This window comes from Enterococcus sp. BWB1-3 (genome assembly GCF_016745275.1).
GTDB lineage: Bacteria > Bacillota > Bacilli > Lactobacillales > Enterococcaceae > Enterococcus_L.
The window spans coordinates 57672-115342 of sequence record NZ_JADOEP010000008.1; the positions used below are offsets into that span (position 1 = coordinate 57672).

The following is a 57671-nucleotide window of genomic DNA, read 5'->3' on the forward strand; positions in this document are numbered from 1 at the left end:
TTCCACTGTCGTCGTTTCCTCATAATACCCAATATTATAATACTGCCCACTGTTTGGCAGACTCATAGAACGGGTTATCTCGTTGACCGTTAACTGAACATCCATCCCGCTGGACAGACCAAAATCGGTCGGAACAAGGCTTAAATACCCCTGGCTGTGGGCTGGAACAGTGACCGACCAGGTCACTGATTTGTTTTTCCCTGGCTGCTCTTCTCCAATGTTCAGAATTGTACCATTTTCTTTTTCTGTTAAAATTGCATACTCCGAATCCACAATTGTTGCATCTTTAACCGAATAGAAATCCAGCTGCTTTCCTGAGAAATACTGAAACAGCTCGGTTTGATTGTTCAACACACCCTCCTGATAAATCCCCTCATCCGTTAGAATCCCCAACGGCAGAGCATAACGATTTTCATACAGGCTGTAGTCACCGTTTGTAGCGACTTTTTCAAAACCGAACTTCATCGGATCTCCCTTGGCAATGTTATACTGAATCCCCACAAGGGCGTCGCCCAATAACGTATTGTTTGCATATTGAATATTCAGATTAGTCCCCAGCGAACGAAACCCAAGAGCATTCACATACTGTGACGAATGTCGGTTCCGGATTGATGAGAACATTCCTACACCAGAATACCCAAAATTAAAGCTGTCATTTAATGTAAGTCTGTCCAGATTTTCCATACGGAAAAACGTTTCCTGTGAATCATTTGCAAGATCAGTCAGCGTTTGAATCTCCTGATGTCCGGTAGTATAGAGGACCCGGCTTGGATAGCCCCAATCCTGACGGATTCCGGTAATCATTGCCCGAGTGTTGACAAAGGCTTCTCCACACATCAACAGAACCAGCAAGGCCAGTAAGCCCCTATGCCAAGTCGGTTTTTTCTCCCAAAGTAGATAAATCCCCAGATAAATGATCAAAAGACCAAAAGTAATGTAAATGGTTTCAGTGGTGATAATCCCATAACGCTTCTTGTTCGACAGCAGCAGAAAAGCCAGAAACACACCGCCGAGGCCTAAAAAGATATTCATCAATGTATTCATCTGTCTGCTGGTATATCGTTCTAATCCATAACCAGCTAACAATAAAATTAAAAAAGCAATCAAAAAACTAAACCGAAATAAAAACATGTTCGGCGCATGAAGCCCATGCCAAAATAAGTTCAACGGGTAGATATAAATACTCCCAATCAACAGAACAAATAAGCTGCCATAGCCCAGACGTTCCTTCCATGTGGTCTGTCTGCTGACAAAATAAAACAGACAGAAAATCAACGGGAGCAGTCCGGCATAAACAAAGGCCATACTTTCATACTTAGATGTGTCATAGACCCCCACCATCAATTTTGCCACCATATCCCAAGGCCCTGTATCAGCGGTCACTAGAGTCTGTATACTCGTCAAACTTTCCCCATTGCTGCTAAGATCCAGCAGGGTAGGTAAAATGGTCACCATGGAGGCGCCTCCGGCCAACAAGGATGTTGCCAAATACAGCCCGATCTGTCTTTTTGCTTTCTCCCAGTGAATCAGGGTACGAATCAGAAAATACAGGAAGCTAAACACACCAACCATGAATGCCATATAAAAATTTGAAACAAACAAGACCAGATAACTGATAAACAACAGGCCTGGTTTTTGCTGATCCATCAGCCGATGGATTCCTAAAATAATCAGAGGAAGATAAACAAATGTATCTAGCCACATAATGACCTGAGAATACCCCACCGCATAGCCTATCAGCGCATAACTGACACTCAGTCCCGTCACCATCCAAGGAGAAAGCTTACGATAGGTTACCCGGCCAAACACCCAAAAGGACAAGCCGCTGCAGCCAAACTTCAAAAGTGTCAGATAGTATAGGGTATCCGGCATGGCATAGTTGTCAAAAAATACAACCAGCGGACTGAACAACCCATTTAAGTAATAGGCCATCAGCGACCAGTAATTCAGGCCCAAAGACCCGGACCATGTATAAAATATGTTTTGTTTTCCTGTAAGAACGTTATGTAAGCTGGCATGGAAATTCGAATACTGGACAAAGGAATCACTGGACAGAATGGTCAGCTCACTTCCCGGATAAATCCCATGACGCCAATAAACGATTGCCAGTATTAATACCGGCAGTAAAAAACTCAGCAGCGCAGCAGCGCTGTTCTGATTCAACCATTTTTTCTTTATTGTCTGTATCATCGTCTTCTCACTTTCTTTCATTTATCTGTCCTTCTAGCCCACCAATCGGATAATAACGTGACACCACCACACCTTCAATCTGATCCTGTCTGATCAAGCCAAAGGCCCGGCTGTCAGTGGAGTGGTTTCGATTGTCGCCCAATACAAAGTATTGGTCTGGTGGAATCTCTGTCAGGTTTGTCAGAGACTGAGCAACACCTTCGCTCACAGTCAGTTTGATGGTCCCGTCAGGTAAAGAGGATAGCTCCTCTATTACTGGCAGCTCCTGCCCGGTTTCTTTAGGCAAAAGATACAGGGCCGTCCCATCCACCAGCAGAGGATCCCCCGGCAAACCGATCACCCGTTTCACATATGAGTCATCGGGCGCATCTGCAGGAATAAAGGTTACAATGGCATAGCGTACAGGGAGTTGATGCTTATTGAACAAAATCCGATTATTGGTTTGAAAGGTTGGTGCCATCGATCGGCCATCTACCCGGTGAGTGCCAAACCGGAAAAAGAAAAGCCCCAGCAAAACAGCCAAGCTCAATATAATCAGTGTATCTCGATAGCGACTGACTCGTTGACCAACTGTCTGTGGCGCTGAAGCTACCATCTTAGGGACTTTTTTCACCTTCACGCGCATTCTTTTTGGTGTTTGGACACTACCACCGACAGTTGGTTTCTTTTTCTTAGAACGTGGCGTATGTTGTTGACGAGGACTGATCGGTTGTGCCATTGCCTGACGAGTCTGTGACTTTTTTTGTATACGTTTTTTTGACGATACAGCTGACTGCGTTACACTCACCTGCACACCTCCTTGTCTGTTAAAACTGAGTCATTTGATGTAAGGGGAAGATACGGGCTGTTACTACCCCTATCACCACCTCTTCCGAAACAAAACCGAAACTTCGGCTATCGCTGGCATAGCGACGATTGTCACCTAATACAAAATAGCTGTCTTGTGGGACCCTACTTTGGCCCAGTAGCTCCTGTAAAATAAAATTTGCTGTTGCCGGTGTGCTATCTTCACTTTCTCCGATGCTAGATAAAAAACGTTCTGGGATTTCCTCTCCATCGATCCAGAGGTGTCCTTCCTGATACTCCACTGTTTCTCCCGGCAGACCGATCACGCGACGAATCAGTCGCTGCCCAGTCTGTGGATTCTTGATATATACCAGACTAAATCGTTTGATGCTTCCCCGTTTTCTCACCAACAGTCGCTCCTGATCATTCAGTGTCGGAGTCATCCCGTAACCGTCCACTACTGGTAAGGAAAGCGTCAGATAGCCTATACTTCCTGCCAGCATACTCACAATAGCTATTGTAAGACCCAGCTCGATCAAAAAAGTGCGTAGTATTCGGGATCGTTTCTTTTTTCTTTTTTTCATTTTTACATATGTATGAGAAGAAGCACTAACTGAACGGCTTCGTCTTTTTCTACCCGACTTTGGTTTTTCTGTATTGTTTACTCGTTTTTTCTTTTTCGCAGCTGCTTTCTGCAGGTTCACTGTAGAAGACGCGTTCCCGCAATCATCGGAAGCCGGTCTCCCTGTTTTTCTCTGTTTCTTTCCCTGCTTAGCCACAGCTGTCTTCTTCTGCTTCCCTGTTCCTTCTGTGTAGGCCTGCGGCTTTATTTGTCGTTGGTTGGTGGCTGCTCTTTTTTTCTGCACGCTTCTCCACCTTCTTACTGGTTCTTCTTCAATGCGGCTTCATTTACCTTAAACTGCTTAAAGACTTTTGTCTGACTTTCTTCTGCTTTTTCAATATCTGTTAGATAGCCCTGAATGGCTTCTGTCGCCTGTAACGTTTCCACCCTCTGTCCATTTAGGTTCACACCTAATTCTCTCAACTGAACAAAGTATCGGTTCAACAGCTTTTGATTGTCTTCTGTCAACCCCTGATAAGCCTTTCGTGCCCCATAACTGCCCAGTCGTCCTGACAGCTCATGGATATTTTTAAAGGATTTCTGCGGCGTTGTGCCAGCTTCCAGCTCCTGCAGCTGTACTACCAGCTCCTCCAATAAATAATAACTTTGAACAATGGCTTCTGAATCTTCTGCCTGTAAATGATACTGTTGATAGTAGCGGGTATAAAAACTGCCCCCACCTGCCAGTAGTGCCAATACCAGTAGAACAATCCAACCGGTACACTGACGGCTGTACTGTGCACGCAACTCTTTCTGTTGTCGTTTCCACCGTTTTCTCTTTTTTTTGTTTTTAGGCGGTCGTCTCCCCGACAGCTTCTTCATTCTGCCTCGGGTTCGCCCCCAGAAAAAAAGAAAGAACAGCCCGAAAAACAAAAAGAGAAGGGCCGCAGCTAACAGCGAAACGAATGACCAATCTAATACACTCATTTCTTTCCCTCCTCTCCATTACTTACTTTCTTTTTTTCTTTGTTTTGCGTTGTTTTTTCTTTTTCTTACGATTCAGGTACACAATCAAAAAGAGGACTCCACCAAGCACCAGCCCGCCTCCGACAATCAGTCCCACCAACAGCCAGTTGATGCCTTGTTCCTGAGTCAGCTGTACATCCTGTTTATTAAATTTGTCCGCTTCTTCATCTGTAATCGTGAAGTCCTGATCCCATTCCCAACTTCGGTCACCGGCAGTGGCCACAACACGAGCATGATAGTCCCCAGGTTCCATCCGTTCACCATTCATGGAGATAGGAAAGTCCACCATACTATTTGGAGCTACCCGCATATTGGCTTTCTTTGTATCATAGATGACATCCTCACTACCTTGTTTAGTAATTTGCGCTTCCACAGTCAACGCGTTCAGGTATTCTGCTTCCACATTTGAAAAGTTTACATAGATCGTATTGCGGGCATTGTTGGTACCTGCATATACCTGATTCAGTTCCAAATTCGGCTGTACCTCTGTATCGGTCTCTGTCAACATCATACCAATCAAAAAGGCATATTCATTAATCAATCCAGTCTGTCCTTTTCGGGCTTCTTCATCTATTTTTTCCTTCAGCTGAATCCCACCAGAAATCACGCCGTCATAGCTTACCTCCGGCATTGTGATGGCCAGATCCAGCGTCACCACTTCTCCCGGCGGGAGAGTCACCGTCTCCGGTCCTTTTACCAAGTCCTTGAAATCGTACTTTAACGAAGCATCGTTATCAATGGCGATAGGACCATATTCAATGACGCCGTTCCCATTGGTCTTGGCCCCATTTAACGAAACTTCCACCGTTTTTTCTACCCCTCCATTGTTGGCCAATTCAATCTGAACCGTTTGTTGCTGGCCAGGACTCATCCGTAAATCAAAGTACCCGATCGTCATATCTCGCTGATTCTCTGGAAACATCACCTTGTATGAAAAACCCGCCGGGTTGGCATTCGTGTCAGAAGATCCTTCTTCTGCATATGTCGAGGTCGCAAAACCTCCCAGTCCTACTATGTATAATAGCCCAATCATCAGGCTGATCCATCGCTTGTTCATCTTTTTGTCTTCCTCGCTTCCTTTTATGAAAGAAGGTCGCCGACTTGAGTCAAGCCGACGCCCTCCAACACATTAAATCTTCTTAGTTTACAGACGCAAGTGTCCAAGTGATTACTGCTGTGTAATCCCCTTTTTTCGCTGTTGTTACTGGAATTTCAAGAACAACTGATTCTGCTCCAGTTGCATCAGATGCTGTACCGAAGTTCAATTCGAATTGTCCGTATCCTTTCCCTGCACCACCTGCTGGGTTGTCGATAAATGTTTGTTTTTCACCAGTGTCACCGGCTAATGTTACTGCACTTGTTGTTACGCCTGCAGGATCCAATTCAGCTGCTCCACCGTTGTTGCTTAACCACATGTTGTTGTATTGGATTGTCGCACCAGTTAATAGCACACCTGTACCTGTTTTGAATTGTTCTGATACTTCTGCTTGCAATGTATATTGGTGATCCGCTGCTTCACGGAAGTCTTGGAAAGATACAAAGTTTTGTACGTCAAATTCATCAGCATTACCTTTGTTTGCTGCAAATAATTCAGCATTCCAAGTTGTTTGAGAACCTATACCAGCCACGCTGTGCTCGCCAAATTCTAATGGTGTTACAAAGATCATTCCGAAATCACCTGGGTTTACCATAGATGGATCTGTAATCTGTGTACCATCAGAAGAACCTGGATCTGTGATTGTTGGTACACCTGAAGTGTCAGATGTGAAAGCAATATGCCCGGTACCGGTACCAATTTTTGGATCTTCTACCGCTTTTGTAGCATTTGGCAACGCAATTGCCAGTCCTGCTGCTGCTACTAATGCAGCTCCGCATAATTTGTGTGATAATTTCATGTGTGTTTCCTCCTAATGTGTGTGTGTTTTATTTATGGCAACTCGGCTAATATCCAAGTTAACACCGTTGTGTAAGTAACCGGGTCCTTTTTGGTTGCCCCCGGTATGGACAACTTGATGGCGCTGTTTTCATAAACCTGCTGGTTTTCATAGGCCGCATCAACGACAGGCTGACCATCTTCCGTTATTTTAGGGGTCAATGTACTGGTTAATCCTAATGGATTCTCCGCTGAAGCCCCAAAGGAAATCGACCAGGTACCTGAACCCGTACCCACGGCAGCTTCTGCTAGATTATAGGTAGAACCGATATTGTCCAGATGAATGACTTCTTTGGACACCACCGGTGCCTGAACCGCTGTCTGGGCGGAGTTAGTCCACGCCTGATCTAGAGACAGCACGGCACCATCCAGCTGTCGGTTCGGGGTGTCAGGATTATAAAACTGCATCTCCTGCCGAAGCTGTAACGTCCAGCCTAAAGCACCACCCCGGTAATCCGAAATCTGGATAAAGTTTCCCCGGGCTGCCGTACCGTCGTGAAACAGCTGGGCATTGACCGGATAACTGGTATCCTTTGATGACAGCCTATTCGCTGAGAAGCTCAGCTGCGGAACAAATTCGATGCGCAGGTCTCCGTTGGTCCTTGGACTTTCACCCGGATCCACCGGTGTATCCGGATGTTCCGGATCCTTGACCAGCCCGTCGCCTTCATCCCCAGCAAACCGTACGTGGCCATTGCCGGCTGTACTTGAGGTTTCCGCCTGTGCAGACACAGGAAGTGCTGCACAGAGTACGCTCCCAAGAACTAGACAGCCAAGCAGATGTGTTAACGTCTGTTTCATTCTTCTGCCTCCTTTTTCCTACGTTTATAAAGGAATAAGAGGAAGGCAGCAACAATCAGAGCTGCTCCGCTGATGGACAGACTTTTCTTCACCAGTTCCCCTGTAGAGGGGTATTTCCCAGCCGGTTTGGTTACCGGCAGTTCAGAAGAGCTGACCGAAGGTACAGGTTCTTGCGAACTGCTTGAAACAGGCGGTTCGGAGCTGGAAGGCTCCGGTTTATCTTCATAGAATGTTATTTGTCCATTGGTCTGAACCTGACCGCCGTTACCTTCAGCAAAAGCTGTATTTCCAACTACTGTAAACCCTATTACCATAATCAGAGACGATAATAGTAGGAACAATTTTTTCATTTTCAACACTATTACCTCCTTTTTATGGTGTAAACGTATCCGCAACAGTAAACTCAATGACAGCTTGGTACTCACCAAGTTTTCGATATTGCGTAGCAGAAACATCCATCACAAAGCCATTGTCTTTGTTTTCCCATTCCGACTGACTGACATTATAGTCACCTGCGGCAGTCTGTTGGGTGATTATAACTGCCTGATCTAAGCCCATTGTTTCTATTCCATCATCATTTTTATATTTCAATGAAGTTGGCAACGTATAGTTTTCATCATCCACAGAAGTCATTACCTTGGTAACTGTCGCTGTCAATGTCCAGTTTGAAGCAGTAGCACGGCTGTCATTCACAACTAAAGCTGTATCAAATGTTGGCTGGTCAGCAAAAACTGCTCCATAGCTTCCAGTAGTTTTTGTTCCAAAGTCAATTTCATTTGGAGCTGAAACTAAACTCAATGTTCCATAAACATCCAATAATTTATTTTCATTGGACTCAGTAGTGATTGGCTCATGGTCAGAGTCAGGATTCACTGGGCCGGGAACAAATGGTGTCTCACGTAAAGATTCACCATCGGCTATTGCCTTATTTATAATAGTTGCTCCAGCACCTGTCGTATTAATTTTCACATTAAACGTAACAACTACTTGATTCGTCGTTATATCTCCTACTTTTACAGACAATGTACGAGTTGCTTCGTCATACTCTACCTGATCTTCTGTCACAGCAGTTCCGTCAATTTTTACATCAGCAGTTGCTAAATCAAAATCAACCTGACTTGGCAGAACATCTGTCAAAACAACAGCATTCCAGAATGTGTCAGCTGTCAAATTTTTGGCCGTTAAAGAATATTCCACTGTATCGCCAACTTGTGCATCGGAAACTTCTATATCTTTACGATATACTTTCGCATCCTTTACAAGTGAAACATCTTCCGGAATTACATTATTAGCTGTAAGACGCAAAGCCTTATCGAAACGATAATCGGCATCACCCGTAATTACAGCATCATGATATCCCTCAAAAGCATCATAACCGTCCACTTCTTTGTTGATATTTCCATAAATACCATCAGGCTCCTGTGTATAGCTTACTGGTAGAACATACTCTGGAACAGGATCGATTAGTGTATTATCTTTTAGGTAAACATCTACTTTATCTGCCTCTTCTACATATGCAGGCAAATTAATCAGCCACTGTCCATTTGCAACTGTTGTAGTAACCAAATTACCATCACTGTCTTCCAGCCATTCATTATTGAGCTTAACAAAGACTTTCGCACCATTTTCATCGCCAGTTCCAGAAATTTGTTTGGTTGCATTGGTTAAATCGGTTGATGAAACAACTTGAACTGGAGGTGTAACATCAATTGTTTTGACAGTCCCCGCTAAGATATCATCAGCCTCACTTGTATGGACACGATCAGATGTTGAATCGGCTCCGCCACGCCATGCAGCAATGACTTCTGCTGTCATTCCTTCAACAGCAAATTGACCATCTGGAATTGGAATAACAAATATTCCTCCGCGCGGATCTTCTCCATAAACACTCAGCCCCGGACTGGTGTCGTCTTTACCGACACTAGCACCTGTTGTTTTAAATGCTGGTGAACCATCAGGATTATAAACTTGCACTTCAATGTATACCTCATCTGTCCAAGCATCTCGGATGTCATCTAGTCCTTCCGGAACAGAAGCATGCCCAAAGATAAATTTGTCAGCATTGGTTGGAATTCTGAGTTCATCAATAATTGCCGAAGCATTATTCGCACTCATCCGTGAATAAGCCCGTGCCCCAATATTTCCATAAGAAGTAGGTGTTGTATTAAACTCGTCAGGAACATTCGTACTGGCTATCGTAACAAAATCAGCACCAGTCAGCGTATAATCAAAAATAGACCATGATCTAAATGGATTTCCGTTAAGATTTGAACCTACTTTCCATACTGACAAATCTGATTGTGTAGAAGTCATTCTCGAACTTGGTCCCCCCGAAAGTGTGTATCCACCACCAGGACGATTATTTCTCATATCGAAATACTTAGGAGCATTTAAATCAAAGGTTAATGTACCTGCCTCAATTGCTCCACCGCTATTTGCAGAAGAACTTCTTCCTTCTAGAATAAAGTTTGTACCCGGACCAACATCTGCACTTAATGCAGATGTAGAAAAAATTGCCGGACCGTCGGCAGCAGTAATATCTACCAAGCTGTCTTTCCCTTCCAAATAGAAGAACCCTGTACCCGTGTATTCTATTCCGCCATTACTATTATTAGAGGCAGAGCCATTATATCCTTCATTGGTAATACGTAACTGTCCACCGTTTGTAACATTCACACCATTACCATCACCATACATCCGAATACCAAAAGCGGTAGTTGCTCTACTAGTGATATCTACAACAGCATTATCAATGTTGAAAGTCATCGCTCCTCTGATACGGAAACGTAAAGCTGAACCTAAATCATAGTTTGCCACCCCAGTTGAATCTTTAAGAAGTTTTAGTTTTGCACCGTTTCTCACATTAAACACAGATCCTAATGACTGTATCTGCAAAGCAGATGTACGGAGCCCTTTACTGTTTAGCTCTGCTCCATCTGACAGATTGAACTCAGCTCCGTCTCCTTGAACACGCATGGTTGCTCCATTGTTAGCAGTCATTGAAGTATTCCCAGAGTCCATATTCAATTGAGTACCTTCACCAGAAATATTAATTGTCGATGGAGTATTTGCGTTGGCTCCATCACCAAAGTCATAACACAAAGCTAAAGCTTCTCTAGTTCTTGAATAGGCATTAAAAACAGCCCCATCAGACATCGTTAATGAGTTTCTCCCTCTTACCCAGTAGCCAATTGTATTGGCATTCAAGTCAAGTGTAGAGTTAGCTTCCATCGTAAAGCTGGAAATCAGTCCATAAATACCATGTGAACCTTGTGCACCGGCAGCATAGTTTGTACTAGTAGATACTGTAGTAGATGTACCATTGTTGGTAATTGCTACTTTTGCATCTTCCTTGATCAGTACATCTGCTTCTTCCATAAGAAAGATAACTGCATCACTATTTGCTGAATTGCTGGTAATTTCTACATCGGCACCTTTTCCTACAGTAAAGCCGGTTCCATAAATACGGTGACCAGTTCCTGTTGGAGTAAGTTTAAACGTTGTATTGTCCTCTACAATAAATTTATTCACATAAAATGAGTAACTCGTTGTATTGGTTGTATTGGTATACTCAATATTAAGGTTAGCTCCATTACGAACGATAAACTCAGCAGCACCAGCTTTTACTTGCGTAGTATTTGCCCCACTGGCAGTTAGATCCAATGTTCCGCCGCTTAAGACATTTACTGAGCCGGCAGCATCAATCTGTGTATTGTTAACACCTGTCGAAGAACCTTTTACAGTTGCTCCGTCTTCAATTGTGATATCACCTGCTGTGGCAATAACCGTTGCATAAGTCGAAGTTGATGCAGCTTCAAGTGTTGAATTTGTTTTCGCAGTAAATGAACCTGTATTGATTACCCTCGTGTAGTTTGCTGAAATAGTACCAGTTTTTACAGAAGCACCTTCTTCAAGTACAACACTTGTCGCAGCATTCAAGCCATAGTTATAGTTTGCAGCTGCTCCATTGGTCGTCCATGTCCCTAAATCAACTGTTGCATTTTCGCCAACCGTCACTGTATTTCCTTGAAAAGCACCACCATGTCGATTGGATGTTTGAGCAAATGTAACATCTGCTCCATCTAATATGTTTAATGATGCGGCTTTAATATGAGGAATATCTGTGTTCGACTGCATACGCAGCTTTGTTGTACCGGAAATATTTACTGTTGCACCCACAGCATCCAAAATAGCACTTTGAGCTGTTGTTGTCTGCGTTCCAGTCGTTACTGAATTCAGGTTAATCGTCCAATTGGTACCATTACCAGAAAAAACTGCTGTTGCGGGAGTTGTGTATTTATGCAAATCCACATTGTTTAAAGTCAACGTCGTTGGACTGCCGACATTCCCCAAAATCACACCATTAACAGTACCTGTAAAGAAATTTATAGTGTTGCCATTCCCATTAATCGTAATATCTCTGGAAATGGTTCCAGGAGTAGCTCCTCCCGTCGGCTTTGTAATAGGACCTCCTAAAGTTATTTCTGAAATATCAGGATTTTGAAGTTCCGAAACAAACTCTGCCCAGGAAGTTACTGTGCCTGCTTCAGCTTTTTGAGCAGTACCCAAAAATATAAATAGCATCGTAACAACTACACCAGCTTTTATAAAATATTGAAGCTTTCTTCCAATTTTCATTATTTTCCTCCTTTCCTCAAAAATAGCGTGTTGATGATAGACAACACATTTATTTCAATTTCTTCAAAAAGGAGATCTTTTAGATTTCATAGTGTGTTTTTGATCTCTGATTTTTGATTAGAAATGAAATACTATATAATTGTTTGTTTTTTCTACATTGGATTGTTGTCCAGTTTTTATTCCATTAACTAGGCTGACAACATATATCCTTTGGAGCGAACTGTTCGTATAACTACTGATTCAACTTCGGCACCTTCCAATTTGGATCGCAAATGAAAGACAAGATTTGCTACTCTGTATTTATTATTTTTATATGGCTTTTGCCAAACATACTCGTAAATCTCTTTATACGAAACGCCGACATGCAAATTGTCATACAACAGCTTCATCAATTGAAATTCCAGTTTGGTTAAAGGAATTTCCTGCTGTGTTGCCTCTAGTTTGATACTCAGGTTATATGGCAGCAATTCAATCCCCAATCCTTTTTCAATTTCAGGCTCTGTTGATTTATTTTTCACTTTTTGATAACGATTCAATGAATTTCTGATAATCAGGTTTACTTCTTCAGGAGCTGTTTCTGAAGTAAATGTACCGTCTACTCCCAGTTGAAGATAAAGAACTTTTTGAAGGGCAGATGGCTGATCGGAAAGAACCCAGATAAGCGGATTAGATTTTTCTTTGATTTTCATAATCAACCCACAGATTACACCAATATTCTGATCACTATCTTCTTTAAGAACAACTCCATCCAGATTGTCTACAACCTTATCCATATTTTCGTTATCAACTTGCAAGACATTGTATCTATTCTTTTCTATATTCTCTATGTATGTAGACTCAAATTCTTTCGCTGAATGATTCACACCTATGTTATACATGTATCTTCCTCCTTCACTTTTATTATTTTGAGATAAAAATAAAATTTCCAATGAAATAATATCTTAAAATTATGATTATTTAGATTGTTTTTCAGATATGAGCAGATAAACAATTATTTCTTTGTATCACAAGAAATCAAATTTAAATATTATCTTCGACAATCCAAATTATAATATACGTATTTTTTAAAGTCTATATAAAATATAAGTAAAATTTCTCATGTTTTTAACATTTAAAAGAAAAAAATGAGAGGAACTTAAAATACAATCATTATTTTTAGCATTTTAAAAGATATCTTCTTGAGAAAGATTTTATTGACTATCAAAAAAAACGTCAAATGGAGAGTGGTAGATATATGGTCAGAAGAGGAGAAAAAAATTGCAAGCGGAAAGATGGCTGCTGGGAAGACAGGTATAAAAAAGCCCAAAATAGAAAAGAAAAAATTGTTTACAAGTATACTTATAGGAATGAATATATAGAAATATGTGAAAAATTGTCAACAAAAAACATAACATTATAGAAGATTCAGAAATATTATTTTGTAGAAGAATGGATGAATTACTGGCTGCGGGAAGTAATAAAGAAACAAGTAAAACAATCTACATAGATTAGCTACGAGGTGAAATTCAGAAATCATATCAGCTTTTTTAGTAAGAAAAAAATATTTTTATTATAAAAAATAATGTATCTAGGTTTTTTTTACTATTTATCACAAAAAAATATTAGGATAATACGTCCGGAAACATTTCTGTTATATTTCAAAAATATCTTAGACGTGTGCAATAAACACTAAATATTCAAAGAACATGTACCTTCACTTGCAAAAAGCTTGAATTATATGGACTTCGAGAAAACTATTGTTCCACTGTTATTATTGGTTTAGCAACAGGAATGAGAATTGGAGAACTGTGCGGGTTGAAATGGACAGATATTGATTTTACTGAAGATATTATAAATATTAAGCATACACTTTAAAGAATTCCTATTCCAGATAACTTAAAGAAAATAAAAATAATCATAAATAGTCAAAAAATAAAAGGAGTATTTCGCAAGATTACATTGGCTAAAAATTTGAACATCTATCTATTATAAAAGAAAAAACAGCTAGTTTCAGAGTATATCGCATCAAACAATGTCAGTTTTATGGAACCAAGAATAATTAATTACAGCTTAAAGAAAACAATTGTAAAATGTAACATTGAATCTTTTAACTTCAATACCTTAAGATATACCTCCGCTGTATGCGGTTATAGAAAGCTGAGTAGCTATTTCTTCATTAAGTAAATTACTAGACCATACTTCCATTGAACCCACACTGGATACCTATACTGATTCACTGTAGGAAAAAGAAGAGAAGTAGTTGAAACGATTGCTCGGCAACAATTTCAGCAATTATTATAAATCATTAAAGAGTCATCAAGAATATTCTTCCTATATTTGAAAATAAGTATTTTAGCTATAAAAATTTAAAAATGATGATGCAAAGTGCTGTAATGGCCGGAAACCTACTATAAATTAAGCATGAATTTCAACAACCGGGAGATTACTTGTACGGCCTTTTCTTGTAATTCACAGTTATTACGTACCAATTGCAAATTTTCTGATTAATAACCATGTATTTTAGAAAGTTTTCTACAGTTTCAGAAAAATATTTTTTCATGCTTTTATTGTATTTACGGGTAGTTCCCCATTGAGGCTTTTCATAAAAAAATGTATACTTCACTTAATAAGCAAGAGGAGAAAATTATATGTATTCATTAGCAAAAAACCTTATTACTGAAAAAGATTTAAGCAGAAAAATCAGTCTTCTCGAAAATTTAGTAAATCATCCGCAATTGACCGCAAAAGAACTGGCGGCCAATATTGGTACAACAGAACGAACTGTTTTTAATGATATCCAATCTTTGAGAAGCGATTTACCTATGGGATGGCAACTGGAAGCCGATGGGAATAATGGCTTGTCGCTTATTTCTGCTGACTATGCAACAACTAATGAAGTCTGGGAATATTTCATGAAGGATTCCATCAGTATTCAACTTATCAAGAAATTACTTTTTTCAAAAAAACTCGCAGTACAGACCTTTGTTAACACTCACGGAATTTCTTTTGAAACACTAAAACGCCACACTAAAAAAGTTAATCAGAAATTAAAAGATTTTCAGCTGCGCATTACTGTCTCTGCCACCGCTATTTCTTTGACAGGTGAAGAATCAAGTATTCGTGTCTTCTACCATCGTCTGCTTCTGCCCTTTACTCATAACAATTTTTTCTTCGAGGAATATGCCATTCATCAAACCAATTACCGTGATTTTCTTGCAAGAATTTCACGAGCAGGTATTGGTATTGAAACAGAAGAAATTTTTGGCACCTGCTGGTTTTTCATAAATACAATTCGAATCAAGGCCGGATGTTTAACAGAGGATTTTCATTTTGATGAAGAAGATGCACTCTTTAAACTTTATCATAAAGATCTGGAAAAACTGTATGCTTCTGAAGGTATTCGGTTAAATAAAACGGAGCATTTCTTTGCCTTTTTCTGTTTCATTGAAAGCTGGAATTACAGTGTTATTCCTGATGCCTTTTTGAAAAATCTTCTATTAAAAGAATATCCTGATTTGTTTGCCGGAGCGAATCGTTTTGTAAGCGGCTTGTCTGCCGCTTTAAATCAAAATAACTTAGATAAATCAGATTTGACAGAGAATCTTGTGCTGTTTTTACTAAAATATTTTGAATCCAAACAGCTTTCTGATAAATTTTTATTGGAATATCATGAGCTTTCATCATTGAGTCAGCGCCGATTTCCGGAGCTATACCAGTTAATCAGTCAAGAAGTTAAAAATTATGGATTAGATTATCTGTCTGATTCAGGCTATGTTATTAATACCTTAGCGTTTCTGATCAAAGAGGCCTTGTATAGTATCAGTCCACGACAAATTACAGCTTATTTTCTTTTCCAAGGTGAACCAGCATGGAAAAGCTTTTTATACAGAGAACTGCAGGATCTTCTGGGAAACAGGGTTCATTTAAAAAACCTGAATACAGATGAGCTCAGCAATTATCAGTTAGAAGAAAATGATATTATTATTTCAAACTATCCATTGCAATACCAATCCAAACAGACAGTTGTTTATGTCTCTTCCATTCCCACACAAAACGAAATGCAGGAAATCAGGGAGCTTATTCGCCCTTTTTACCTCTAAAAAATACAAAAAGCCCATTTACTGTTCAGCATTCTGGCTGTTTTCAGTAAATAGGCTTTTTTAAATTAAATCATTACTTCTTTTGCTGTTTTTCTTGCTTTAATTTTTTTAGACACCAGCTTTTCTACTTCTACAACGAGGAATATAATCAATGTATTCAGCAGAATTGGCAGGTGTTGGCTAAGTGACAATGCTGTTGTCCCAATCATATTCTGTGCGATTGGAAGAAGAAGAACTGCCCCCTGCAAAATGGCCAGACATCCAAGTGAGATGAAAAGGGCCCGATTTTTAAACAGGTTCTTATTAATTGCCGGGTCCAGAAGCTCTCTGCAGTTAATCATGTAAAAAGCCTGTGCCAGTACAATATTTTGTAAAAGTAGGGTCTGTTGTACCTGAATACTGTCATACTGCATTGACAGCAGGTAGGCAGGAATCGTAATCAACAGAGATACATACAGAATTCGAAATAGGCTGTAGCCAGAAAGAATCGGCTCTTTTGGATCTCTCGGCATCCGCTGCATAATTTTCGGATGCGCCTGCTCAAAACCAAGTGCATAAGACAATGTAATGGTTGTCACCATATTCACCCAAAGAATTTGAACTGGTGTCAAAGGTAGTTCCCGATTAGTCAAAAGAGCAAAAATTACAATCAGTCCTTGAGCTAATGCTGTCGGCAGGAAGAAATTGATTGTCTTTTTCAAGTTGTCAAAAATTCTTCTCCCTTCTTTTACCGCACGGGTAATTGTCGCAAAGTTATCATCTGCCAATACCATATCTGCAGCCTGCTTGCTCACTTCACTTCCCTTAATCCCCATAGCGATACCAATATCTGCTTTTTTCAACGCAGGTGCATCATTCACACCATCTCCGGTCATTCCCACAACATCGCCATTTTGCTGCAAAGCCGTTACAATTCTCAGCTTATGCTCCGGGGTTGTCCGCGCAAAAACATCAACTGATTTTACTTTCATCTGTAACTCATCATCTGTTAAGTAATCAATCTCTTTTCCTTCCAATACCTGTGCAGTATGATTCAGTCCAATTTGTCTGCCGATTGATTGAGCGGTATCCTTGTGATCTCCTGTAATCATTTTTACAGCAACGCCCGCCTGTTGTGCTTCTTTGACAGCATGAATCGCTGACTCTTTCGGAGGATCAATAATTCCTGTCAGCCCTATCATTGTCAGCTCATTCAAAATTTCATGTGTTAGCAGCTCATTTTCAATTAATTCTTTTGAAGCAAAGCCAAGAACACGACGTCCTTCTTTAGCCAAGTCAGCGGCTTTTTGCTCCCAATATTTCTGTTGAACACTGGATAACTTTGCTTTTTCAAGCAATACTTCTGGAGCCCCTTTTACAAATAGCACTTTTTTACCTTCCGTATTGCGATGAACAGTTGCCATGTACTTGTAAGCAGAACTGAAAGGAATTTTTTCCAGTTTGTCCAGATACGGTACAGAAAGCGGATCTACATATTTCAGCAATGCCAGTTCAGTTGGGTTTCCACTTAGCTCTTCCAGCTGCTGATCTTCCTGAAGTTTCAAATCCTGACAGTTATTCATAATGGAGAAAAGCCTGGTTTCAGCACTCATTTTTCTGTCAGCCTCTTCGCTGTCCATTGGCAGAACAATATCCACAACAGTCATCTCGTTTTTTGTCAGGGTTCCTGTTTTATCCGAACAAATAACGGTCATCGCTCCCAGTGTTTCCACTGCCGGCATACTTTTAACGATTGCTTTTTCCTGTGCCATTTCCTTTACGCCCATAGACAAGATCATTGTTAGAACTGCCGGCAACCCCTCTGGAATCACAGACACAATCAATGCAATAACAGAAGAAAGAAGCAGGCTGAAATTCATTCCATATCTGAAGGTTGTGAAAAAAATCAGAAATACGATAAAGCCCATCAATCCTTTAAAAATTTGCTTATTCAGCTGATTCATTTTTCGAATTAAAGGCGTTGTCTGTTTTTGAACAGATTGTAATGCCGCATTAATCTGACCAATCTGTGTCTCATCGCCTGTCGCAACAACTGCACCATTTCCTGAACCGGCCTGTACTAACGTTCCTGAAAATGCCATATTGGTTCGATCGCCCAATGGGGTATCTTCTGCCAATTCCTCTTCCTGCTTTTCAACAGGCAAAGATTCTCCCGTGAGTGCAGATTCTTCTATAACTAACTCATGCGTCTCCAATAATCGAATATCCGCCGGAACAACATCACCGCTTTGCAGAACCACAATATCACCGACCACAAGCGTATTAGAATCCACCGTTTTTCTGATTCCTTCTGAAAGGATAACCGCCTCTTGTCCCATCATCTGCTTCAGACCATTCAATGATTCCTCTGCTTTTCGCTCTTGAAAATAACCGATCAGTCCATTAATCACAACAACAGCTAAAATTATACCCATTTCAACATAGCTTCCCGTAATACCTTTCAGCAATGCAGCAACCATCAATACAATCATTAACAAATCGATAAAATGCTTTCCCAGCTTTTGCCAAGTCTTCAATTCATTTTTCTCTGATAAACTATTTGGTCCTTCGCTTTGAAGCTTCATCAATCGTTCTTTCTGATTCATGCCTTCAGATGATATATTTAAACTTCGAGTAATGTCTTCTTTTTTTAGATTGTGCCATTTCATTGCTGATTTCCTCCTGTGAGCTTTCTATTTATACTCTTAGTATACGAGCTTCCAGGATTTATGGAGGTCACGTTTTTCAGCCAGATATGAAAAAAATGGGGCGTGACAAGCATCTGTCCCATCCCCATTTTTTTTCACAATTTTAAACATGATTTAAGAAATTGAATCCTTACCACTTTCTATTTTATTCAACTTACTGTATAAAGTAATGCCCCTTTTTCGTATGCTTGTTGAGCAGGTAGTTTTTCCAAATAGGATTTTAAGTAATCTGCTTCAATACAGGTAATCATTTCAGAACTGTCTCTAAACCATTCTTCCTCCATATGTCCTATATAGAAAAACAGCAGCTGGCATTTCTCGTCAATTCCATGAAGTTTCGAAATACTCTCTGAAAAATTTTCTGCATTTATTTTTGCTATGAGATGTACAGCCTGATTTTGAAGATCCTTATAATATTTTTCTGTTGTTTGATCTATTTTTCCATCAGAAAATCCAGATAATTCACGTTCCCAAGAAAAGTTCATTTTATCACTCCTATTCTGTAACAAAGTCCCATTTATTATTCCAGTACACCCATTTATCGACCGCTCCATCATTATATTTTACAGAAATCTTATTTCGAATTTCATCAACTGGAATATCCAACTGCATTGAATCTGTTGTCTTTTTTAATGGCACTGTATACGTTTTATAGACACTGCCATCCATATACACCGTAAATTCAGTAATATTGGAATAGAAAACCTTCAATCGCTGATTGACCACAGACAGATAGACAGCTTCACCGCTTTCCTTCTTCACACCAGGAACAACTAGTACACTGTCTTCTGCACTGAGCTGTTTATGATTATGTGTATCATTTGGCGGACCAATAATAAATGGTTCTTCAAGTGTGGATTCTCCGATAACTGTTGCTGTTGTTTTAATAGCCTGTGTATCATCTTTTACTACCGCACTTAAACTGAAGGATACAATATTCCCTGGCTTCAATTCTGATTTCAGGTAAACATCCAGTGTATTTTCCGCTGATTTATACTCATAAGAATCAACAGCCGAATTATTCAACAGTTTATCGAATGAATCATACTGGAGCTGATCTGATAAAGTCACTGTTACTTTCGGCTTTTTAACAGGATCCCTTCCGGAATTTCTGCTGTCGCCGCTTCTAACGGTTATTTCGTAAAGCAGCTGGTTTCCTTTTGTTAAAATCGGAATATCTTCCTCATTACGATCAAATCCTTCCGGAACCTCAATAATGATTTCCGGGTTTGACGGCGCCGCTGCTGTTGCCTCAAAATATAGTGATGGAGTAAACCGTTGGTCACCAACCGCGTCATGATACCCTTCATAGCTGTCATAGGTAAAAGCCGACGGATTAATATTTCCTGCCGCTCCATTAGGGGTGTCTGTAAATGTATCCGGCAGTGCCCCGCTTGTCCCTACCACATCAGCAGTATCTTTTGCAAAGATTTCAATAGTTTCTCCTACAAGCAGATAGTCAGATAAGTCAAACACCCATTTTTTCTTTGTCAGTTCTGAATCTGAGACAGATTCACTATCTGCAGTAATTTCTTCATACAATAAATTTCCATCATTGTCTGTCAGGAAATTTTCACCTATTTTCGCAAAAATAAGTACTTTGTCCATCTGTTTCTGATCTCGTTCATCCCATAAATCAATCATTCCAGTCAACTGCTTCGTTGTATCAGTAACTTTTTCCATATCACCTGTCAGACTCATTGGAGGAGTGACATCCTGAACAACGACTGTTTCAACCTTGATGTCTTCTGCATTACTATGAATATTTTGACTGGAAGAAGCATCCATGGAACCGCCGCGATAGGCATCCAGCACGTTGACCCGTTCCCCTTCACGAAGAAAATCGTCTAATTCCCACTCAAAGATACCTCCTCTGGCTGCTTCACCATACACAGCTACACCCGGCAGGACATCATTCATCCCTTTTGTGGACACAATCGCCTTTTCTTTTTCAGTACCGTCAGCATTTAAGATTTGAAGGGTTATCCAAACTTCTTCTTCCCAAGCATCTCTGGATTCACTTCCATCATCAGAATATGGGACCGTTACATGACCATAAACATGTTTATCCGCATTTGTAGGTACTCTCAGTTCATCAACAACCGCCCGATAGTTATTACCAGTCATTCGTGTATACTTATCAGCTCCTTCATAATTAGTGGCGTTGAACTGACCGGGAAATTCAGAGTAAGAAATAGTCTTAAAATCTCTCCCAGTCAACTCATAGCCGATTTTGCTCCAAAAAACATCAGGATTTGCATCCAAATCAACATTGTTTTTCTTTTTCCAGACAGAAAGACTAACATTATTTGAAGTAAACGTCTGGTTATTTCCAAAAATACCGGTTGAAAAAACCTGTCCGCCATTGATACGATTATTCCTAAAATCATAAAAGATGGGTTCATCTATTTGAATATCAATTTGGGCTGCTCCAGCATGAACAATACCTCGTTCTGCGCCATAGGTTGTTCCTTCCATCCGAAAGGTTGAGTCCTTTCCTATGATGAACCGGAAATCACCACTTAGTGCTTCAATTGCAGGACCATCAGAAGATTTTGCATAAATGGTGCTTCCAGGATCCTCGATTTCAAAAAGTGAAACGCCATAGGAATCAACAGTGAATTGTATCGCCTGCTGACCACCTGTATCACCGCCATTTTGCGCCCGGTTATTTCCGTTTTTCACAATATTCACCTTGCCGCCGGATTTAGCAATAAAGCTGTTGTCTCTACCATACAGTCTTACCGCTGCTGCTGCCCCAGAATGCTTAATCACATTCATCTCTGCATTGTTCGTAACAGAAAATGTCTGTGCACCTACCAGACGAAAGCGTAATGTTGAACAATAATTATGTGCTTCACCATCTGCTTCCAAAGTTAAAATACTGCCCTCACCATCCAGATTAAAAACGCCGTCTATAACCTGATTGACAAATGCTGAGGATGTCCTTGGATTATCCTTTCCTGCTTCAGAGCTTGAAGCCTGCGCATAGACATGAACAACCGCTCCTCCCAAAACCTCTGTCTTGGAAATACGTCCGTCTTTTGCACTGCCCTGAAGCGTGATAACCCCGCCGTCAGAACCATAGAATGACCCTTTTGACGTAGCGGTCAGTGTCGTCCCTTCACCTACTACTGAAAAAACGATCACATTACTAGCCCCCTCATAGTTTGCCCAGACTGCTTGTCGCAAATCACTGGCCAAGACGACCTTTGAACCTTGATCTATAATCAAGGATGTTTCAACCGAATTTGTTCCAGGATACAGACGAATAATCGTATGCGCCGCTGTAATTCGTACGTCTGCATTATTTGTTATATGAACATTTGAAGCACAGATTACTCCTTTAAAATTGTTTAAAGACGGGATGGTATTGCTGCTGTACCAATAAAATCTTCCCTGTATGTTGACATTTCCCTGAGGGATACTTAGAAAATAGGGGCCTGCTGTACCAACTTGCTCATAAGAGCCTTCAACATTCTGGATATTAACCGTCCAATAAAAAGAAACTGCTGTATTAGAAGCAAAAATAAAGCCATCATTTCTAGCTGAATAATTTACTGAAAGATTCAACAGCTCAAACGTACAATCTGCCTTTTTAGTATCTCCCAACGTAAACGCTGTATTGGCTGTCGTTGTAAAAGCATACCCTTTTCCGTCTATAGTTAAATCTCTGGTAATATTTGCCAGTCTTGTACTTGTGGCAACAATATTCTCAGCAAATTCAATTTTAGAAACAGCTGCAGTGTTTACTGCTGTAATCAACTCCTGATACGTGCTGACAACAGCAGTTTCTGACTGACTGTCATCCAACAATACAAACTGATTCTTGCTATTTTTCAACGAAAGGTCAGCCATCCTTACTACCGAATTGGTAGATGATAGTTTTTCTGTTTCTGCTGTGGTTCCCACCTCTTCCAACTCGGCTGCTTCAAGATTTTCTGTTGAAATAGCTACCTTGTGTTTTTTAATTACCTTGCCTTTTCGAACTACCTGGAAGGTTTGTTCCTCTGTTTCAAGAATGGGAATCGGCAATGACAGGCGAACCTTTTTATTGGCTGCCTTTATTTTTAGCTGAACCCCATTTTCTTCATTCGGTGCTTCTGTAAGCTCCACTTCATCAGACTGAAAATCCTCAAGTGATTCCATTGAGACAGACATAGCATCTGTTGACTGGAAAAGGATCGTTTCCTCCTTTGGCTGATTGATTTCAATCGTTACATAATAATGACTCTGCTGATCATTGTACTCACTGGAAAGAACATAGTTGTTTTTCCCAAGATTCCCCAAAAAGTTAATAACCAGGATAACCAGTAAAGATGCTGTAAGCAGCAGGCTGCCTATTACCATCAGCAATTTAGGCTGAACAATTCTTCTGCGTTTCTTCTTCATCTGTTTCCTCCTCTACAATAGGTAATTCAAAATATATTCACCTAAACCTTCCAAATTCTTGATATACAAAGATTTACAATCTATTTTCGCCCCTCACTTGCAACAATCTAATTATGCTGTCTTAGATAGTGAAGTAAACGCGTTACAATGGGCAGTATTGAATCACAGTACTTGATCCAGGACTCCGATCAGATTGTAATTTATATTAAAAGGTATTTTATAAATGATATTCAATAATAGAAAATTTTAACTTATGTGGTTCAATGATAGGAACGAGCAGCTAGTGGGATTGCCCGTCTCACTAAAATAAATAAACTAGTGAGAGGGTATGCAATGCTCTGATGGGGATAAATTTATCAAAATTTATTCCCTATCCAAAGAGACAGCGGTATGCGAACTGACAATCAGATACGTTAGCAATAATTCATTCCTGTATTAAAAGTCTGCTTCTTTGAATGCTCGTCGCATGTCTTATGGTCATGCAAGACAAACTGCCAATTAAGTTGACTATTAATTTATTTGCACAACTCTCTGCATGTGAACACAGGAAAAGATGAACCTGTTTTCCACAACCGATAGAACAAGTCTGAAACACATTTTTAACTACTTTCATTAAAGCTTTTTCCTATTTTCTCATTCAACTGGTTTGCCGGTTTCTGCATAAGAGATGTAATACATTTGCATAATAATACTTGCTGAAAAAGCATAAGCATCTTCTCCGACAGCATCAGGATTGCAGCGATAACTCACTTGTCCAATTTTGGTAAATCGTTGCGCAGACTCCAGTTCTTTCACAAAGTTAAGTAAATCTGATTCATTCCTCGCAAGAATGTCAATTCCAACGGTCGTATTCTGCAACTGTTTCAGCTGCCCGGCTGCGGAAACTTCTCCACTTTCACCACTTTCCGGATCTGGGAAGATGACTGCATTGTCAAAAGAAATATGCTGAAGAGAAATGCCCAATGATTCATCCAGCTGTCTAAGCTGATCAAAATATTTCTGTAATTGGAGTCCATTGGGAATAACCGGTTCGTTTTTAACCGTATCCGACTCCAATAATGTTGGCAGATTCTCCACTTTTCTCAATAAATTATCTTGCTGTTTGATTTCTTCATTAACGGCAGACAATTTTTGATTCAATTCTCCCAGTTCCTTACTTTTAGGCGCAATAATCAAAAACCAGCTGACGATACTCAGCGAAACGATGGCAATCAAAATCAACACTGAAATAGATATATGTTTTTTGGTAAACAATACTCTATTCATCAGCAGCCTCTCCCTTCATCAAAACTACAGGGACATCTGCCATTTTCAGCCGAACTGCAAACTCCGCTTCTGCATAATCATTGTCGCGACTCATTGAGATCGGCTGACAATCATAGACCCATTCAAGCATTTCAACATTCTCTTTAAAGCTTGGAGAATTGGAAAATAGGTCTCCTCTGAATTTAATGGTAATTGTAGGTAAAAGCTCTGTACCGTCTTCTCCTACCAACTTCTGGTTTCCTGCAGCTTCTCCTTCAGCCAGATAGACTTCATAATTTATCAGTGTCAAATTCAGCTTATGTGCAATATCATTAAACGCACTCATGATCGGCTCCATCAGTTTTTGTTCTCCCTTTAAAACTAGTAAAAAATCCTGCATCGCTTGTGACTGCGCCTGCTGCAGTTCATTGATTCTATTCTCCAGTTCAATTTTTTCTGTTTGAGCAATCTGAACATTGTTAGTATAGGTTCGTACTTGCGTTGTGAAAAAGAGGTGTGTAATCAGAAAAGCGATAATCAGGATCGCAGAAATCAAAGCTGTCGTAACAATGATGACATCCATGGCCCGATTTTTTATAAATTTTTTCGGTAATAAGTTAACGTTCATTCATCAAACCTCTTTCATCGACAAACCGGCAGCCAGTAAAAAGCGTTCCGGTAAACGTTTTTGATTCGAAAGCCTTAACGGTGACTGCAGCTCTTTCACCGGCAGTTCATTTGTTGCCTGGATGATCTTCAAAACTTCCTTGGTCAACAGCGGATGCCCGCCCACTAAATAAATTTGTACCAGCTCTTTTCCAGAAGAGATCTCCGTTTCAAAATAGTGGACAACATTTCGAATAGTTATCCCCAGGTTTTCCAGTTCTTCCAGTTCAACAACGTGGTTAAATTCTGTTTTCACGCCGTGTTCTGTTTCCAAAAATTTCCAGTTCACCTGGTTATAATCATCATGCTGAACATACACAGGGACCAACTGCTCAAAAATAGTGATCGTTGCCATCCCAGCATCCAACTCCACTAACAGAAAATTCTCTCCCCAATTAATACGCTTCTGTAAAATACGAGAATAGACCAGAGCACTACAATCTACCCCTATAAGCTGTCCGCCGCTTTGGTGAATGCAATCTCCCACCTCCTCAATAAGAGGTGCCGAAGTAACTACAACCGGCACTTTACCGTTTACAGCAAACCGATTGCGCTGAATCTTAACGGCGCGTTTAGCATTTTTTTCCTGACGGTGTCTGCCTCTTCTTCTATTTACTTTTTTCTTATTCTGCTGCTCAAGAATCAGCAAATCAAAAATAGGATTATCAAATGGCAACGAAATTGATTCCCCTAATTCAAAATACAAAAACTCTCGAATTTCCTTTTCAGATTTCATATCTCCCAAAGGTACCTGACGAATCAGAAGCTTTTCATTCATCACAGAAAATATAAAATCCGGGTTTCTCCTATGTACCTCTGCAGCAATTTGTTGCAGAATATAAATGAACTCTTCCGGATTTCTTAATTTGCCATTTTTAAAAAAAGAACCATTTATTATTTTTTCTCCAAAGACGAGCTGATTATTTCTTGTCGTGCAATATCTTAGAATATTTTTTTTGATATCAATACCGATTGCGGCATGTTTTCTTTTTCCAAACATTTTACTACCTGCCTTTTTCAATTTAGAGTCCCAAGTGTTACCTGCCAATACCTGCTGAAATTAGATAAACCAACACTGAACTGATTGCGATAAAGGGACCGAACGGAATATACTTCTGTCTTTCTTTTTTATAAGCAAACCAGATAAGAGCAAAAATAAGTGCAATAAGTGCTGCGAAAAACAAAGAAGCAAATACTTGAACAGGTCCCAGAAAAACACCTAACACGGCAAAAAGTTTTATATCACCGCCGCCCATTCCTTTTTTACTGACTTCTCCCAAAATATATAACGGAATAAAGCCTACCAGAAAACCAGCCGCCGGATACCACCAATGCTGATTTTGAGGAATGATGATTCGTTCTAAAACTGCTGCAATGAAAAACGGCAGTAATACTTTATTAGGAATAATCTGGTATAGAACATCAGATACACTGATAATCAGCAGTAAAGAAATCAACAGCCAGCCCACCAGCACTTCCGGAGAAAAATTGAACTGCATTGCCGTACCCATAAACAGAGTTCCGGTAAATAGCTCAAAAACAGGGGCAGCTGCCCCTATTTTTGATGTACAATATTTACATTTCCCTCTTAAGAAAATATAGGAAACAACCGGAATCAGCTGCCACCAGGCCAGTTCATGCTGACAATTCTCACAGTGCGAGCGTCCCACCAGCGTCTCTTTACGGGGAATTCGATAGCCTGCAACCATGAAGAATGAGCCCAGACACATTCCTATGACAAATATATAGCAATAAACGATACTTGAGGGTATTGTGTAACTCAATATATTCATAAAAAATTCCTTCTTCATATAGTTGTAGTTGGATTACTAAAAAATTAAAACAGGTTATCTCTTCTTAAGTTATTAATTTCTTGGGTATCTACTCCTACTGTTGTAGTTCCAATTTCTTGGGATGTTTTAGAGCCAGCAGTTAATTGTCCTGCCGGAATGTAAACCGTTAAAGTTCCCTCAGTATCTATTACAAAATTTACCTTATCAGGATCCGCCCACTTTGAAGTCCCTTCAAGCATTTTTGCATCAATAACCTCTTGTAATGAAAACTCGCCTAAAGAAGTTGAAGTAGGTACAAATGCCTTTGTAGGTGAGGCCTGATATAGCTTCGCAGCATTCAAAGCTTGTTGTACATCTGCAACTGCTGCATCTTCCCGTGAGTTTTGAATCACATTACCAATAGCTACTACACCAATTCCAGCAATAATTGCTAAAATTACTACTGTTGCCAATAATTCAATTAAAGTCATTCCTTTTTCATCTTTTAAAAGACGACTCATTCTGCTTTCTTCTTGAAACGTTAAAGCTTCTATCATTTTTCGTTTCTCCTCCTGATTGTTTCTAATTTTATAGTTCATCTATATTAACTGGATGTCTAGGTTTCCAGTTAATAACACATTCGACGTTGAACAAATTCTTCCAAGTGTTATTCACTCAAAAAATTATTCTATCTACTGCTGTTGCTTCAATTCAGCAGATATATTCATCATTCCTTTTTATCCCTGAATAGAACCATACATGGAAAACATCGGAATCATAATTGCGGCAATGATGAAGCCGACAATACCGCTGATAATCAGCATAACCAAAGGTTCCATTATGGTCTTAATCCGAACACTCATTTCATCTGCTTCAGCCTCAAAAATCTTGCTTAACTTTTCCAGCATATCTTCAAGAGAGCCTGTATTTTCACCGATCTTTACCATCTGTGTTGCCAGAATCGGGACCACACTGTTTTGTGAAAAAACCTCACTGATTCTCCCGCCCTGCTCTACCTCTGTTTCACATTGTTGAATCATATTTCTAACAAACTGATTATTCACAACTTCTTTACTCATTGACAATGCTGTAACCATAGGAACAGAACTTGACAATAAAGAAGACAACGTCGTCATAAATACAGAGAAATAGCTTTTTTGGATAAACTCTCCAAAGATCGGTGCCTTCAGTTTGAATGTGTCATATTGAAGCTGAAATGCAGGGTTCTTTTTCCCGATGAAAATCCCCAGCCAGATAAGGAAAATAATCAACACAATCACGCCCCCTCTAGTCTGAAGAAATTCACTGATCTTCATGGTTATTTTCGTAATCAACGGCAGTTCTGCATCAAAGCTTTCAAAAACTCCCACGAACATAGGAACGATTGAAAGCATTAAAAATATTCCTACCCCTATAGAAGCTATCAACATGAGGATTGGGTAGATCATTGCAGTGATTATACTGCTGCGGTTCGCAGAGCTTTTTTCATAGTAGTTGGCCATCTGCTGTAAATTTTTCTCCAATGAGCCAGACATCTCAGCTACCGCAATAACATTAACCAGTAATGTCGGAAAGGCATTGGGATGTTTACGATAACTTTCAGACAAAGTAGACCCCGCCTCCAAATCCTGCTTTACTTCTGTCAGTATTTTCTTAAACTTCTTATCCTGCTGCTGTTCCTCCAACATGTTTGCTGCTTCCAGCACCGTAATGCCGGAAGTAATCAGTGTTGAATACTGCTGTAAATATGCGACCAGTACTTTTAAACTGATTTTGGAAAACAAGTTGAGTTCCTTATTAGCTGCCGTCTCTTTTTGCTCAACTAATGACAGCGGCTTAATATGCTTTTTTTTCAGCAGGCTGTTCGCTTCAATTACTGAATTAGCGCGAATACTCCCTCGCATTTTCTCACCAGTGTATTTCATCCCCTGATAAGTAAACAACGCCACTAAAAATCACTTCCTTCTTCGAGATAACTTTCTGCAATCTCTGCATCTACACGTTGAGACTGGACCAGCTGTGTGATTGAGCCGCTCATCGTATGCATACCTTCGGTTTTACCCATTTGAAGCATGTTGCTGATTTGATGTGTCTTTCCGGAGCGAATAATACTGGCAATCCCTTTAGTATTAATCAGCATTTCCGTGGCGGCTGCTCTGCCTTTGCCATCTCGCGTCGGCAGAAGCCTCTGAGACAAGATACCTACAAGCGCTCCTGCCAGCTGTGTACGAACCTGCGACTGCTGCTCTGCCGGAAAAACATCAACAATCCGTTCAATCGTTGAAGGAGCACTGGATGTATGCAGTGTGCCTAAAACCAAATGCCCGGTTTCAGCTGCAGTCAGAGCAATTGAAATTGTTTCGAAATCCCGCATTTCTCCTACCAGAATCACGTCCGGATCCTGCCGTAAGGCTGCTCTCAGACCATTGGAAAATGACGCTGTATCCCGACCGATTTCTCTTTGGGAAATAATGCTTTTCTTATGATTATGTATATATTCCACAGGGTCTTCCAATGTAAGAACATGGGTTTTTTTCGTATCATTCAGGTAGTCAAGCATAGCGGCAAGTGTTGTCGATTTACCAGAACCGGTTGGTCCGGTCACAAGAAACAAGCCCTGACTTTTGTGAATCATTCTGCGCAACGCATCTGGAACACCCAAAGAATCCAAGTTTGGAATCTCAATGGGAATCTGACGTAATGCGATGGCCACTTCATCCATCTGCTTAAAAATATTTACCCGGAAGCGGCTGACATTTTTTAACTCATAAGCCAAATCCACTTCGCCCAGTTCATTAAAATCCGCCCATTGTTTTTTTGTACAGATAGATTCCCCCATAGCAGAAATTTTATCTGAATACAAAACCGGCATTCCTTCTATCGGCTGCAGATTTCCATGCAGACGAAACATCGGCGGAACTCCTTCAATAAGGTGAATATCTGATACCTTCTTTTCAACCGCCAATCTAAGCCAGTCGTCCAACTGCTTCTTAGGCGAAACCGAACCGCTGACGGATGCAGAAGCAGCGGGCCGGATTGGATCATCAGAAGCTGTCATTGCCTCTGAATAGCGTGAACGGTAGTCCTGATTTGAGATTCGACGTCTCGTGACTCCCTCCTGCTCTCTGTTTCTGTACTTTTTTGGACGTTCTGTTTCCCACTCTCTCAACTGCTTCATCCCCATTCATTCAATATGTCATTCCTGTGCAGCAACTTTTAATACCTCTTCAATTGTTGTATAGCCAGCCAGAACCTTTTCCAATCCATCATCAATCAGGAATTTCATTCCCTGCTGACGGACATACTGCTGCAGTTCATCATTGGTTGCCTGTCTGGTAATCATCCTTCTCAGTTCCGGTGTTACCGTCAACAGCTCCTGTACAGCCATTCGCCCCTGATAGCCTGTATACCCACATTTTGCACAGCCTTTCCCTTTGGCCAGTCGGCGGGCATGCAGCTGATTTTCTTCTAAAAAGGCTGCTTCAGCTGCTGAAGCAGTCTCTTCTATTTTGCAGCCCGAACAAATAGTTCGAACCAAACGCTGAGCAAGTACTCCAGCCAAAGAATTCGCAACAAGAAAGGTATCTACACCCATATCCACCAGACGATTGATGGTACTCACAGAGCCATTGGTATGCAGTGTGGACAGGACCAAATGTCCAGTCATAGAAGCACGTATGGCAATCTCAGCTGTCTCACCGTCTCGGATTTCTCCGACCATGACAACATTAGGGTCCTGCCGTAAAATAGAGCGCAATCCACTGGCGAAAGACAAGCCGATACTGCTGTTTACTGCCACCTGATTGATTCCTTCCAGCTGATACTCCACAGGGTCCTCTACAGTAATAATATTGACATTGGGTTTGTTCAACTCTCCCAGAGCGGCATATAAAGTAGAAGATTTCCCTGAACCTGTAGGCCCCGTAACAAGAATAATTCCATGAGGCTGCTTTAAAAGGTTGCGAAACTCTATCAGCATCTGAGTATTGAACTTAAAATCTTCCAGTTTTCGAATACCTACGGAACGATCCAATATCCGAATAACTACTTTTTCACCATGAATAGTCGGTAACACAGATACCCGAAGATCAATGATTTTATGTCCGTCTTTAAGCATTGCTCGACCATCCTGAGGCACACGTATTTCAGTTATATCCAGAGAAGAAATAATTTTCAAACGTGACGTCACTGCTGACTGAATATTTTTTGGCAGTATTTTCAATTCCTTCATTTCTCCATCTGTTCGAATTCGAACAGCCAGATACTTTTCCTGCGGATCAAAATGGATATCACTGGCTCTCCGGTCAATCGCATCATGGATCAATGTGTTCACCAGTTTGATAATCGGCGAATCGTCATTGCCCGTTTCACTGAATGCCGCACTTTCCTTTTCCGGCAGATCTGATTCAAGCAGACCTTCCATATTAATTTCTGATGGGTAGTCACGAACAATCAACTGTTGAATATCTGCCTCGTTTGCTTTAACCGGCTCAATCAACAATCCTGTAATCAAACGCAATTCATTTAGTGCAGCATAATCACCAGGATTGCTCATAGCTACAACCAAACGATTGCGTTTTCTTTTTATCGGAAACACACTATACTGTTTCGCAAAACTTCTTGGAATCAGCTCCAGTAATTGTTTATCCAGTGAACTATTGAAAAGATCAATGGTTTGATGTTTGATCGAGGAACGCTCACTGACAGGTCTGCTCCGATGTCTTCCAATTGGTCGCTCTTCTTGTCTCACATTGCTCTCCCCTTTAATAATCTATGGTTCCCACATAATCAAATGTTCTTGAAATGATCTGTGCAGCTTCTTTATCCGACGTATTTACCGGCATAACGATGACTACCTGACCATCCTCTGCAGCTTCAGCTTCAGCAAATGTATTAACTACCTCAACAGGAATTGCTGCACTCGTCATTTTTGTTTCTAAACTTGTTGCATCTTTTTTATTGAAAGGCTGAATAATCAGCTTACCGTTTAACTGACTTCTGCTGACACTGTACTCAATAAAGCTTGTATCAAACAACGCCAAGTCAGGCAATGTCTTTAAAGATAAATAAGAATCTTTTTGAATATCCAGATTGAACGGCTCAATGCCTGTATAATCGAGCTCCATCACCGCACCGTTTTTTAAACTGATACTATTCCAGAAATCCTTATCCTTGTAATATCCGTTAAAAGAGGAAGCTGAATCATTTTCTGTCAACGCTTGCCGCCGTTCCGTTTTTGGCGAATCGATAAAGCTTTGACCACTGACAATCATCTTGGTTGCTGAACCATCCAGTGTAACTTTTGAAGGTGTATTGGGATGGGTAAAAGTTGCTTCCTCCTGAAAATAGGAAAAACCATCTTCACCTGTTTCACTTGACAGCATTGCATTCGTCAACATAAAATTACCCGCAACCACAATTGTTCGAGTATCTCCCGATTCCGAATGGAGGGAGCTGTTTTCATTTATCGGTCCTGCAAACAAACTGGAACTGGCAACAACCATTGAACCTTTTAAAAACTCCGTCCACAAATTGTCTTTGGGATTTTTCCTGCCCGCCTCCACAGAATAGTTGGCAAAAGAAAAATTTTCTGCTCCGGCAACTTTATTCACTATCAAATTCCCTTTTGAAAAAAGTACTCCTTCAGAAGAAACGTTAGCCTTTTTTACTGTATTTGTATTGTTTATCAGCAGATTACTTGTAGTAAACTGACCTGATTCCAAAATAAATCTGGACTGCTCCTTAGGAAAGTCAATATATGTCCCAATCTTTGCAACAACCTGATCAACCTGCAGATAATTCAAAAGAGAAGCAGAGGGATTCGCTGCATTACTTAAAACAAGTAAATTATCTGTCTGAAGCTGACCTCCCCCAATCCCTTTAAGGGTTACACCGTTTTCCAGAAATAAAGACCCTGAAAAACCAAGCTGTCCAATCGTTTTATCCCCTGTTGAAAAATCCAAGAAAAGTCCATCACGAATATCCTGTATCTGTCCGTTCATTTCGCCAAACTGAAAGCTGGAATAGTTATTATAGGAAGTATAATCAAAGTACTGAACATCTGCTTGGTAACGATAAATTCGATCAACTTTTCGCATCCATTCATCGGCTGAAATTGTTTGGGCACTGTTGGGCAGATAATAGGAATAAAATACGTTGCGCCATACATCCAATGCAACAATTTCCTCATTTACCTCTACTTCATCCCACTGTATTTCATAAATATACTCACATTGAGCGGAAGCAGTTGTTACCGTCCCCTTCCTGTTTTCAGTGACCTCAACACTGATCGGAAAAGTCAGCTCAACATTTGTCACTTTCGCAAGATCAGTGGAGGACTGCTTCCAGCCGTAACTCCCTATATCCGTATCAAGTACATAGGGCAGAATCTTTCTGGCACTAAGATCACTGTTTTTAAACGTTGTACGGTAAGAAAACTGCTGTCCGCTGCCGAGCCCCTCATCTGAAAGTTCAAAATCACCAATCCAGCCGTTCACAAGATTTCTCAGAACTATTTCGTCTGTTCCAAAGCTGCTACCCGCTTCAAGTTCAGAAAGTTCAAGCTCTAATTTCTTTTTGATCTGGCTGCTGGCTTCCTGCAAAGCATATTCTTCAACATCCTTTGCCTTTTTCAAGCTGTCTACTCTTTCCATCTGAAAAAATACGGTTCTTGCCAAAATGAAAATGCCGCCGACAATCATACTGATCAGTAAAACTGCTCCAAGTGTATAGAGCAGTGCATAGCCCGCTTCATCTTTACCATCTTCCATTTCCAGGAACCTCCCCGCTCGCTTTCTCATCATCTCTATAGGTCAGTACAAATTTCCTGCTGTAGACAATAGAAGCTTCATTTTCAGCCAACAGCTGTTCAAGCGCCCATAATCCTGCAGAGCTGTCGTAATAATCGCTGAATTCAATCTCTTCTTTATAAAAAAGAATGACTCCGCTGGTTTGAATACTGAATGTATCCCGGTAGTTGGGTGTTGCGTAAATAGTCTTTGTAACTTCATTTTCATTTTTTTGCTGAATCAGTTTAATCTTGATATTCTGATCCTTTACATGATAACTGCTGGCTCGCTGATTGGAGGTATCTAAAATATCTGAAATGTATAAAGGATTGTCTCCCTGGTCAATCGACAGAAGCTCACTCATTTTATCTGCAGCAAGTATTTTGACAATATGCGCCTCTGACCAGTCGCTGTTAAACTTTCCACGATACCCTGCATCTTTATAAATATTTTCAATTTTACTGATTCCTTCCATTTGAGCAACCAGATTATTAGCTGTCTGCTGCAGCTCCAATTGTTGTCCCTGCAATACAGAAGCTCTGAAAATACTGAATAATATAGCGGAAAATAAGAAAGAAGCCAGCCCAAAAATGGTAATTGCTCCAATTAATTCAAACATTGAAAGTCCATTTTCATCCTGCAACAGCTTCCTCACTATATCCCTCCTATGATTCAACAACCCAGTTCACGTAAGTTTCCGTTAACAAGCTGCCATTTTGTTTGTCATAAATTAAAATATTCAAGCTTACACCATCTGTCCGCGGATTGTATTCGGAAACCCCAACCTTGTGATTCACAACAACTCTCACTAAAAAATCAGTTTCTTCATTAAAACGATCAACATATTGACCAATGTATAATTGATTCCCATCCGTTCTTAGTGATTCCGGCAAAAAATCTGCATCCGTCAAATGATACTTAAGCTTTTGGATAAAGGTTCCCCGCTCATCATCACTCAACGGCACTTCAATCTCTCCATACTTGCCCTTACCTGTCAGCATATCTCTTTGAATGCCGGAGTTATCCAGAATCAAATGATTCCTTCTAGCTATCTGTCCCTCGTCAAGCGACGCTTTGAATTCAATAAAAACAAATGAATTTAAGTTGGCAATATCCTGCAGCTGTGATTTATAAAGCAGCCATTCTTTAATGTCTTCACGAACAAAGATTGCTTCTTCTTTTCGTTTATTGAGCTTAATTGCCTGATTATTTTGATAAATCATTGATGCCAGAAACAAGAACGAAGTCCCCAACAAAACAATGGCAATCAGTATTTCCAGTAATGAAAAACCTCGTTCATCCAGCTGTCTGTTCTTTATGATCTCTGTCACAGCTGTTTTAACCCGCCCCTCTTTATTTTTCTTCATGATGAGCCATCTCGATTTTCCAGTTTTTTCGCAAACTATTCAGCACCGTTTCAATTCTATTCCTCATCGACTTCTGAACTCTCTGAAAAGGTATCATCAACTGTAGATGAAACGACTTGACTACCCATAATTTCTCTGGCAGGTTGTTTGAAAACAGACATTTTTTCTTCCGTCCAGTTTTTAAAAATGTAGGTTGTGGTCTGTGAAGGATCGGTCTCTTGACTGTTGCTAAAGCCAAATTTATAGGCAGCTTTCACTTTTTCTACAATCTCAATTGCTCTTGAATCAAGCTCAGTATCTGTTATCTGCTTTGCCTTCTCAGAAGGCTTGCTTTTCTTTTTCTCTATAACATTGCCATCAAAGGTTGTTAAATCATAGGCTTCAATCAATGCATTCAATTTGTTTCCATATTGTGTATCTGTTGCATATCTGCCGGTTAAAAAAGCCGTCACATCTCGATAACTTTCAGTATTGGATTTCCACGTTTTACTGTAGAAATTCTTATTGCCGTCAATACCGTTTTTCAACAATTTCGCGTAATCTTCCAATGACTCTTTGTAGCTAGGATATTTTCTAAAGCTGGCAGTTATAGTAAACAAGCTCCCGTCTCCTGCATCTTCCTGAGTGAGGAAGCTGACACTTTTTCCGTCATACGCACCTTTGACACCAAATAAATTATAATTAGGTGCCTGAGAAAGACTGCTTCCGCCAGAACCTGTTTCTAAAATTGCCTGACTAATCATTACCGAAGCGTATAAGTCATTGTTCCATGCAATTTCCTGTGCAAATGAGCTGATCGAATCAATAAACTCGCCTGTGCTCTGATTTTTTACAACTGAAAACTCATAATTTGCCTCCACCTCTTCTGTTACAGCACTTCCTGGAAGAGACTCAGCTGCTTCCTCCTCCATTTGTTCCGCTGCCTCTGTTTGTGAGGTTTCTTTTCTGTTGGACTCTGTTGTTTGACTGGCAGAGCTTTCAGTAACAGAAGAATCTTCAGTGACCGAAGAGGTTGTAGTAGCTATCTCTTCTTGGCTTTCTCTAGACGGCTCTTCCATACTTGAAGATGCTGTGCTTTCATATGTTGTATCTGTTACATCTGTTGATTCTGTTGTATCTGTTGAAAATTCTAATGCTTCCAACCTGCTGTCTGTTGTTTCCTCTATATCTAAAACTGATAATTCAGCAGTATTCAAATCTGTTGATTCCATTCTTTCTGTCTCTTCTGTACTTTCAGATGTCTGGTTCTGCTCCTGTGCCAAAATTCTGCCGGGTACATTTTTTACACCCAAAAACAGCAACCCTGCACAAATCGTCAGAGCAGTGAAATAATTCAATTTTTTATTCATAAAATTGTGTATCCTCCCTCAATTGCTGCAACTTTTCTTTACTTATCCGTACACGGGCTGCTTCTTCTTCCTTCCATAAAAATCTTTGATAGTGACAGGCATTTATTCGAAAAAAAGTGGTTAGCATAATCAGCAGAACCATCAAAATTAAATGAGCCAATGTCACTTTTTCCTGAAAGTCAGTAAAATAGCAAAAATAAAATACGATAGAAAAAACAGTCAGTAATACCAGCGAAGCAACATAGTGCAGCCAGAATAATAGCGTGTATTGTTTTATCTGAATGTTACGTCTGTACATGTAAACAGACCTCCTCTCATTCACGGCTGCAACACTTTCAGCTTATTTAAATCAGAAGGTTAGAAAAAACTTTCATCTATCAACTATTGTTTATTGTCAGAATTTTCAAATAATTAACCCGAAAAAACATCTGATTTTAACAATTACCCTTACTAAAAAATAGTTTTCCATTTTTTAACATTCAACTACTTTCGTATGCAACAACAACTGCACACCTTCAATCAATTAAATACTGAATTCCGGATTTAACATATAGCCTTTCAAACGGATCGTTCGAATAAATTCTGAACAGCCGGTATGATCTTCGACTTTTTTTCTTAAATAAAAAATTAAATTTGCAATGCGCATTTTGTAATCTTCTACTCCATTTTCTTTCCAAAGAATTTTATTTAGTTCCTCATAGCCAAACACTTTTCCGTGTTCACTATGCAAAGCATCCACTAAACGATATTCCAATCTGGTCAAACCAATTTCAATTCGGTCATCAATCATCATACTTTGACTGTGATTACGCAATTCTACTATTTGTTTAGCATTTTTTAGAGACTTTTCATCCTCACTCTTGACTTTGCAATGATTCACAGTATTTGCCAAAACTAGTTGGAATTCTGTCGGTGTACATGGTTTCTGAATTGTTCCATTTGCACCGAGCTGAAGATAAACCAGCCGATTAACATCAGATATTTTTTTTGAAACAACCCATATAAACGAATGCTTTTTATCTTTAATCTGTAAAATTAAATTACAGACCATTCCAACAAATTGTTCTTCTTCAGCATATATAACTACTGCATCAGTCTCCTTTGCCGTGAACAGTAAATCTTCTGAATCCATAAAAACAATCTCATGCTGCGCTTCTGCCAAGGCTCCGATATAGGATTCATCTAATTCTCCAGAAACATTTATTATTCCAACTGTGCACATTTTAATTCCCCCTGTATATGTACTCAAACACCTAATGCTACCATCGAATATAAGAACAAATCATTTCACCTGATAGCTGTTAATAGGTTGACAATCGTAGATTAATTTTCTTAAAAAGTAATTTTCTCCCTGTAATAAATCAAAATAGGCAGCCTTATTCTTCAAACTAATGTAGTCTGCTTTCATTAGTTTAACAAAAGGCTTACGAAACCATGGATAGAGATTAATTACGGTATTTTCTTCAATCTCTCTGCACTTATTCATCGTTAAAAATACATCACTATCCAAAATTGTCGATTTGATCTCCTCCACCTGATTTTTATACTTGTAGTTTGGAGTTTTTCCAACTGTTTTTTCTGATTGCATAGTTAGCTCTCTATTCTGCTTCCAAATTTTTTCTAAATATTTGGCTTTTTGCATTAAATAAGAGTATTCCCGAAAAGCAATATGTAAATATTCTTTATCCTCATCAGTTTCTTTTGAAGAGTTTAACTGACGGATGCCGCTATATATTGCAGCCCGCTCCATTTCTTCAATCAGAATCTCCAGCTTCTCATTTGCAATTCGCATCCGTTCTTTCGTATAATTACTTCGTTTAAGCTCTTCCTGATATATCAACAGCTGATTTTTCAAGCTGGTCGCTTCTCTGATAAAACAGGTAGCTTCTTCCTGCGGCTCTGAATAAAGTTCATTCTTGCTAATTTCTGTTTCTTGCGATGGGTGTATTAAAGATTTAGATAAAATACTTTGTTCAATATCTGAACATAAATTACTAACTGATTCTTTTGGACTATAAAACAGTTGTTGTTGGATACTGTCCTGCAGATGAATATCGTAAGTACAGCTAGTTTCACGATACACAACTGGAATAAAATCAACATAATAAATAAATCGATTATTTTTTTTCTTTGTCATTTTACACCTAATCCAGGCAAACTGAGGGAGTAAAACAGCTAGGTCTTGCATCAGCTGCTCCCAGTTCAGTTTTCCTGATATTATTGAAAACTCCATATGATGAACAAAGGTCATTATTTTTAACATAGAATGAAAACGCTGTTTGACTTGATCACATTCATACTTCCCCAATATTTCCCTGTTCAAATGGATTTTTTCACAAACATAACATAATTCGTCCAGCTCTTCTCTTTTATAGAGTAGCTCTTCTGTTGACGGGGCTAATGTCGGGTAAATGTTCACTTGCAGCTCTCTTACCTTCAATGGTAAAGTCCCCTCCCCGTATTTCCTGCTGACTTAGTTTCTCCGTTCTGATAATCAGCTGGTCAAACAGCTTACCGGATTCATTTTTCATTTCAATCAGCTGTTCCCGATGTTTCTCTGCCGCCTGTTTAATCAGACGTAACTCCATTGCAGCTTCTGTTAACACTCGTTGTGCTTCACTTTGTGCATTTTCACGAATTTGCTCCGCTTCCCATTGCGCACGTGTAATTGTTTCTTTTTGTTGTTCTTTTGTTTCAATAATAATATTTGCCAAATCATTTTTGAGTGATTCCTGCTGATGTGTTTTCCCTTGCAGCTCATGAATTCGCTGCTCCTGCTCGGCTATTTTTCTTTCATAAGACTGTTTGACAGAATCTACCTGCCTATCTTGTGTGCGAACCTGTCTTTTACGTTCAGACAGCTCATCTTCCAGCATCTCTATGCGATTCTTATACTCTCTTAACACTGCCTCTGACTCGCTGCGAACCTGAGAAATTTCTTCATCTACTTGTTTTCTCAGTTCACTTACAGCTGCATCAGAGAGACTTTCTTTTTCAGTCAGTAAATTGGTCACATTATAAAGTTCTTCCTGTTTCACTTCCAACTGACCTGTCAATCGTTCCACCGTTTCCTCTAAATGATCAATCTCAAAGCGCAACTCTTCTTCTTCCTGTTTGGAAATGCCAGACTCAGCAACGCTCTGAACTTCTTTTTCCCGTTGTCTCTTTGTAGAATATTGCGACTGTCTATCATAGCTCTCTTCATCATATTCTTCGTCATCGTATTCTTCATACTCATCCTCGTACTCGTCCTCATACTCATCTTCATAAACATAGACATCATTATAATCTTGTTCCTCTTTACGCTTACCTAGTCCAAACATTTAGTGTCACCGCTCCAATCTTCTATCTTTTTTTTTACAACATTTACAAACAACCTTAATTCTTTGCACCTCAGTTAAAACATTATTTCCTACAGCATCAATTTGTTACAGCTCAACTATTTTTTTCTTTCTTATCCCACTATTTTTTACAAAGTAAATAATTGACAACTTTCTTAATTCAGCTAAAATTGAGAAAATTCTTTCTAATTCCAATAGTAATGCGGGATTAAAAAAAATATGACCATTTTTCTGACGTGTTATACTGACCCGTAAAACATGGTATCGATTGTTGACATAGCCAGTCGCCTTGTTTCCATCAGTGAGTCTGTATATGTGTCCAATGTCATTTTTATTGATTGATGTCCAAGGATTTTGCTTAAACTGGCTACATCTATTCCTTTTTCTATGCACCTTGTAGCAAACGTATTTCTCAATACATGGAACTTGACATCTTTCAATCCGGCATCCTTTAAATTTCTTTTAAAATGATTCGTTATTGTTCTTGGTTCCACTAAACCAGTTGCACCTTCTATGACATATTCTGTAGCAGCCCTCTTATGTTTTTCCAACAAATATTTTTTTAGATTATTTGCCAGTGGAATCTGACGGATTGAACGGCTGGATTTAGGTGTCCCTTCTATCAATTTTGTCTTTGAATGCAAAGAAGACTCATCCAGCACTCTGGATACAGTTCGCCTAACGTAGATAAGCTCATTTTCTATATCAATGTCAGACCATTTTAAGCCGCTAATCTCCCCAATTCGCATGCCGGAATAAAGAGACAGTATGACTGGTGAACATCCTTTCTCCTGAAATGCAACAAATTCCAATTTTCTCTGTTGCTCTATAGACAAAGCATGGACCTCTGTTCTTTTTGCTTTTGGAAGCTCTACAAAATCACAGGGGTTTTCCACAATATATGACTGACGTTTTGCATCATTCAAGCATTTTTTTACAATGCTGAATATATTTTTTATTGATCCTGCAGATAAATCTTTTTGTAGAATAAAAATAAAATTTTGTAAATCTTTTGTTTGAAGTTTTGTGAGTGGATAGTTTCCTAGAAGCGGTAATATATGCTTCTTAATCAAGCGGAAATAGTTAGAATACGTAGTAGGCTTTACCTGATTTTTCACCTGAGTAGTCACCCAATATTGAAGCCAGTCAGAAAATAGGTCATAGTAAGGATTAATCACTGCACTATTTTCAAGATGTTGTGCTTTTACCTTGAATAATTTTTCTTTCACCTCAGTGTATTTTTTCCCATAAACAGAACCATAGATGATTTTCCCGTTGCTGGTTCTTGCCTTTACGTATCTGCCTTCCCATCGGCCATCTTTTCGTTTATAGATATTCTCACCTTTTTTCGCCAATTGAATCTCCCCTTTTCTCCACTCATCACTAGTAACACTTGACAATTTTTTTGACGGCTCATTTTGTATTTCCCCTCCTTCTTTTTCTAAAAATTCTTATTTTTTTCTGAATTTACAAATCATAAAAAAATAAAAGTGAAATTTTTATGATTATCTTGACAAAAACTAAGTACATTGCTAAGATAATATCGACAAGTAATGAACAGATTGTAAAATTTTCTGTTGTAAATATTTATTTTAATAACATTTACATTTCCTAATTTTAGCTGAATTAAGAAATATGTTTCATTACTACCCTTGATTTAATAAGGTAGAAATCACACAACCATTTTTTCTTTCTCTCTCAAAAAAAAACATATTTTTTACAATTAAATACTCATTTAAAAATCATAACATTTTGAAAATAACACTTCAATTTTTATTTTATATGATACATCAAAAATTATTGAACACGAAAAACAAGTCTTACAGAATGAATAACTTTGATTAAAGTCAGATAAATAGCTGTTTTTTTCTCTTTATAAAGTACATAATACCTTTAAGTAAGTAATTTAATTCATTTTCATACAAAAAGCCCGGTGAATCTTCATTTATGAAGGTTCCTCCGGGTCTTTTAATTATTATTTCTCTACCAATATACTTGTAAAAGAAGATAACAAGACTTCAGTCTTTATATATCATCTTCAAGATTGAGACTTTTTACAAATTCCTATCAAAGAAGTCTTTCTCTTTTTTAAATAATTTTTTTCTCTAATTAATTATTGGACCATACTCATCATCTGAAATAAGCTCCAGCTATTCCGGTATGCCGACAGCTATCGTAATATGCTCAAACCGGCTATCCTTTGCCGCTCCATACCAATACTTCACACCCTCATGAGTGATAACTGTATCTCCGACCTTCAACACTCTGGCTTTCTAACCTTCTTCCTGATACTAGCCTCCTCCGCTCGCTACCAGTAAAAGCTGATAGCCATCTCAATGAATATGCCAGTAATTCCGGCAGCCCGGCTCAAAAGTCACATTTTACGCACCAACATTGACAGCCGAATCAGCAATCAATATTTGAAATTAACTTTGACCAATAAAATACTGGGAAAATACCCCATTTTTTTCTCCAACCGGAAAAATAATACCGTTCTTTATTTCTTCATTCTTTATCATCTATACTCCTCCATCTTATCTCTTCTCAAACTAAAATCATCTTATGCAGTCCATATTCCAGCCCTTGTCAGTTCACCTTACTTCCATTCGTCCAATACCTGTTGACGGACATCACATGCACGAAAGGTATCATCAATATAAAACTGCGCAGTTCAGTCTGTATTCAGCTCGGCTACTCCCAAACTTTGTTGAGCATAACACTCGGGATCAGCCAAAATATCCATCAATAACCGGGCAACTGCCTCTCTGGCAACTTGCCTGCCCCTGACAGGCTCCGATTTTTGTGTCAAAACATATCTTTCATTATTTATCTGATTGTAAAGCCATGTCATCCGTAGAATTGTATAATTGATTCCGGATTGTTCAATAATTTCAGCAGAAAGTTTTTGGCGATCTACCAGAGTATTTCCTGCTATCCGAGCATAGGAATGTCCATATCTGGCAATTAATTCATCATAAATTCCCAAAATAGAAGAGCAGATTAATCGATCTACTTCACAAATTTTCATAGCATTTAAAATCTGCTGTGTCGCTGCCGGAGAGTCCAGACTATTTAAATAAACAATATCCACTCCTTCCATATCCACTCCTTCCATTGCCTCCACCAGTATATTCCAATCAGTAAAATCACCATCAATAATTTTTTCTCTTTTTGGTTTTAATCGTTTTAACCGACGAGTGCCATTTCTCGCATAAAGAATCAGTTCGTCCTGCCGCTCATTCAAAATCCTTTTAGTGAACCGACGACTAATCTCTCCAGCAGCCCCCAAAATTAATATTCTCATAAACCTCTCCCTTCCATGTATCTATAAAATCTTCAAATATTTAACTTACACTGAATAGATTCCTTCAATACTTTCAAGAATACCCCCTGAAGTGAACTTTAGGTCAAGAGATTAAGAACAACTTTTTCAGTATATTTTCCTGGAAGGCATACTCTGGAAATTTTGTCTCACTGAAAAAAAGTAAATTTCTTGATTCAGGAAATAAAGGAAAAAAAACCACACTATACAGCAGTCCAAAAAATCCAATTTGTTTAGATAATTTACTATCCGGTCATTCTTTAATGACAATAATTAATAGGCATTTCCGATGTATTTATCTTTAGATTGATTTTATATTTGACATCCACTTTGAAATTAACAAATTATAACAAAAATAAAGTTATATGTTGTTTCGTTATATTTACCATGCTATATTAAACTTGTAGAAAATCATTACTTATAGAGGAGAAGAAAAATGAAAATTGTTACCTCAGAAATCGCGCAACCTACTATATCCCAAAAGTTATTTCCAGTCGATTTGAGTCAGACGACTATGGAAGAAAGAAAAAATAATCTATTGACGAAAATGAAGGAACATCAATTGGATACTATTTTTATCTATGCGGACCGTGAGCATGGTTCAAATTTCGAATATTTGACTGGATTTATTCCCCGTTTTGAAGAAGCCTGTCTGGTTGTTCATTCAAACGGCAGTGCTTTTTTACTTTTAGGAAATGAAAATACAAAAATGGGCAGCTATTCCCGCATAGCTGCTGAAGTTATTCATGTTCCTTACTTTTCTTTACCTAATCAGCCGATGGAAGATGACGCCCCTTTCACCAGTTATTTGGTACAGGCCGGCATTCATGAAGACAGTCGGCTGGGGCTTATCGGCTGGAAAAATTTCACTACAGCTTATCAGGATAATCGATCACTATTTGATCTGCCGCATTTCATTGTTTCAGGACTGGAAAAGCTCGTTGCCAGTCCGGCTCAGTTAATGAATTATGCAGATTTACTGATTGGTCCTTCTGATGGTCTAAGAACCGTGAACAACGCAAATGAAATAGCACATTACGAATACGGTGCTGCCTTGGCTGGTCAATGTATTTTGACTACTCTAAATCGGATCAAGCTCGGTAAAACTGAGCTTGATCTGGCAGAAACACTGGCTGCTTCCGGACAGCCTCACAGTGTTACAACGATTTGTGCAACAGGTGATCGGTTCACAAACGCTGTACTTTATCCAAGAAATAAGCAGGTTCAGCTAGGGGATACCTTTTCATTAACAACTGGCTATAAGGGCGGACTATCCAGTCGAGCCGCCTATGTTGCTCAGTCTCCAAAAGATCTGCCGGCAGCTGTACAGGATTATGAAGAAAAAATTGCTCAGCCGTATTATCAGGCATTTGTTACCTGGCTGGAGACAATTCGAATCGGGATGACTGGAAAAGAATTATTTGACACAATTCAGACCATACTGCCAAAAGAAAACTATCACTGGGAATTAAATCCCGGTCATTTTACAGCAGATGAAGAATGGATGGCTTCTCCTTTTTGTGAGGGCTCAACCAGTATTCTTAAAAGCGGGCAGCTGTTTCAAATTGACATCATCCCTAAAGTAAAGGGGTACGGCGGAGTCAGCTGCGAAGATGGTATTGTACTGGCAGATAACGAGCTGCGTGCTGAAATCCAAAAGGAATATCCTGAAATGTGGGAACGTTTTTCCAAACGCAGAGACTACATTATTAACGAATTAAATATACAGCTTTCAGAAGACATTTTGCCGTTGAATGACATCGTGGCTTATTACAGACCTTTCCTGCTAAATCAAAATCTGGCTTTTTCAGTAAAAAAATAGGCTGCTAGATTTCAGAGAAAATTGAATTTAAGAGCTCAGAAACAAACCCAACCATCACTAGTCTTAGAACAGTCATTTCTACAGAGGGTTTAAAATAATAATTTGAAGAAAAGAGGGAGAGAGAATGAACCAAAAACAGCGACAGGATTTAATCGTGGAAAGAATCCGAATGACCGGACAAGTGACTACCAAAGAATTGGCTGATGAATTATCAGTATCTTCCATGACAATCGGTCGGGATTTAAAAGAACTGGCAAATCAGCAGATTGTTGAACTGTTCCATGGCGGCGCTGTTTATAAAGATGCAAATTTACTGGAATACCCTATGTCCATCAAAGAAGATGTCTCTGTGGAAGAAAAAAAAATGATAGCTAAATACTGTAAAAATCTGGTAAAAAACGGAGATGCTGTCTTTATTGAAACAGGAACCACTACTCTGTTTGTTGCTCAGGAATTATTTTCATTTAAATACTGTAACTTTTTTTCTAACTCTCTTTTGGTTCTGAATGCTCTCTCAAAAATTGAAGGAATCATGCTCCACAGTATTCCAGGCAAATACAGAGAACTCTCAAAAGGCTTTTTAGGAATCGAAACAGCCAGTTATATTAGGAGCTATCACTTTGACATTTGCTTTATAGGTACTGAAGGAATTGATGCTCAAGGAAATGTTACTCTCCTAAGTGAAGAAGACACCTTTACGAAACAGGCAATTATGGCTCAGTCAAAAATAAATGTGCTGGTTGCAGACCATACTAAATTTGAAAAGATATTTTTTTGCAAGATTGGCAACATCCGTGAGTTCGATTGGGTTATCACAGATTTGAATGAGTGCTCTGAGTTGTTTAAAAAACTGAAGCAGTTGAATCCCAACCTGATCTCTGTTTAAGTCAGAAAAATGAAAACGAGTTTGGGACAGAAATAAAGTTCCAAACTCTCTTCATATCTACACCCGAATAAACGGCGGTACAAAAGCAAAAATTCTTTTTGCGACGAGTAACCGCAGGAACAACTCCTTCGGAATTAAGCCGAACTATCCTGAAAATATGAGGAGCTCCAGGAAGGTATCAATTCACAGCTATTCATTCTATGAATAGTGTTCCTTGACAATTTTCGGATATTCCTTCTTAATTCTCGGAGCTGATCGTTTTTGTCCCGACCTCGTTAATAATAGATAAATCATTTACAAAGTAACAGTTAAGAAAAATATCGTCAGTCATCACTTATATTCAAGATCAGCTGCTTTTTATCCAATTTCACTCCTGCATTTTCCAGTTTCAAAACCAGCTCCTGAATATTTCCTTTAAAAATACAGCCGTCCATTCCGGCATTGATTGCTCCCTCAACATTTATCGCCAGATCATCAATGAAAAGGCATTCGCTCGGAACCAGTTGAAAATGACTGCAAAAAGCCTGGAATATTTCGATTTGGGGTTTCAAAAGCTTCCATTCAGCTGATACAAAAGCACTATCAAAAAGATCCAACGCCGGAATTCTATGTTTAAATTCATGAAAGGCATGAGGAGCATTAGAAAGAATATATAACTTGTATCCTTGATCTTTCAGTTGTTTTACAAGAGGTTTCATCGCTTCATTCGGTTTGATTTCTTCGTGCCAGCAGTCAATAATTTCCAACACAGTATCATGAAGACTTTCCTTTACCCTGCTGCAAATCGTTCTGCCTAATTCTTCTTTGGAGATCGTTCCCCGATCATACTTAATCCATTCTACAGACAGAAAAATCTCATGAAGCAGCAGCTCCTGATATTCTGGAACATCTGTGAATCTCTTAATAAATTTTGCCGGAGCATAGTGCACCAGTACATTTCCTACATCAAATACAATATTTTTTATCATTTATCTTTTCCCTTCCTGTCATCTAATCAGCTAACAAATTTCCTCGTTGGAAAACGTGTCAAAAAAACTTTCAACTGTGTCGCTTGTTGAATCTCCTTTTGATACCTCTGCCTGATTTCTTTGTCTGACCTCACGAAACAGCTTTTGCTTCCCTTCAGCTTCAGTTAGAAATACCAAGAAGCAGCTGCAGTCAGATTTTTCTTTGCAACGTCTGTCTGCTTCATGCCCGCACATTATTAGAAAATTTTTCCAACTGATAAATCCTAATCGATAGCGGATATACATTGAAGCAGTATAATAGTCCATTCCTCCAGATAATTCCCCAAAGAGCAGGTCATATATGTATTTTCTAAACACCTGAACAGCAGCTTAATTTTTGTTAGTAAAGACCAAATCCAACAGCCACTCTTCTGGAGCTTCAGACTTACCACAAGCTAGTATTGCCATCCAAAATAAGAACGGGAATCAATTGGTTCTGCATTTAACATTTCTACAATTACAAGCAGCTCCTGTTTTGAAAACACCATTCTCATACCATATTTCCTCATAAACTAAACTTATAAACTGATTTTTCGGTTCAATCGTTATTTTTTGTTCCTTGATAATTTAATGACCGTTCATTTGCTTGGTTATTGTGTAATGTTCTAGAATTGTATTTGGAAAGAAGTTGCAGAAAAATACTATTTCTCCTTAACGAAACCATTTTTACCAGAAAATAGCTCTTCCATCCGATTGATCGAAAAATAAATTAATCGATTCTTCTCTCATAGCTACTTTCCATTATATATCATTCTACACTTTTTGTTTAACCATCCGAAAAAACTTTAACATCAATTAATGCTGAGTCTAAATCAATTATCTCTGTAAGCAAAACTACTTGGTGATTTTTGTCAGTCGCTCACTTATTTTAAGCTGGAATCCATCCTCTAATTCTTTTCACTCATTCAACCGGTCGAATTTTAGAACACTAATTTTCAGTCATTCTATCAATGTTTCCGCTATTCCTGATATAATTAATGAAGCATACAAAAAGGAGGAAACTAGATGATTTCTCACTATCTCTTCCTGTTTCCCGCAGATCCACTCGATACAAGCTTACCGGATGAGGACTATAAAAAAGAATATGATGCAGCAAAACAATATTTTAATGTTGCCTTGCTGCAGCTGGAGCCATTGATGGAATCAAACAAAGTAAAATTGAGTCGTCTCCTGACTGAAAACGAGATAATCGTCTATCGAGGATGGATGCTGACACCTTGTCAGTATGACCAGCTTCAACAAGCCGTTGAGCAACAGGGAGCTTCGATGTTGACCGCTCTTTCAGAGTACAAAAATACTCACTTGCTTCCAAGCTGGGCTGGTATGCCTCATATGCTGCAGACGAATTGGACAGAGAGTTTATCAGAAACAGCCTTGATTAATCTACTTTCCCACTTCAGCGGTGCAGTCACCGTAAAGGATTTTGTTAAAAGCAGAAAGCATGAATGGCACGATGCTTTTTTTGTCCCTGATGTGTCCGATACAACACAGGCCTTGAAAGTAATCAATACATTTATTGAACGTCAGGAAAAAAATTTAATGGGCGGTATTGTTTTGAGGGAATTTGTTGAATTGATGAAAATTGGAGAACATCCTAAAAGTTATACACCAATTTTTGAAGAGTATCGAGTCTTTTATTGGCTAAATGAACCGATTGCATTAATAGATTATTGGCATAATGATTCTGTACAGCTTTCGGAAGAGGAAGAGCGGTTTATCAAACAACAGGGAAAGAAAATACACTCTCCTTTCTTCACAGTCGACTATGCTAGAAAAACAACTGGCAAATTGATCATTATAGAGATAGGCGACGGACAGGTCTCAGGGCTTCAGGAACATGATGAAGAATTTTTTTATGCAGAATTATCAAAGAGACATAAATTTTATAAAGACTAAGAAAAAGAGGTCGAGACAAACACCCATGAGGGCGATCGCCCTCATGGGTGTTTGTCACATCTTCTTAAAAATGCAAAGTACTTTATTCAGCTGTCTTTCTATCATTTACAGGCAAATTTTATTTACGTTCTAATACCTACAATATATGCTCCGTCCGCTCAATAATATCATCCTGTGTTGCTTTGGACAGAACATTGAAAAATGCTGAGTAGCCTGCTACCCGAACGATTAAATCCCGGTATTTTTCAGGACGTGCCTGCGCATCCCGCAGTGTGTCTTTTGAAACAACGTTGTACTGAATATGATAACCGTGCAATCGATTGAAGAAAGTTCTCAGCAGCATAACCAGTTTCATCCGATCCTCTTCTTTTTCCAAAACCTGCGGGGTTACTTTCTGATTCAGCAATACACCCCCGGTAATTTCTTTAGTTGGCAGCTTCGAAACAGTTTTCAGTACTGCAGTTGGTCCATTTTTATCCATGGAGTGAGAAGGAGAGCAGCCTTCCGCCAAAGGAGTTGAAGCGTTTCGTCCATCAGGCGTTGCCATCGTTCCCCTTCCCTGTCCAACATTGGCTGAAATTGATGAAGTTCCTGCATATCTTGTACCACCGATTGGTCCTCTGCCAAAACGGGTATTCGGATATTTTTTCACCTCATCAATATAGCTGTCATACGCATCAACAACCAGCTGATCCACGTAATCATCATCATTACCATATTTCGGTGCTTCTTCCAATAATAGTTTTTGAATTACCTGTCCTTTTTCTTCGGCAAAGTCCGTCATTAATGCCTCCCAAAGCTCTTTCTGAGTTATCTTCTGTTCTTCAAAAACCAGCTTTTTAATTGCTGCCAGTGAATCAGCCAAATTAGCAATCCCTACCTGCAGTCCTGAAATAAAGTCGTAAACGGCACCGCCTTCTTTCAACGTTTTTCCCCGTCCAATACAGTCTTCTGTCAGCGCTGAGCATAAAACATCTGGGACATCCTCTTCCAAAACCATATCACAGCTGTTTTCAATAATGACACTATGTTTGGTGAAATCGCGAATCACATGATCCCAAGCTTTTTCCAACTCTTCGTAAGAGGTCATCTCTTCGAAATGACCCAATCCTTCAACCAGTTTAGTTCCTGATTTCGGATCAACACCATTATTCATCGCAATCAGCAATGTTTTGGGGAAGTTAATAAAGCTCATACCCGTACAGCGATAGCCCCATTTTCCCGGAACTGCTGTTTCCACACAGCCAATTGCACTATAATTATAAGCATCCTCCTCTTTTATTCCCTTTTCAATAAAGGACGGAATAATAATCTCATCATTGTTAAATGCCGGCATCCCGATACCAATTCTAATCACTTCCACACATTCCCGCATAAACCTATCATCCAGTCCTTTATGATAGCGAACAGTTAAATTAGGCTGCGGCAGCTTGGTCTGAGCCACACTGCGCAATATCAGATAGGATAATTTGTTTACTGCATCTTTTTTCTCTGTTGTCTGTCCGCCAATCGTTACGTTTTGATACAAAGGACTTCCGGCACTGAATTGCGTATGCGACCAGCTGCGGATTTTATTAATCGTAATCGTTTTAATCCAGAGGTTAGTCAGCAGCTCCACAGCAGTTTCTTCGGTCATTTTTCCCTCAGCTAAATCTTTTTCCAGCAGTGGATTCAAATACTGATCCATTCGACCATAAGAGAGTGAGTGACCATTTGATTCAATTTGTAAAACCAGCTGAATCATCCAAACAGACTGAATCGCTTCATAAAATGTTTCTGCCGGCTCATAAGGAACCTTTTTCAAAACACGCGCCATCTCCTTTAATTCAACCGCTCGTTCAGGTGATGACAACCTCGCCTTTTCCTCTGCCAGTTTTGCATACCGCAACGCAAAATTTTGAACAGCATCCAGCGTAATTAGAACTGATTCATAGAAATACAGTTTCTTCTGATTTTCCAAAACTGTTAGATCCAATTCCTTCATTAATTTTTCCACACGTTCCCGATAACCCTTCAATCCGCTCTTAATAACTGTTTCATAACTTACTGCAATATGTGCATCTCCGGAAGTGATATTTCCTTCTGCCTTGATAATACCCAAATCATAAAATACACGACTGGCTGGAGGAATCGCTGCCAGACCTTTTTCTTTTGTTGTATTGTGCTTCCAGTAATCAGAAATGGAACGAAGCTCTTCTTTTGTTTCTTCAGTAATATAAAAAACATCCCCATCACGTTGTTCAAATTCGTCCAATTCTGCAATTACCCAGTCCATCGCATATTCCGGAAAAATCGGTGCCGACCGATTCGCAGCAGCCTGATTTCCTGCCAGCAGACTTTCATCTTCAATGTATAATGTCATGTGCTCAAGGATATTTTTCAACATATATGCCCGTTTTAAAACCACCGGCTGATCCTGGTATTCTTTATATGCCTCAGTAGTTAAAAGGGCGCGCTCTGCACAGACATAAGGCTTTGTAGACAAGACACTTTCGCGGTATGCTGCCATTCTGGGAGTCAGCTCCCCAAAGTAGGATCGCAGTCTCTCTTTTTCTATTACCGTATTCACTTGAATCCCTCCGATCTATTTTCTTTTGAAATGAAAATTAGTTTCTTTTGAAACAAACATATCATTATTCAATTGAAAATTCAATTCCTGTTTAGAATTAAGATAAAGTTGCACATATGTGCAAAAATAAAAAAGCATCAAATGATGCTTTTTATACAGCCACTACCTCAATCTGTCTTTTTTCTAATAACTGCTTCTTCTCTTTAGTAATTGCCTGATCTGTATAAACTAGAGAAACCTCATCAAAGCCAAACTCAGCAACTACACCTTTTTGCATAAATTTGCTTGAATCCGTCAGCACAATGGTCTTGTCAGCATGTTCCGCCATCATTCTTGCTGCATCACAACGAGTGATATCGCTCCCAGTGAATCCCCGCTTTTCGTCACAGCCGTCAACGCCGACAAACAACTTATCCACGTGAAAATTTTCCACAACTTTCTTTATCAGCGGTCCAACATTAACCTGTGATTCCTTTTGATATTCTCCGCCTAAAAGAATAATTTTTACACTTTCCGCTTTGCGGATATAAGAAGCAATAAAGCTTGAATTAGTAATAATTGTGATATTATTTCTGTTAAATGCCAATTCCTCTGCCAATAATGTACAGGTTGATCCTGATTCAATCATAACGATCTCTCCATCAGAGACACTCTTTGCAGCTTTTTTGGCAATTTTCAGCTTTAAATCATAGTTCTTAGCTAAGCGATAATTGATATCTGCTTCATTATTCAGCAGAGCAAAACCGTGCTGACGGTGAAGTATCCCTCGTGCTTCCAGCTTGTCCAGATCTTTTCGAATCGTTACCTTTGAAACATTTAACTGCTCAGCTAGTTGATTCACTTCTATTTTCTTTTGACTGCTTACTATTGAAATAATATCTTCTTCTCTCGACATAAGATAAGTCCTCCTGTTTTCATTAGTTTATCACAGCCATTCGGTTATCTCAATCCAACAAATTTTATTTTCGAAACTAAAAATATTTACGAATGAAATTACATATGTTAAAATCGAACTGAAAAACAGGAGGGAAAAGTAATGAGTGAAACAGCATGCATATTCAATATTCAAAAATTCAGTATTCATGATGGCCCCGGTATTCGAACTGTTGTTTTCTTTAAAGGCTGTCCGCTGAAATGCTACTGGTGTTCAAATCCAGAATCACAGTGCGGTGAACCTGAACAAATGTGGAATAGCCAAAAAAAAGAGACAACAATTATAGGAGAATATAAGACAATCGCTGAAATTGTCAATGAGGTCATGAAAGACGAACCCTTTTATGAAGAATCGGGTGGTGGTGTTACGTTGTCAGGCGGAGAAGTTTTGTATCAGGCAGTCTTTGCAACTGAATTACTAAAAGAGCTTAAAAAGAAAAATATTCACACCGCCTGTGAGACAACCGGTTATGCAAAAACTGATGTTTTTGAAGCATTTATCCAGCATGTTGATTTATTATATTTTGATGTAAAGCATTATGATTCAGCCAAGCATAAAAGCGGCATCGGTGTACCGAATGAACTGATTTTAAAGAATTTGCAGACAGCAGTTCGCACGCATGCCGGACTCGTAGTTAGAATTCCGGTTATTCCCTTTTATAATGATAGTCTGGCTGATGCAGAAGAATTTTCAAAGCTATTCAATGAAATGGGCGTTAATCAGATTGAACTGCTGCCCTTCCACCAGTTTGGTGAAAAAAAGTATCAATACTTGAATCGGGATTATGCAATGCATGATATTCCTCAGCTGCATACAGAGGATTTGTACACCTATAAAGCAGTGATGGAAGCTGCCAATATTCAATGTCTGGTCAGATAAAAAAGTGTTTTACCTCGAGATATCAAGTATCATCTGCTCCTGCGGTTACTCGTCGCATGTCTGAGGGACATGTAAGAACTTGCTCCTGCGATTACTCGTCGCAGTTAAGATTGTTCATGTGCTCCTGCGATTACTCGTCGCAGTTAAGTTCATGCACGTGCTCCTACGCTTCTTACGAATGCTCGAATCATACAAAGACGGGAACACCGTCTATTCGTTTTTTAGAGCATGCGACATAGTCTTGTCTTTCATTTTTTTACTACAAAACAGCCTGAATTCCCCTCAACAGCCGTTCTGTTCCTTCCAGTATCTTCTCTCGGGGGGCGCCAAGATTCAGACGCAGATACATACTTCCTTCTGCTCCATAGGTTTCTCCTCGCATAATCGCTACTTTTTCCTGTTGAATAAGCACCTTTTGCAGTTGAGCCATGTTAACCGGTAAAGTTGTCAAATCAAGCCAAGCCAGATAACTAGCTTCAGGTATATACGATGAGATGAATGGATGATTCTTCAATTGTTCATGCATCACCTGAAAATTTCCATCAATATAATGATTCAGCTCTTGCAGCCACAGCTCCTGATGTGTATAGCAGTCCTGCAATGCCAACAGCCCGAGATAAGGAACAGATGATAAACCATCACGACCTTTTAACACAGTCAAAAACTGATCCCTCAATTTTTCATCAGGAATCACACAATACGAACAGCCTAATCCGGGTGTATTAAATGATTTTGAAGCTGAAGACACCAACATAACCGGTACTTTAATCTGCTTAATAAATTTTAGTACTGGAAGATGATCAATGCCCGACCGTCGAATATCCATATGAATCTCATCACTGATCAGACCAACCTGATAACGATTACACAGATCAATGATAGTTAAAAGCTCTTCTTCCGTAAATGCTCTGCCAGTTGGGTTATGAGGATTACATAAAAGAAAAAGCTCCGGCTGTTCTGTTTTAAATGCTTCTTCAAGTGTTGAAAAATCAATATCAAACCGTTCATTTTTTATCAGACTAACTGAGATTAACTGCTGATGATTCTCTTTGATAGTATTAAAAAAGGCATCATAACAAGGTGTCAGCGTGACAATCTTTCCCGCTCTCTTTGAAAGCAGCTGCAATGCTGTAGATAAGCTGTAGATTACGCTGGGACTGTAGACAATCCAGTCATCTTTCAGCTGTGTGTGAAACTGTCGGCGGAACCAACCGCTTATAGCTCCTTTAAACTCTTTATGATTCCAGCGGGTATAGCCAAAAATCCCTTTTTCTACAGCTGCATTCAACACTTGCTTCGTTCCAGAGGGAAGCTCGAAATCCATATCTGAAATAGAAAAAGGCAGTAAATTTTTCTCCCCGAAACGATCCTGAATATAGTCCCACTGTGTAGAATAGGTTCCGTATCTGGAGATTACTCGATCAAAATTTGTCATTCAACTCACCCAATTTCTTTTCAAAATTTTCAATATATCGACAAATCAGCGTAACGGCATTTTCACAATCTGACAAATGAACCATGGAATTCCATGAATGACAGTAGCGGACTGGAACACTTATAACAATTGTTGGTTTTCCTTCATAAAGTTGAATGGAGCCGGCATCTGTTCCACCGCCGGTAAACTGATCAAATTGATAAGGAATCTGATTCGACTCAGCTGTTTCCTTCAACGCATCTGCCAAAGTTATATCGGCAAGTGCCGTTTTATCATACAGACAGATACCGGGACCTGCTCCTAAAATACGGGTTTTGGTTGAAGCAGCCTTCGGTGTATCCTTCCCGTTTGCTACATCGATGATCAGATTAATATCTCCCCGAACCTTCGGTGCAGCCACTTTTGATCCCCGTGTACCTGCCTCTTCCTGAGCCGTCGCAACACCCAGAACTTCGATCTGAGCCAGTTCATTCTTGGAAAAATAATCCATAACACCAGCCATTACACTACAGCCTACACGGTTATCCAATGCTTTTCCTGTAATGAAGTTACCTGTTGCCGTTTCCTGAGCAGCTGTATCCGGTGTGATCATATCACCAATCTGAATTCCCAGATCTGCTGCCTCCTGCCGACTGCCGGCACCAAGATCAATATACATCTTATCAACCTCAACAACCCTGTCATCCATCACAGAACCTTCAGACAGCGTTCCGACAATTCCAATAAAAGTCTGTCCGTTTTTTCTCGAAGTAATGCGGACTCTCTGACCTAAAATGACATGTCCCCACCAGCCGCCGATTGGCTGAAAACGAATAAAGCCAGCCGAATCAATCTCTCTAACGAAAAAGCCAACCTCATCCAGATGTGCATAAACAGCCACCCTTTTTTTCTTCGTTGTCAAATCGCCAAAATAATAATTTTTAAACGTATCCTTAAATGAAGATTGTTTGATAATCGTTGCCAGATAATCACCCACTGCATCTTCTCTTCCCGCAATTCCATCCAAATTTGATAAATAAAGCAAATGATCTTTTAGTTCCATTCGAGTTCCATCCATTCTTTGCTTGTTTGTGTAAAGCTTTTTACTCTGCCGTCAGCTGTGATAAAAATATCATCTTCGATCCGAATACCGTAGTCTCCTGGAAAATAAATACCTGGTTCAACAGTAAATACCATTCCTTCACGAATATTGACAGCGCTGTCCTGATTAACCACAGGATATTCATGACAGGACAGACCAATACCATGTCCCAGTCCATGTGAAAAATACTCGGCAATTCCTGATTCTTCTAAATACATTCGAGCAGTTTGATCAATTTCCTTCAGCGTTTTCCCAGTCTCAATCGCCTGAATCGCCTGTTTTTGAGCGTTCAAAACCTGTTGATATGTCTCCTTGATTTTATCAGCTGCTTTTCCCAATGCAAAAGTCCGTGTCATATCAGAATGATAGCCATGATACATACAACCAAAATCAATCATAATCAACTCATCCGGCTGAATAACTTTTCGGGATGCATGTGCATGAGGCAGGGCTGTCCGGTTCCCTGATGCCACAATGGTCTCAAATGCAGGTCCTTCACTGCCGATTCGCTTACTGTAGTAATCAATTTCATTGGCAACATCCAACTCAGACATACCTGGTTTAATAATTGTTTTGATATACTCAAACGTTTGATCTGCCAACATCGCAGCCTCTTTTAAATACCTGATTTCTGTCGGCTCTTTAATCATCCGGAGCTGTTCAATCAGATGGATGGTCTCAATCAGTTTTCCCTTCTGCTCAGAAATGACTGCTTCAAGTTCAAGATACATTAGATAAGAAATGGATGACCGTTCAAAGCCGACACTGCCATCTCCAACAATTTCAGCCAGATACTGCCACTGATTTTTTTGCGGTGTTGTTGTAAGAATACAGATATTTTCTGTCTGCTGTTCTGCCTGTTCTGTATAGCGTCCATCAACTAACAGATATTCCCGCTCATCCCCCACAACTAAAAGTCCATTTGAACCAGTAAAACCAGACAGGTACCGGTAATTGATTTTATCACTTACTATCAAAAAATCGATCGAATAGTTTTCATGCATTATTTTTTTCACTTGTTTTAGCCGTTCATTCATCGGCTGCACCTCCTTGCTTTAAAACAGAATGAGAATAGAGGAATGATTACCGAAAAAGCAACCCTCCCTCCACCTCATATTTTATTCCATTAGAAATCTAAATCAGACAGCAATGCCTCATCTTCTTCACTTAGGATTGAATGACTCTCTTTTACATCTTTTTCCTGCTCAAGTTCCTGACGCTCCAACACTTTGAAAAACGGCAGATATAAAGCAAAAGACAGACCAATTTGAACCAGCTGAATAATAATTGCCCGCCAGTCAAAGCCAGTCAGAAATCCTTCCATGAAGACTGGTACATAAGGCGGATCAAAAATCGGATAATTCAGCCAGCCCAGCTTCATGCAGATCATTGGAATCATCCCCACAAAAGCACCGCCAAAGATAAACGGGATCATTAACACCGGATTCAAAATAATCGGCACTCCGAAAAGAACAGGCTCATTAATCCCAAATAATGAAGGCAGAAGCGCAACAGCTCCGACTTTTTTATATCGTAGAGATTTGCTGACAAGCATGGCTATAACCAGACCCATTGTCACGCCGGAACCAGTAAAATTTGCGAACGCGGATAACGTTCCTCCGGTAATAACGTGCGTCAGCGGCTGACCTGCTTCATGTGCTGCGATATTTTCTGACAGATACTGAACTGCGATCGGCGATAGAATAGGCGACAACACGGCTGAATGAATGCCGAAAAACCAGAAAACCAAACGCAGAACTAAAACAAAGTAAATGACCCCTAATGAATCCAGTCCACCAATTGCCGGTGCTAGAAACTCCATAATAACCTGCGGCAGCAGAACCCCGCCCGTCAGTGCATCCGTAACCGCTCGAACTGTGATAAACAGGACTCCAATGGTTGCTGTCGGTGTAATCAGTTCAAAGGAACTGGAAACAAAATCAGGTACCCCTTCCGGCATCTTGATAACAAGCTTATGCTTTGTAAAAAACTGATAGATTTTAACACAAATAATAGCGATAAAAATTCCTGCAAATAGTCCTTTTGAATCCAGATAGGTTGGAATGATATTTCCATTCTCATCCACATCCATCGCAACCAGTAAAAAACCAATTGCCGACAGAATCATGGACCCAATCGTATAGAGTTTCCATTGTTCACTCAGAAAATAAGCAATTGCCAGCACTGCATAAAGACCCACCAACCCTAATGACACTTT

46 protein-coding genes and 1 pseudogene (2 of these 47 cut by a window edge) are annotated in these 57671 nt (G+C 39.5%); 7 read left to right on the forward strand and 40 right to left on the reverse strand.

Annotated features, from left to right (window positions below; translation table 11 throughout):
* The 10 genes from IW492_RS07770 to IW492_RS07815 all read right to left on the reverse strand — a co-directional run.
* Positions 1 to 2211, reverse strand: partial view of a YfhO family protein gene (locus tag IW492_RS07770; protein ID WP_442896313.1) — the 5' portion only. 441 nt of this gene lie to the left of the window's left edge; the window shows 2211 of its 2652 coding nt (coding positions 1-2211); its start codon is at positions 2209 to 2211; its stop codon lies beyond the left edge, outside the window.
* Positions 2198 to 2977, reverse strand: a complete 780-nt coding sequence (lepB, locus tag IW492_RS07775) for a signal peptidase I (RefSeq protein ID WP_202067047.1) — start codon at positions 2975 to 2977, stop codon at positions 2198 to 2200. The genes IW492_RS07770 and lepB (IW492_RS07775) overlap by 14 nt, the downstream gene beginning before the upstream one ends.
* A 19-nt stretch (positions 2978 to 2996) precedes the next feature.
* Positions 2997 to 3842: a signal peptidase I gene (gene lepB, locus IW492_RS18050; protein WP_202067048.1), complete on the reverse strand. Its 846-nt coding sequence runs from the start codon at positions 3840 to 3842 to the stop codon at positions 2997 to 2999.
* 14 nt (positions 3843 to 3856) lie between these two features.
* Positions 3857 to 4525 (reverse strand): hypothetical protein, encoded by a 669-nt coding sequence (locus tag IW492_RS07785; protein WP_202067049.1) that lies wholly within the window; start codon positions 4523 to 4525, stop codon positions 3857 to 3859.
* Positions 4526 to 4547: 22 nt separating this feature from the next.
* Positions 4548 to 5621 (reverse strand): DUF916 and DUF3324 domain-containing protein, encoded by a 1074-nt coding sequence (locus IW492_RS07790; protein WP_202067050.1) that lies wholly within the window; start codon positions 5619 to 5621, stop codon positions 4548 to 4550.
* 82 nt (positions 5622 to 5703) lie between these two features.
* On the reverse strand, positions 5704 to 6459 hold the full coding sequence (locus IW492_RS07795; protein ID WP_202067051.1) for a WxL domain-containing protein: 756 nt from the start codon (positions 6457 to 6459) through the stop codon (positions 5704 to 5706).
* A gap of 32 nt (positions 6460 to 6491) precedes the next feature.
* Positions 6492 to 7298 carry a WxL domain-containing protein gene (locus IW492_RS07800; RefSeq protein WP_202067052.1) on the reverse strand — a complete coding sequence of 269 codons (807 nt, stop codon included), beginning with the start codon at positions 7296 to 7298 and terminating at the stop codon, positions 6492 to 6494.
* On the reverse strand, positions 7295 to 7648 hold the full coding sequence (locus IW492_RS07805) for an LPXTG cell wall anchor domain-containing protein (protein WP_236671848.1): 354 nt from the start codon (positions 7646 to 7648) through the stop codon (positions 7295 to 7297). The genes IW492_RS07800 and IW492_RS07805 overlap by 4 nt, the downstream gene beginning before the upstream one ends.
* 22 nt (positions 7649 to 7670) lie before the next feature.
* Positions 7671 to 11936 carry an isopeptide-forming domain-containing fimbrial protein gene (locus tag IW492_RS07810; RefSeq protein WP_202067053.1) on the reverse strand — a complete coding sequence of 1422 codons (4266 nt, stop codon included), beginning with the start codon at positions 11934 to 11936 and terminating at the stop codon, positions 7671 to 7673.
* A 188-nt stretch (positions 11937 to 12124) separates the two neighbouring features.
* Positions 12125 to 12814 carry a winged helix-turn-helix domain-containing protein gene (locus IW492_RS07815; RefSeq protein ID WP_202067054.1) on the reverse strand — a complete coding sequence of 230 codons (690 nt, stop codon included), beginning with the start codon at positions 12812 to 12814 and terminating at the stop codon, positions 12125 to 12127.
* Between the two features lie 315 nt (positions 12815 to 13129).
* Here IW492_RS07815 and IW492_RS07820 point away from each other — a divergent pair, with 315 nt between their 5' ends.
* The 3 genes from IW492_RS07820 to IW492_RS07830 all read left to right on the forward strand — a co-directional run bounded on the left by IW492_RS07820 (position 13130) and on the right by IW492_RS07830 (position 16015).
* Positions 13130 to 13294: a hypothetical protein gene (locus IW492_RS07820; protein ID WP_202067055.1), complete on the forward strand. Its 165-nt coding sequence runs from the start codon at positions 13130 to 13132 to the stop codon at positions 13292 to 13294.
* Between the two features lie 394 nt (positions 13295 to 13688).
* Positions 13689 to 13790 (forward strand): tyrosine-type recombinase/integrase, encoded by a 102-nt coding sequence (locus IW492_RS18635; protein WP_420705931.1) that lies wholly within the window; start codon positions 13689 to 13691, stop codon positions 13788 to 13790.
* Positions 13791 to 14563: 773 nt separating this feature from the next.
* On the forward strand, positions 14564 to 16015 hold the full coding sequence (locus IW492_RS07830; RefSeq protein WP_202067056.1) for a helix-turn-helix domain-containing protein: 1452 nt from the start codon (positions 14564 to 14566) through the stop codon (positions 16013 to 16015).
* Between the two features lie 65 nt (positions 16016 to 16080).
* Here IW492_RS07830 and IW492_RS07835 read toward each other — a convergent pair whose 3' ends face one another.
* The 22 genes and pseudogenes from IW492_RS07835 to IW492_RS07940 all read right to left on the reverse strand — a co-directional run bounded on the left by IW492_RS07835 (position 16081) and on the right by IW492_RS07940 (position 42926).
* The gene (locus tag IW492_RS07835) at positions 16081 to 18663 is read right to left on the reverse strand and encodes an HAD-IC family P-type ATPase (protein WP_202067057.1); all 2583 of its coding nucleotides are present in this window, start codon (positions 18661 to 18663) and stop codon (positions 16081 to 16083) included.
* 188 nt (positions 18664 to 18851) lie between these two features.
* Positions 18852 to 19187 (reverse strand): DUF7006 family protein, encoded by a 336-nt coding sequence (locus tag IW492_RS07840; protein ID WP_202067058.1) that lies wholly within the window; start codon positions 19185 to 19187, stop codon positions 18852 to 18854.
* 10 nt (positions 19188 to 19197) lie between these two features.
* Positions 19198 to 23094 (reverse strand): pectate lyase-like adhesive domain-containing protein, encoded by a 3897-nt coding sequence (locus IW492_RS07845; RefSeq protein ID WP_202067059.1) that lies wholly within the window; start codon positions 23092 to 23094, stop codon positions 19198 to 19200.
* Positions 23095 to 23727: 633 nt separating this feature from the next.
* Positions 23728 to 24360 (reverse strand): hypothetical protein, encoded by a 633-nt coding sequence (locus tag IW492_RS07850; protein ID WP_202067060.1) that lies wholly within the window; start codon positions 24358 to 24360, stop codon positions 23728 to 23730.
* Complete coding sequence (locus tag IW492_RS07855) at positions 24353 to 24967, reverse strand: hypothetical protein (RefSeq protein WP_202067061.1); 615 nt, start codon at positions 24965 to 24967, stop codon at positions 24353 to 24355. Before IW492_RS07855 ends, IW492_RS07850 begins: the two co-directional genes overlap by 8 nt.
* 3 nt (positions 24968 to 24970) lie before the next feature.
* A complete protein-coding gene (locus IW492_RS07860) occupies positions 24971 to 26005 on the reverse strand; it encodes a hypothetical protein (protein ID WP_202067062.1) in 1035 nt (344 codons plus the stop codon).
* Positions 26006 to 26042: 37 nt separating this feature from the next.
* Positions 26043 to 26798: a prepilin peptidase gene (locus tag IW492_RS07865; protein ID WP_202067063.1), complete on the reverse strand. Its 756-nt coding sequence runs from the start codon at positions 26796 to 26798 to the stop codon at positions 26043 to 26045.
* Positions 26799 to 26842: 44 nt separating this feature from the next.
* The gene (locus tag IW492_RS07870; protein ID WP_202067064.1) at positions 26843 to 27334 is read right to left on the reverse strand and encodes a prepilin-type N-terminal cleavage/methylation domain-containing protein; all 492 of its coding nucleotides are present in this window, start codon (positions 27332 to 27334) and stop codon (positions 26843 to 26845) included.
* A gap of 180 nt (positions 27335 to 27514) precedes the next feature.
* Positions 27515 to 28726: a type II secretion system F family protein gene (locus tag IW492_RS07875; protein WP_202067065.1), complete on the reverse strand. Its 1212-nt coding sequence runs from the start codon at positions 28724 to 28726 to the stop codon at positions 27515 to 27517.
* Positions 28726 to 29955: a type IV pilus twitching motility protein PilT gene (locus tag IW492_RS07880; protein WP_202067066.1), complete on the reverse strand. Its 1230-nt coding sequence runs from the start codon at positions 29953 to 29955 to the stop codon at positions 28726 to 28728. The genes IW492_RS07875 and IW492_RS07880 overlap by 1 nt, the downstream gene beginning before the upstream one ends.
* Positions 29956 to 29973: 18 nt before the next feature.
* Complete coding sequence (locus tag IW492_RS07885) at positions 29974 to 31527, reverse strand: GspE/PulE family protein (RefSeq protein ID WP_229442118.1); 1554 nt, start codon at positions 31525 to 31527, stop codon at positions 29974 to 29976.
* A gap of 13 nt (positions 31528 to 31540) precedes the next feature.
* Complete coding sequence (locus IW492_RS07890; RefSeq protein WP_202067067.1) at positions 31541 to 33547, reverse strand: hypothetical protein; 2007 nt, start codon at positions 33545 to 33547, stop codon at positions 31541 to 31543.
* Positions 33534 to 34220: a type II secretion system protein gene (locus IW492_RS07895; protein ID WP_202067068.1), complete on the reverse strand. Its 687-nt coding sequence runs from the start codon at positions 34218 to 34220 to the stop codon at positions 33534 to 33536. Before IW492_RS07895 ends, IW492_RS07890 begins: the two co-directional genes overlap by 14 nt.
* 10 nt (positions 34221 to 34230) lie before the next feature.
* Complete coding sequence (locus IW492_RS07900) at positions 34231 to 34932, reverse strand: type IV pilus modification PilV family protein (protein ID WP_202067069.1); 702 nt, start codon at positions 34930 to 34932, stop codon at positions 34231 to 34233.
* Between the two features lie 56 nt (positions 34933 to 34988).
* Complete coding sequence (locus tag IW492_RS07905) at positions 34989 to 36281, reverse strand: glucosaminidase domain-containing protein (RefSeq protein ID WP_236671841.1); 1293 nt, start codon at positions 36279 to 36281, stop codon at positions 34989 to 34991.
* The gene (locus IW492_RS07910; protein ID WP_202067070.1) at positions 36274 to 36579 is read right to left on the reverse strand and encodes a hypothetical protein; all 306 of its coding nucleotides are present in this window, start codon (positions 36577 to 36579) and stop codon (positions 36274 to 36276) included. Before IW492_RS07910 ends, IW492_RS07905 begins: the two co-directional genes overlap by 8 nt.
* Positions 36580 to 36804: 225 nt before the next feature.
* Positions 36805 to 37503, reverse strand: a complete 699-nt coding sequence (locus tag IW492_RS07915; protein ID WP_202067071.1) for a winged helix-turn-helix domain-containing protein — start codon at positions 37501 to 37503, stop codon at positions 36805 to 36807.
* Positions 37504 to 37563: 60 nt separating this feature from the next.
* The gene (locus IW492_RS07920) at positions 37564 to 38721 is read right to left on the reverse strand and encodes a hypothetical protein (protein WP_202067072.1); all 1158 of its coding nucleotides are present in this window, start codon (positions 38719 to 38721) and stop codon (positions 37564 to 37566) included.
* Positions 38651 to 39604, reverse strand: a complete 954-nt coding sequence (locus IW492_RS07925) for a hypothetical protein (protein WP_202067073.1) — start codon at positions 39602 to 39604, stop codon at positions 38651 to 38653. Before IW492_RS07925 ends, IW492_RS07920 begins: the two co-directional genes overlap by 71 nt.
* Positions 39605 to 39861: 257 nt before the next feature.
* A complete protein-coding gene (locus tag IW492_RS07930) occupies positions 39862 to 40977 on the reverse strand; it encodes a tyrosine-type recombinase/integrase (protein WP_202067074.1) in 1116 nt (371 codons plus the stop codon).
* Between the two features lie 795 nt (positions 40978 to 41772).
* Positions 41773 to 42141, reverse strand: a pseudogene (locus IW492_RS07935) (cupin domain-containing protein).
* A 152-nt stretch (positions 42142 to 42293) separates the two neighbouring features.
* A complete protein-coding gene (locus IW492_RS07940) occupies positions 42294 to 42926 on the reverse strand; it encodes an NAD(P)H-binding protein (RefSeq protein WP_202067075.1) in 633 nt (210 codons plus the stop codon).
* A 454-nt stretch (positions 42927 to 43380) separates the two neighbouring features.
* On the opposite strand from IW492_RS07940, the gene IW492_RS07945 reads away from it, so the two are divergent.
* Together IW492_RS07945 and IW492_RS07950 are read left to right on the forward strand one after the other, a co-directional pair.
* Complete coding sequence (locus tag IW492_RS07945; RefSeq protein WP_202067076.1) at positions 43381 to 44766, forward strand: M24 family metallopeptidase; 1386 nt, start codon at positions 43381 to 43383, stop codon at positions 44764 to 44766.
* Positions 44767 to 44890: 124 nt separating this feature from the next.
* A complete protein-coding gene (locus IW492_RS07950) occupies positions 44891 to 45652 on the forward strand; it encodes a DeoR/GlpR family DNA-binding transcription regulator (RefSeq protein WP_202067077.1) in 762 nt (253 codons plus the stop codon).
* 323 nt (positions 45653 to 45975) lie between these two features.
* On the opposite strand, the gene IW492_RS07955 is transcribed toward IW492_RS07950, so the two are convergent.
* Together IW492_RS07955 and IW492_RS07960 are read right to left on the reverse strand one after the other, a co-directional pair.
* Positions 45976 to 46620, reverse strand: a complete 645-nt coding sequence (locus IW492_RS07955; protein ID WP_202067078.1) for an HAD family hydrolase — start codon at positions 46618 to 46620, stop codon at positions 45976 to 45978.
* Between the two features lie 30 nt (positions 46621 to 46650).
* Positions 46651 to 46926 (reverse strand): hypothetical protein, encoded by a 276-nt coding sequence (locus IW492_RS07960; protein ID WP_202067079.1) that lies wholly within the window; start codon positions 46924 to 46926, stop codon positions 46651 to 46653.
* 738 nt (positions 46927 to 47664) lie between these two features.
* Here IW492_RS07960 and IW492_RS07965 point away from each other — a divergent pair.
* The gene (locus tag IW492_RS07965; protein ID WP_202067080.1) at positions 47665 to 48555 is read left to right on the forward strand and encodes an ATP-grasp domain-containing protein; all 891 of its coding nucleotides are present in this window, start codon (positions 47665 to 47667) and stop codon (positions 48553 to 48555) included.
* 136 nt (positions 48556 to 48691) lie between these two features.
* On the opposite strand, the gene IW492_RS07970 is transcribed toward IW492_RS07965, so the two are convergent.
* Together IW492_RS07970 and IW492_RS07975 are read right to left on the reverse strand one after the other, a co-directional pair.
* Positions 48692 to 51064 carry a glycyl radical protein gene (locus tag IW492_RS07970; protein WP_202067112.1) on the reverse strand — a complete coding sequence of 791 codons (2373 nt, stop codon included), beginning with the start codon at positions 51062 to 51064 and terminating at the stop codon, positions 48692 to 48694.
* Between the two features lie 211 nt (positions 51065 to 51275).
* Complete coding sequence (locus IW492_RS07975) at positions 51276 to 52019, reverse strand: DeoR/GlpR family DNA-binding transcription regulator (protein WP_202067081.1); 744 nt, start codon at positions 52017 to 52019, stop codon at positions 51276 to 51278.
* 141 nt (positions 52020 to 52160) lie between these two features.
* Between IW492_RS07975 and IW492_RS07980 the strand changes: the two genes are divergently transcribed.
* Complete coding sequence (locus tag IW492_RS07980; protein ID WP_202067082.1) at positions 52161 to 52937, forward strand: glycyl-radical enzyme activating protein; 777 nt, start codon at positions 52161 to 52163, stop codon at positions 52935 to 52937.
* Positions 52938 to 53196: 259 nt separating this feature from the next.
* Here the strand turns inward: IW492_RS07980 and IW492_RS07985 are convergent, their stop codons facing one another.
* The 4 genes from IW492_RS07985 to IW492_RS08000 form a co-directional block, all read right to left on the reverse strand.
* On the reverse strand, positions 53197 to 54372 hold the full coding sequence (locus IW492_RS07985; protein WP_202067083.1) for a MalY/PatB family protein: 1176 nt from the start codon (positions 54370 to 54372) through the stop codon (positions 53197 to 53199).
* Positions 54359 to 55414: a M42 family metallopeptidase gene (locus IW492_RS07990; protein WP_202067084.1), complete on the reverse strand. Its 1056-nt coding sequence runs from the start codon at positions 55412 to 55414 to the stop codon at positions 54359 to 54361. Before IW492_RS07990 ends, IW492_RS07985 begins: the two co-directional genes overlap by 14 nt.
* A complete protein-coding gene (locus IW492_RS07995; protein WP_202067085.1) occupies positions 55405 to 56490 on the reverse strand; it encodes a M24 family metallopeptidase in 1086 nt (361 codons plus the stop codon). The genes IW492_RS07990 and IW492_RS07995 overlap by 10 nt, the downstream gene beginning before the upstream one ends.
* Positions 56491 to 56579: 89 nt before the next feature.
* Positions 56580 to 57671 carry the 3' portion of a PTS sugar transporter subunit IIC gene (locus tag IW492_RS08000; protein WP_202067086.1) on the reverse strand. Its footprint extends 249 nt past the window's final position, so only the last 1092 of its 1341 coding nucleotides appear in the window; its start codon lies off the right edge, out of view — the gene reads right to left on this strand; the stop codon is at positions 56580 to 56582.

Bases quoted from the DNA above. Each gene is read 5' to 3' on its own strand.
- IW492_RS07785 (WP_202067049.1), bottom strand. From the start codon at position 4,525: ATGAGTGTATTAGATTGGTCATTCGTTTCGCTGTTAGCTGCGGCCCTT.
- IW492_RS07790 (WP_202067050.1), bottom strand. From the start codon at position 5,621: ATGAACAAGCGATGGATCAGCCTGATGATTGGGCTATTATACATAGTA.
- IW492_RS07795 (WP_202067051.1), bottom strand. From the start codon at position 6,459: ATGAAATTATCACACAAATTATGCGGAGCTGCATTAGTAGCAGCAGCA.
- IW492_RS07800 (WP_202067052.1), bottom strand. From the start codon at position 7,298: ATGAAACAGACGTTAACACATCTGCTTGGCTGTCTAGTTCTTGGGAGC.
- IW492_RS07805 (WP_236671848.1), bottom strand. From the start codon at position 7,648: ATGAAAAAATTGTTCCTACTATTATCGTCTCTGATTATGGTAATAGGG.
- IW492_RS07810 (WP_202067053.1), bottom strand. From the start codon at position 11,936: ATGAAAATTGGAAGAAAGCTTCAATATTTTATAAAAGCTGGTGTAGTT.
- IW492_RS07815 (WP_202067054.1), bottom strand. From the start codon at position 12,814: ATGTATAACATAGGTGTGAATCATTCAGCGAAAGAATTTGAGTCTACA.
- IW492_RS07830 (WP_202067056.1), top strand. From the start codon at position 14,564: ATGTATTCATTAGCAAAAAACCTTATTACTGAAAAAGATTTAAGCAGA.
- IW492_RS07835 (WP_202067057.1), bottom strand. From the start codon at position 18,663: ATGAAATGGCACAATCTAAAAAAAGAAGACATTACTCGAAGTTTAAAT.
- IW492_RS07840 (WP_202067058.1), bottom strand. From the start codon at position 19,187: ATGAACTTTTCTTGGGAACGTGAATTATCTGGATTTTCTGATGGAAAA.
- IW492_RS07845 (WP_202067059.1), bottom strand. From the start codon at position 23,094: ATGAAGAAGAAACGCAGAAGAATTGTTCAGCCTAAATTGCTGATGGTA.
- IW492_RS07850 (WP_202067060.1), bottom strand. From the start codon at position 24,360: ATGAATAGAGTATTGTTTACCAAAAAACATATATCTATTTCAGTGTTG.
- IW492_RS07855 (WP_202067061.1), bottom strand. From the start codon at position 24,967: ATGAACGTTAACTTATTACCGAAAAAATTTATAAAAAATCGGGCCATG.
- IW492_RS07860 (WP_202067062.1), bottom strand. From the start codon at position 26,005: ATGTTTGGAAAAAGAAAACATGCCGCAATCGGTATTGATATCAAAAAA.
- IW492_RS07865 (WP_202067063.1), bottom strand. From the start codon at position 26,798: ATGAATATATTGAGTTACACAATACCCTCAAGTATCGTTTATTGCTAT.
- IW492_RS07870 (WP_202067064.1), bottom strand. From the start codon at position 27,334: ATGATAGAAGCTTTAACGTTTCAAGAAGAAAGCAGAATGAGTCGTCTT.
- IW492_RS07880 (WP_202067066.1), bottom strand. From the start codon at position 29,955: ATGAAGCAGTTGAGAGAGTGGGAAACAGAACGTCCAAAAAAGTACAGA.
- IW492_RS07890 (WP_202067067.1), bottom strand. From the start codon at position 33,547: ATGGAAGATGGTAAAGATGAAGCGGGCTATGCACTGCTCTATACACTT.
- IW492_RS07900 (WP_202067069.1), bottom strand. From the start codon at position 34,932: ATGAAGAAAAATAAAGAGGGGCGGGTTAAAACAGCTGTGACAGAGATC.
- IW492_RS07905 (WP_236671841.1), bottom strand. From the start codon at position 36,281: ATGAATAAAAAATTGAATTATTTCACTGCTCTGACGATTTGTGCAGGG.
- IW492_RS07910 (WP_202067070.1), bottom strand. From the start codon at position 36,579: ATGTACAGACGTAACATTCAGATAAAACAATACACGCTATTATTCTGG.
- IW492_RS07915 (WP_202067071.1), bottom strand. From the start codon at position 37,503: ATGTGCACAGTTGGAATAATAAATGTTTCTGGAGAATTAGATGAATCC.
- IW492_RS07925 (WP_202067073.1), bottom strand. From the start codon at position 39,604: ATGTTTGGACTAGGTAAGCGTAAAGAGGAACAAGATTATAATGATGTC.
- IW492_RS07940 (WP_202067075.1), bottom strand. From the start codon at position 42,926: ATGAGAATATTAATTTTGGGGGCTGCTGGAGAGATTAGTCGTCGGTTC.
- IW492_RS07945 (WP_202067076.1), top strand. From the start codon at position 43,381: ATGAAAATTGTTACCTCAGAAATCGCGCAACCTACTATATCCCAAAAG.
- IW492_RS07950 (WP_202067077.1), top strand. From the start codon at position 44,891: ATGAACCAAAAACAGCGACAGGATTTAATCGTGGAAAGAATCCGAATG.
- IW492_RS07955 (WP_202067078.1), bottom strand. From the start codon at position 46,620: ATGATAAAAAATATTGTATTTGATGTAGGAAATGTACTGGTGCACTAT.
- IW492_RS07960 (WP_202067079.1), bottom strand. From the start codon at position 46,926: ATGGACTATTATACTGCTTCAATGTATATCCGCTATCGATTAGGATTT.
- IW492_RS07965 (WP_202067080.1), top strand. From the start codon at position 47,665: ATGATTTCTCACTATCTCTTCCTGTTTCCCGCAGATCCACTCGATACA.
- IW492_RS07970 (WP_202067112.1), bottom strand. From the start codon at position 51,064: ATGGCAGCATACCGCGAAAGTGTCTTGTCTACAAAGCCTTATGTCTGT.
- IW492_RS07975 (WP_202067081.1), bottom strand. From the start codon at position 52,019: ATGTCGAGAGAAGAAGATATTATTTCAATAGTAAGCAGTCAAAAGAAA.
- IW492_RS07980 (WP_202067082.1), top strand. From the start codon at position 52,161: ATGAGTGAAACAGCATGCATATTCAATATTCAAAAATTCAGTATTCAT.
- IW492_RS07985 (WP_202067083.1), bottom strand. From the start codon at position 54,372: ATGACAAATTTTGATCGAGTAATCTCCAGATACGGAACCTATTCTACA.
- IW492_RS07990 (WP_202067084.1), bottom strand. From the start codon at position 55,414: ATGGAACTAAAAGATCATTTGCTTTATTTATCAAATTTGGATGGAATT.
- IW492_RS07995 (WP_202067085.1), bottom strand. From the start codon at position 56,490: ATGAATGAACGGCTAAAACAAGTGAAAAAAATAATGCATGAAAACTAT.